Origin of the sequence: Bacteroides sp. L10-4 (assembly GCF_013373675.1) — a bacterium.
GTDB lineage: Bacteria > Bacteroidota > Bacteroidia > Bacteroidales > Bacteroidaceae > Bacteroides > Bacteroides muris.
The window spans coordinates 1-51,321 of sequence record NZ_JABXJH010000036.1 but is presented as its reverse complement, the minus strand read 5'-3'; the positions used below and the strand labels follow the sequence as shown (position 1 = coordinate 51,321).

General features: G+C 50.6%; 44 protein-coding genes, 1 tRNA gene, 3 pseudogenes and 2 riboswitches. Of the genes and pseudogenes, 25 read left to right on the top strand and 23 right to left on the bottom strand.

The window, feature by feature from the left end:
* Positions 1 to 88 precede the first annotated feature (88 nt).
* Entirely contained in the window at positions 89 to 625 is a 537-nt protein-coding gene (locus HU824_RS12415; RefSeq protein WP_176468996.1) for a UpxY family transcription antiterminator, read from the bottom strand.
* A 615-nt stretch (positions 626 to 1,240) separates the two neighbouring features.
* Between HU824_RS12415 and HU824_RS12410 the strand changes: the two genes are divergently transcribed.
* The 7 genes from HU824_RS12410 to HU824_RS12380 all read left to right on the top strand — a co-directional run bounded on the left by HU824_RS12410 (position 1,241) and on the right by HU824_RS12380 (position 9,775).
* Positions 1,241 to 1,600: a hypothetical protein gene (locus HU824_RS12410; RefSeq protein ID WP_136010831.1), complete on the top strand. Its 360-nt coding sequence runs from the start codon at positions 1,241 to 1,243 to the stop codon at positions 1,598 to 1,600.
* A 417-nt stretch (positions 1,601 to 2,017) separates the two neighbouring features.
* Positions 2,018 to 2,782, top strand: coding sequence for a glycerophosphodiester phosphodiesterase family protein (locus HU824_RS12405; RefSeq protein WP_176468993.1), 765 nt, complete (start codon positions 2,018 to 2,020; stop codon positions 2,780 to 2,782).
* 341 nt (positions 2,783 to 3,123) lie between these two features.
* Entirely contained in the window at positions 3,124 to 3,972 is an 849-nt protein-coding gene (dapF, locus tag HU824_RS12400; protein WP_176468992.1) for a diaminopimelate epimerase, read from the top strand.
* A gap of 27 nt (positions 3,973 to 3,999) precedes the next feature.
* Entirely contained in the window at positions 4,000 to 5,232 is a 1,233-nt protein-coding gene (locus HU824_RS12395; RefSeq protein ID WP_136009622.1) for an LL-diaminopimelate aminotransferase, read from the top strand.
* 28 nt (positions 5,233 to 5,260) lie between these two features.
* The gene (locus HU824_RS12390) at positions 5,261 to 5,986 is read left to right on the top strand and encodes a hypothetical protein (RefSeq protein WP_136009623.1); all 726 of its coding nucleotides are present in this window, start codon (positions 5,261 to 5,263) and stop codon (positions 5,984 to 5,986) included.
* A gap of 78 nt (positions 5,987 to 6,064) precedes the next feature.
* The gene (locus HU824_RS12385) at positions 6,065 to 8,254 is read left to right on the top strand and encodes a glutamine synthetase III (protein ID WP_176468991.1); all 2,190 of its coding nucleotides are present in this window, start codon (positions 6,065 to 6,067) and stop codon (positions 8,252 to 8,254) included.
* A gap of 225 nt (positions 8,255 to 8,479) precedes the next feature.
* Positions 8,480 to 9,775 carry a S28 family serine protease gene (locus tag HU824_RS12380; protein ID WP_176468990.1) on the top strand — a complete coding sequence of 432 codons (1,296 nt, stop codon included), beginning with the start codon at positions 8,480 to 8,482 and terminating at the stop codon, positions 9,773 to 9,775.
* An 89-nt stretch (positions 9,776 to 9,864) separates the two neighbouring features.
* Here the strand turns inward: HU824_RS12380 and HU824_RS12375 are convergent, their stop codons facing one another.
* Positions 9,865 to 10,440 (bottom strand): HdeD family acid-resistance protein, encoded by a 576-nt coding sequence (locus HU824_RS12375; protein WP_176468989.1) that lies wholly within the window; start codon positions 10,438 to 10,440, stop codon positions 9,865 to 9,867.
* 696 nt (positions 10,441 to 11,136) lie between these two features.
* On the opposite strand from HU824_RS12375, the gene trpB reads away from it, so the two are divergent.
* From trpB to HU824_RS12335, 8 genes are all read left to right on the top strand, one after another.
* Positions 11,137 to 12,315, top strand: coding sequence for a tryptophan synthase subunit beta (gene trpB, locus HU824_RS12370; protein ID WP_176468995.1), 1,179 nt, complete (start codon positions 11,137 to 11,139; stop codon positions 12,313 to 12,315).
* Between the two features lie 30 nt (positions 12,316 to 12,345).
* A complete protein-coding gene (locus HU824_RS12365; protein ID WP_176468988.1) occupies positions 12,346 to 13,746 on the top strand; it encodes an anthranilate synthase component I family protein in 1,401 nt (466 codons plus the stop codon).
* 105 nt (positions 13,747 to 13,851) lie between these two features.
* Positions 13,852 to 14,478 (top strand): aminodeoxychorismate/anthranilate synthase component II, encoded by a 627-nt coding sequence (locus HU824_RS12360; protein WP_176468987.1) that lies wholly within the window; start codon positions 13,852 to 13,854, stop codon positions 14,476 to 14,478.
* A gap of 141 nt (positions 14,479 to 14,619) precedes the next feature.
* Positions 14,620 to 15,615, top strand: coding sequence for an anthranilate phosphoribosyltransferase (gene trpD / locus HU824_RS12355; RefSeq protein ID WP_176468986.1), 996 nt, complete (start codon positions 14,620 to 14,622; stop codon positions 15,613 to 15,615).
* 4 nt (positions 15,616 to 15,619) lie between these two features.
* A complete protein-coding gene (gene trpC / locus HU824_RS12350; RefSeq protein WP_176468985.1) occupies positions 15,620 to 16,447 on the top strand; it encodes an indole-3-glycerol phosphate synthase TrpC in 828 nt (275 codons plus the stop codon).
* Positions 16,448 to 16,537: 90 nt separating this feature from the next.
* Positions 16,538 to 17,161, top strand: coding sequence for a phosphoribosylanthranilate isomerase (locus tag HU824_RS12345; RefSeq protein WP_136009633.1), 624 nt, complete (start codon positions 16,538 to 16,540; stop codon positions 17,159 to 17,161).
* A 144-nt stretch (positions 17,162 to 17,305) separates the two neighbouring features.
* A complete protein-coding gene (trpA, locus tag HU824_RS12340; RefSeq protein WP_176468984.1) occupies positions 17,306 to 18,082 on the top strand; it encodes a tryptophan synthase subunit alpha in 777 nt (258 codons plus the stop codon).
* A 62-nt stretch (positions 18,083 to 18,144) separates the two neighbouring features.
* A complete protein-coding gene (locus HU824_RS12335; protein ID WP_136009635.1) occupies positions 18,145 to 19,185 on the top strand; it encodes an asparaginase in 1,041 nt (346 codons plus the stop codon).
* Positions 19,186 to 19,264: 79 nt separating this feature from the next.
* Here the strand turns inward: HU824_RS12335 and HU824_RS12330 are convergent, their stop codons facing one another.
* The 7 genes and pseudogenes from HU824_RS12330 to HU824_RS19790 form a co-directional block, all read right to left on the bottom strand.
* The gene (locus HU824_RS12330) at positions 19,265 to 20,425 is read right to left on the bottom strand and encodes a MalY/PatB family protein (RefSeq protein WP_176468983.1); all 1,161 of its coding nucleotides are present in this window, start codon (positions 20,423 to 20,425) and stop codon (positions 19,265 to 19,267) included.
* 9 nt (positions 20,426 to 20,434) lie between these two features.
* Positions 20,435 to 21,301 carry a DUF3737 family protein gene (locus HU824_RS12325; RefSeq protein ID WP_136009637.1) on the bottom strand — a complete coding sequence of 289 codons (867 nt, stop codon included), beginning with the start codon at positions 21,299 to 21,301 and terminating at the stop codon, positions 20,435 to 20,437.
* A 13-nt stretch (positions 21,302 to 21,314) separates the two neighbouring features.
* Entirely contained in the window at positions 21,315 to 21,878 is a 564-nt protein-coding gene (locus tag HU824_RS12320) for a cyclophilin-like fold protein (RefSeq protein ID WP_136009638.1), read from the bottom strand.
* A gap of 20 nt (positions 21,879 to 21,898) precedes the next feature.
* Complete coding sequence (locus tag HU824_RS12315; protein ID WP_176468982.1) at positions 21,899 to 22,372, bottom strand: hypothetical protein; 474 nt, start codon at positions 22,370 to 22,372, stop codon at positions 21,899 to 21,901.
* 261 nt (positions 22,373 to 22,633) lie between these two features.
* Entirely contained in the window at positions 22,634 to 22,786 is a 153-nt protein-coding gene (locus tag HU824_RS12310; RefSeq protein WP_136009640.1) for an iron-containing alcohol dehydrogenase, read from the bottom strand.
* Positions 22,787 to 23,112: 326 nt separating this feature from the next.
* Positions 23,113 to 23,185: transfer RNA gene (locus HU824_RS12305), tRNA-Gly, on the bottom strand.
* Positions 23,186 to 23,276: 91 nt separating this feature from the next.
* Positions 23,277 to 23,633: pseudogene (locus HU824_RS19790) on the bottom strand (transposase); the annotation flags it as partial.
* A 343-nt stretch (positions 23,634 to 23,976) separates the two neighbouring features.
* On the opposite strand from HU824_RS19790, the gene cobU reads away from it, so the two are divergent.
* From cobU to cobC, 4 genes are read left to right on the top strand one after another with little or no spacing between them, the layout of a single operon-like run.
* Positions 23,977 to 24,498 carry a bifunctional adenosylcobinamide kinase/adenosylcobinamide-phosphate guanylyltransferase gene (gene cobU, locus HU824_RS12300; RefSeq protein WP_136009641.1) on the top strand — a complete coding sequence of 174 codons (522 nt, stop codon included), beginning with the start codon at positions 23,977 to 23,979 and terminating at the stop codon, positions 24,496 to 24,498.
* A gap of 30 nt (positions 24,499 to 24,528) precedes the next feature.
* The gene (gene cobT, locus HU824_RS12295) at positions 24,529 to 25,566 is read left to right on the top strand and encodes a nicotinate-nucleotide--dimethylbenzimidazole phosphoribosyltransferase (protein WP_136009642.1); all 1,038 of its coding nucleotides are present in this window, start codon (positions 24,529 to 24,531) and stop codon (positions 25,564 to 25,566) included.
* 1 nt (position 25,567) lies between these two features.
* A complete protein-coding gene (cobS, locus tag HU824_RS12290; RefSeq protein ID WP_136009643.1) occupies positions 25,568 to 26,311 on the top strand; it encodes an adenosylcobinamide-GDP ribazoletransferase in 744 nt (247 codons plus the stop codon).
* A 16-nt stretch (positions 26,312 to 26,327) separates the two neighbouring features.
* On the top strand, positions 26,328 to 26,867 hold the full coding sequence (cobC, locus tag HU824_RS12285; protein ID WP_176468981.1) for an alpha-ribazole phosphatase: 540 nt from the start codon (positions 26,328 to 26,330) through the stop codon (positions 26,865 to 26,867).
* 93 nt (positions 26,868 to 26,960) lie between these two features.
* Here the strand turns inward: cobC and HU824_RS19785 are convergent, their stop codons facing one another.
* The 5 genes from HU824_RS19785 to HU824_RS12260 form a co-directional block, all read right to left on the bottom strand.
* Entirely contained in the window at positions 26,961 to 27,155 is a 195-nt protein-coding gene (locus tag HU824_RS19785; RefSeq protein ID WP_255260511.1) for a hypothetical protein, read from the bottom strand.
* A gap of 130 nt (positions 27,156 to 27,285) precedes the next feature.
* Entirely contained in the window at positions 27,286 to 27,504 is a 219-nt protein-coding gene (locus tag HU824_RS19780) for a hypothetical protein (RefSeq protein WP_255260510.1), read from the bottom strand.
* Positions 27,505 to 27,719: 215 nt separating this feature from the next.
* Positions 27,720 to 28,688, bottom strand: coding sequence for an adenosylcobinamide-phosphate synthase CbiB (gene cbiB, locus HU824_RS12270; RefSeq protein WP_136009645.1), 969 nt, complete (start codon positions 28,686 to 28,688; stop codon positions 27,720 to 27,722).
* A 3-nt stretch (positions 28,689 to 28,691) separates the two neighbouring features.
* A complete protein-coding gene (locus tag HU824_RS12265; protein ID WP_176468980.1) occupies positions 28,692 to 29,726 on the bottom strand; it encodes a threonine-phosphate decarboxylase in 1,035 nt (344 codons plus the stop codon).
* Positions 29,719 to 31,236 (bottom strand): cobyric acid synthase, encoded by a 1,518-nt coding sequence (locus HU824_RS12260; protein ID WP_176468979.1) that lies wholly within the window; start codon positions 31,234 to 31,236, stop codon positions 29,719 to 29,721. Before HU824_RS12260 ends, HU824_RS12265 begins: the two co-directional genes overlap by 8 nt.
* A 177-nt stretch (positions 31,237 to 31,413) precedes the next feature.
* Here HU824_RS12260 and HU824_RS12255 point away from each other — a divergent pair.
* The 4 genes and pseudogenes from HU824_RS12255 to pncB all read left to right on the top strand — a co-directional run bounded on the left by HU824_RS12255 (position 31,414) and on the right by pncB (position 37,665).
* Positions 31,414 to 32,845, top strand: a pseudogene (locus HU824_RS12255) (TolC family protein).
* 12 nt (positions 32,846 to 32,857) lie between these two features.
* Entirely contained in the window at positions 32,858 to 33,853 is a 996-nt protein-coding gene (locus HU824_RS12250) for an HlyD family secretion protein (protein ID WP_176468978.1), read from the top strand.
* Positions 33,850 to 36,240, top strand: a complete 2,391-nt coding sequence (locus tag HU824_RS12245; RefSeq protein ID WP_176468977.1) for an ABC transporter permease — start codon at positions 33,850 to 33,852, stop codon at positions 36,238 to 36,240. The genes HU824_RS12250 and HU824_RS12245 overlap by 4 nt, the downstream gene beginning before the upstream one ends.
* A gap of 240 nt (positions 36,241 to 36,480) precedes the next feature.
* Entirely contained in the window at positions 36,481 to 37,665 is a 1,185-nt protein-coding gene (gene pncB / locus HU824_RS12240) for a nicotinate phosphoribosyltransferase (protein ID WP_136009650.1), read from the top strand.
* A 31-nt stretch (positions 37,666 to 37,696) separates the two neighbouring features.
* Here pncB and HU824_RS12235 read toward each other — a convergent pair whose 3' ends face one another.
* Positions 37,697 to 38,266 (bottom strand): cob(I)yrinic acid a,c-diamide adenosyltransferase, encoded by a 570-nt coding sequence (locus HU824_RS12235; RefSeq protein ID WP_136009651.1) that lies wholly within the window; start codon positions 38,264 to 38,266, stop codon positions 37,697 to 37,699.
* 147 nt (positions 38,267 to 38,413) lie between these two features.
* Entirely contained in the window at positions 38,414 to 39,865 is a 1,452-nt protein-coding gene (locus HU824_RS12230; protein ID WP_176468976.1) for a cobyrinate a,c-diamide synthase, read from the bottom strand.
* 185 nt (positions 39,866 to 40,050) lie between these two features.
* Between HU824_RS12230 and HU824_RS12225 the strand changes: the two genes are divergently transcribed.
* Both HU824_RS12225 and HU824_RS12220 read left to right on the top strand, forming a co-directional pair.
* A complete protein-coding gene (locus tag HU824_RS12225) occupies positions 40,051 to 41,481 on the top strand; it encodes an RNase adapter RapZ (protein ID WP_176468975.1) in 1,431 nt (476 codons plus the stop codon).
* Positions 41,482 to 41,506: 25 nt separating this feature from the next.
* Positions 41,507 to 42,247, top strand: coding sequence for a nucleotidyltransferase family protein (locus tag HU824_RS12220; RefSeq protein ID WP_176468974.1), 741 nt, complete (start codon positions 41,507 to 41,509; stop codon positions 42,245 to 42,247).
* A gap of 95 nt (positions 42,248 to 42,342) precedes the next feature.
* Here HU824_RS12220 and HU824_RS12215 read toward each other — a convergent pair whose 3' ends face one another.
* From HU824_RS12215 to HU824_RS12185, 7 genes and pseudogenes are all read right to left on the bottom strand, one after another.
* Positions 42,343 to 44,028, bottom strand: a complete 1,686-nt coding sequence (locus HU824_RS12215) for a putative transporter (RefSeq protein WP_176468973.1) — start codon at positions 44,026 to 44,028, stop codon at positions 42,343 to 42,345.
* A 127-nt stretch (positions 44,029 to 44,155) separates the two neighbouring features.
* Positions 44,156 to 45,688, bottom strand: coding sequence for an acyl-CoA carboxylase subunit beta (locus HU824_RS12210; RefSeq protein ID WP_176468972.1), 1,533 nt, complete (start codon positions 45,686 to 45,688; stop codon positions 44,156 to 44,158).
* Positions 45,689 to 45,742: 54 nt separating this feature from the next.
* Complete coding sequence (locus tag HU824_RS12205; RefSeq protein WP_176468971.1) at positions 45,743 to 46,258, bottom strand: acetyl-CoA carboxylase biotin carboxyl carrier protein subunit; 516 nt, start codon at positions 46,256 to 46,258, stop codon at positions 45,743 to 45,745.
* Positions 46,259 to 46,289: 31 nt separating this feature from the next.
* Positions 46,290 to 47,801 (bottom strand): acetyl-CoA carboxylase biotin carboxylase subunit, encoded by a 1,512-nt coding sequence (gene accC / locus HU824_RS12200; RefSeq protein ID WP_016273644.1) that lies wholly within the window; start codon positions 47,799 to 47,801, stop codon positions 46,290 to 46,292.
* A gap of 134 nt (positions 47,802 to 47,935) precedes the next feature.
* A riboswitch (cobalamin riboswitch) is annotated at positions 47,936 to 48,142 on the bottom strand.
* A 91-nt stretch (positions 48,143 to 48,233) separates the two neighbouring features.
* Positions 48,234 to 48,701 (bottom strand): anaerobic ribonucleoside-triphosphate reductase activating protein, encoded by a 468-nt coding sequence (nrdG, locus tag HU824_RS12195; protein ID WP_022401009.1) that lies wholly within the window; start codon positions 48,699 to 48,701, stop codon positions 48,234 to 48,236.
* Entirely contained in the window at positions 48,685 to 50,778 is a 2,094-nt protein-coding gene (gene nrdD / locus HU824_RS12190) for an anaerobic ribonucleoside-triphosphate reductase (RefSeq protein WP_176468970.1), read from the bottom strand. The genes nrdG and nrdD overlap by 17 nt, the downstream gene beginning before the upstream one ends.
* Before the next feature lie 120 nt (positions 50,779 to 50,898).
* A riboswitch (cobalamin riboswitch) is annotated at positions 50,899 to 51,115 on the bottom strand.
* Between the two features lie 93 nt (positions 51,116 to 51,208).
* Positions 51,209 to 51,321 (bottom strand): annotated as a pseudogene (locus HU824_RS12185) (IS982 family transposase); the annotation flags it as partial.

Genomic DNA, 51,321 nt, shown 5'->3' with positions numbered 1-51,321 from the left:
TTCTTCTAAAAGAGACATGCTATTTTGATTTATGATTTCAGAGTTATGATTTATCTATCACCAATGACTAATCATTGATTATCGACGATTATTTGATTACTTCGATGAGGTCTGGATGGATGGTCGCAATGGCAACGGCGATGATACCTTGTATAGCAATCACTACACGACGGTCACGGGCACCTTTTACCTTTAGAAAAACACCTTCTTGACCCTCGAAGTCGCCACCGGTGATACGGACTTTCGTACCTTTGGAGAGATTCAGCTCTTCGGGTTGGAAATAGAGAAGATGGTCATTGTAGGTACCGGCGACGGCTATGAAACGCTGCATATCATGGTCGGGAATGATTATTTTCTGACCGCTACGGGTATCGGTGATATATTGCAAATAAGTAATTTGAGACTTAAATCGCTGCACTTCGGAAGGACGTGCGTGGACAAAAACCAGATTACGGATGACGGGAACCAAAGCACGGACTTTCCTGCCCCTACGGATACTTATCTTATATTGCATGGGAATGAAACAGCCAAGATTTGCCTTTTCGAGAAGATGCATAGCTTCAAGCTCCCTGCGGTATGTGGCACGCATGGCAAACCAAACTTCGGTCTCTTTATCCATTTCTATTCTTGCTGATTTTACTTAGAAAAAGGTATTCCTTGGGGGCTTTGAACTACCATTACAAAACTGTAGTTCAATCACTTGCGAGCATTTTATGGGAAGTTTGACAAGCAATATGCTCTTCTTGTCAACAGATTCTCTGCGGTTGTTCATTACCTTTTGGTAAGAGACTATAAACGAACGCATTAGAAACAAAAAAGCGTTTTTTAATCGTACGTTTAATGAACACCTATTTCAAGCCTTTACAAAGCACATTCGGAAAGCTAAAAACAAGAAAAATTTAACTGATTATACATGTTTCATATACTACTGATATTCAACGCAATGCGACTATTGCCATTCCTCGTCAGGAACATTTTTCTATCAAACATTTTGTCATTACAAAAAACGTATCTATCTTTGCGTTCATTAAACGTACGTTTTTTAAACAGTATATCATCCTATATATCAACCACTTAAAATTAATTCCCACACATTTTTCTCCAAGTCCCCCTATTTCTCTCCTACTTTTTACACTTTCGCATTTTTTAACCAGATTAAAAAACGGTTAAACGAACGAAGAATTACACAAATGAAAGAACTCAAAAAAAGAAGCATCTCAACAGTAACGAGCAGAGAAGCATGTCGTATCAATCTGATACACAGAAACCAAGAACAACGAAAGTAAAAGAACACTGCTCCATAGTGGATGAAAAGCTATTGGCAGAACGGGTTTACTACGGAATCCAGACCCATGTTTATGTAGGTTACTTAAAAGCCTTTAAATCAGGCTATTTTGAAGGCACAAAAATCAGGAGAATAACGGATATAGCCAAGTTGCTCGTAGCATCCGAAAACTTCACAAAGAGAGCCAGAGGAGAGCAAAACCCTTTGACTTACAGCACCATAATCACCGAATTGGAGAAGGTATGGGTCATCATAAAACGGGAAGACACCACACTGATTGACCCATACGGATATGATGTAAGGATAAATCACTGATAGTTCAGCACCCGGAAAGGCAGTAATTTTGCCGCCGTCAGCAACCGGACAGAAGGGCTACACCTTTCTCGTCGGATGGTGTAGCCTCAACAAGGCAAGGGCGTAGCCATCCGTACTGAAAGGAGTAGCCCTTTTTCATTGCTGATTATCAAACATTTACCAACCATAAGAACATGAAAAATGGGAAAAGAAAAAACTGAATTTGAGGAGCAATTTGTATCCAAAACAGAAAAAGCAAAAAAGCTATGGGAAAAACGGATTACGGAAAACACGACATTGAGCATGGAGTCTGTACAATGAAATGAAAGCCCGCATCGTGATGCCCGGAAAGTACATACTGAAATTACTCAGGGGTTAGATTTAATAAAAGAAATATAATACTTATCTTTGTGTCCATAACAAAACACCCTAATCATTATGAATCTGAAAAAACTATTTTTTGCTTCTGCCCTGCTCTTTGCTGCGTGCGGCACTATCCAGGCCCAGGAAGTCATTGCCCACCGTGGTTTCTGGACAATAAGCGGTTCGGCACAGAACTCCCTTGCCGCACTCGTAAAGGCCGATTCCATCCACTGCTACGGCTCCGAGTTCGACGTTTGGCTCACCACAGACAATCAGCTGGTTGTCAATCATGACGCCACCTTTAAAGGCGTGACTATGCAAGATGCCACAGCCAAGGTATGCACCGCCGTACAACTGGACAACGGCGAACAACTCCCTACCCTGCAACAGTATCTGGACAAGGCAAAAAGCCTGAAAACCCGCCTTATCCTCGAACTGAAAGCCCATAAAACTCCCGAACAAGAGACACGTGCCGTAGAGGGCATCGTTAAGATGATTAGGAATATGGGGCTGGAAAGCCGTACCGAATACATCACCTTCTCCAAACATGCCACCAAGGAGTTTATCCGTCTGGCACCCAAAGGCACCCCCGTCTACTACCTGACCGGTGACCTTACCCCCAAGGAGTTGAAAGCATGGGGTTGTGCCGGTCCCGACTACCACTTCAGTGTCTTCCAAAAACATCCTGAATGGATAAAGGAATGCCACGAGCTCGGCATGAAAGTAAACGCCTGGACTGTAAACAAAGCCAAAGACATGGAATGGCTCATCAGCCAAGGAGTAGATTTCGTCACAACCAATGAGCCGGTAACATTGAAAACAATTTTAAAGAAAAAATAGCCGTTCCTTATACATTTAGAAATAAAAGCCAAGCAAACCGCTTCATCATGTCAACAATGAAGCGGTTTACTGTTTTCAAAAAGGTAGCATTTATTCATATAAGCAATCTTTTTTCTTATTCCGAATCATGCCACGCTTTTATATTGATTACAATTTATACAAAAAACAAAGTTATATGCTTTCAGATTGAAAGCTCCGCTACACATATTATCATTGAATGAAAGTTTAACCGCAAATAAATAGAAAATGGATATACTTTTCATTTAATCATAAAACAAAACGTCGTATATTTGCATCGAAATAAAACAAAAGGACGTATTAATCAACCAACAAAGGACAAAATGACAAGAACAATAAAATTCACCAAGATGCATGGTGCCGGAAACGACTACATTTATGTAGATACAACCCGATTTCCCATCGAACATCCGGAAGAACTTTCAAAGATATGGAGTGCACCACATACGGGAATTGGAAGTGACGGTCTGGTACTTATAGGCACTTCGGACAAAGCCGATTTCAGCATGCGGATATTCAATGCCGACGGCTCGGAAGCCCGGATGTGCGGCAATGCAAGCCGTTGCATCGGAAAATATCTTTTTGACTACGGACTGACCTCTAAAACGAAAATCATGCTCGACACACTGTCAGGTATAAAGGTGCTAAACCTGCACTTGGCAGACGGAAAGGTCAACTCTGTAACCGTAGACATGGGCATACCTGCCGACGAACCGGCAGACTACGACGGCAAAGGTGCCAAACCGATGAAAGAACAACCCATCGAAGTGGACGGAGAACGATATGCAGGTACCACCGTATCCATGGGAAACCCGCACCTGGTCATCTTCGTCAATGACATAGAGGACGTCGACCTTCCGGTAATCGGCCCCAAACTGGAAAACCATTCCCTTTTCCCCGAACGCATCAACGTAGAATTTGCCCAGATATTGGGAGAAGGAAAAATAAGGATGCGTGTCTGGGAACGAGGCTCGGGCATCACCCAAGCCTGCGGAACCGGAGCTTGTGCCACCGCCGTTGCAGCCTTCCTCACCGGACGCGCAGGAAGAGATTCTACCGTCATCATGGACGGAGGCTCACTCAACATCCGATGGGACATCGCTACCAGACATGTCCTGATGACGGGGGAAGCCACCAAAGTATTCGACGGAGAAATTGAATTAATTGACTAACCACCAACTATCAACCAAGAAAAGATTATGGCATTAGTTAACGAACATTTTTTAAAACTACCGGGCAGTTATTTGTTTTCAGACATAGCCAAGAAGGTAAATACTTTCAGGATAACACACCCAAAGCAGGAAGTCATCCGTCTGGGTATCGGAGACGTTACCCGGCCACTGCCGCCGGTCTGCATCGAAGCGATGCACAAGGCGGTGGAAGAGATGGCTGATGCGCAGACATTCCGTGGATACGGTCCCGAACAGGGATACGACTTCCTGATAGAAGCCATCATCAAGCACGATTACCTTCCGCGAGGCATCCATTTCAGTCCTACGGAAATCTTCGTAAACGACGGAGCAAAGAGCGACACGGGAAACATCGGTGACATTCTGCGCCACGACAACAGCGTGGGAGTGACCGACCCGATTTATCCGGTCTATATAGACAGCAACGTGATGTGCGGACGCGCCGGAGTATTGGAAGAAAACGGCCAGTGGAGCAACGTTACATACATGCCTTGTACCGCCGAAAACAACTTCATCCCGGAGATTCCGGACAAGCGCATCGACATTGTCTACCTCTGCTATCCCAACAACCCGACGGGAACCACCCTGACCAAGTCCGAGCTGAAGAAATGGGTAGATTATGCGCTCGCCAACGACACGCTGATTCTGTTCGATGCCGCCTACGAAGCCTTCATCCGCGAAGATGATGTGCCCCACTCCATCTACGAGATAAAAGGAGCAAAGAAATGCGCCATCGAGTTCCGCAGCTTCTCGAAAACTGCCGGATTCACGGGAGTACGCTGCGGCTACACCGTTGTGCCGAAAGAACTCACCGCCGCCACGCTGGAAGGCGAACGCATCCCGCTGAACAAGCTCTGGAACCGCCGCCAATGCACCAAGTTCAACGGCACCAGCTACATCACCCAACGGGCAGCGGAAGCCATCTATACACCGGAAGGACAGCGGCAGATAAAGGAAACGACAGATTACTATATGAACAACGCCCGCACCATGAAGCAGGGCCTTGAAGCGGCCGGACTGAAGGTCTACGGTGGTGTGAACGCTCCTTACATCTGGCTGAAAACGCCTGACGGAACGGGCTCCTGGCGATTCTTTGAACAAATGCTGTATGAGGCCAATGTAGTGGGCACACCGGGCGTGGGCTTCGGTCCCAGCGGCGAGGGTTATATCCGGCTGACGGCCTTCGGAAAGCATGAAGATTGCGTGGAAGCCATGAAGCGCATCCGGAAGTGGCTGAAATAAGAAAACTAAACTTAAAAGTAAAAAAGGTATGAAAACAAGAAGTATAAAACGGGGGATAATGGCAATGATACTCTTATCAATGGCAATGCCTTTCACGGCAAAGGCTCAGGATAAAGTGGAAGCATCGGTAGGCGTCGACCTCGTAAGCGGCTACGTCTGGCGTGGCCAGGATTTGGGGGGTGTAAGCCTTCAGCCAAGTGCATCCATTGCCTACAAAGGTTTCTCTCTGGGGGCTTGGGGCTCCGTAGGCATCGAGAGTTCGGACACGAAAGAGTTCGACCTCATACTGGGATATTCGACAGGAGGCTTCAGCGTATCGGTGACGGACTACTGGTACAATGTGACCGGAGATGGAGCGACGGCCAAATACTTCCGGTATGGAGCACACAATGCAGCCAACTCACATCTGTTCGAGGCGCAAATCGGTTATGATTTCGGCCCCGTAGCCGTAAACTGGTACACCAACTTTGCAGGCGACGACGGCGTTGACAAAGACGGTGACCGTGCTTATTCATCCTACATCTCCGTAGCAGCCCCCTTCACACTGGGCGGTCTGGACTGGACAGCCGAGATAGGCGCTACCCCTTGGGCCACGGACTTCTATGAAGCCAACGGCTTTGCCGTATGCGACGTCAGCCTGGGAGTATCAAAAGACATCAAAATCACCGATTCCTTCTCCCTCCCGTTGTTTGCCAAAGCAACCTGGAACCCAAGGTCTGAAGGTGCTTATTTCGTAGTCGGACTAAGTTTCTAAGATGAAAAAGCAATGAAAAGAAGTTTTTTTCACTCTAACATAGTTTTATTAAACCAACAATTACAACTCTAAGGTATTATGTCAAAATTGAGATTCAGAGTAGTAGAGACGGCGTTCAAGAAGAAACCCGTTGCAGTGGCAGTCCCGGCGGAACGTCCGTCAGAGTATTTTGCCAAGTATGTATTCAACAAGGAGAAGATGTTCCGCTATCTGCCAAGCAAGGTGTATGCCAAACTGACGGATGTGATTGACAACGGAGCCCCGCTAGACCGCAGCATAGCCGACGAGGTTGCCGCAGGTATGAAGAAATGGGCGGTTGAAATGGGGGCGACCCACTATACTCACTGGTTTCATCCGCTGACCGAAGGTACTGCCGAAAAGCACGATGCCTTTGTGGAACACGACGGCAAAGGCGGCGTAATGGAGGAATTCTCCGGAAAGCTGCTCGTACAGCAGGAACCGGATGCATCCAGTTTCCCGAACGGCGGTATCCGCAATACGTTCGAGGCACGTGGCTACTCGGCATGGGACCCCTCCTCCCCGGCGTTCATCATGGACGACACGCTCTGCATCCCGACTATTTTCATCGCCTATACCGGTGAGTCTCTGGACTACAAGGCACCGTTGCTGAAAGCCCTGCGTGCCGTAGACAAGGCTGCCGTCGACGTATGCCACTATTTCAATCCGGAAGTAAAGAAAGTGGTTGCCTATCTGGGCTGGGAGCAGGAATATTTTCTGGTTGACGAAGGGTTGTACGCCGCCCGTCCCGACCTGCTGATGACCGGACGCACGCTGATGGGCCATGACAGCGCCAAGAACCAGCAGTTGGAAGACCACTACTTCGGGGCTATCCCCAGCCGCGTGGCCGCTTTCATGAAGGAACTGGAAATCGAAGCGCTGAAACTCGGCATCCCCGTCAAGACCCGTCACAACGAAGTGGCTCCCAACCAGTTTGAACTGGCTCCCGTCTTCGAGGAATGCAACCTGGCCGTAGACCACAACATGCTCATCATGGCTTTGATGCGTAAAGTGGCACGTAACCACGGCTTCCGCGTACTGCTACACGAAAAGCCCTTCAAGGGTGTCAACGGTAGCGGCAAGCATAATAACTGGTCGCTGGGTACGGACACCGGTGTCCTGCTCCACGCACCCGGCAAACTGCCCGAAGAGAACTTGCGTTTCATCACCTTCGTAGTGAATACGCTGATGGCCGTATACCGCCACAACGGATTGCTGAAGGCCTCCATCTCCAGCGCCACGAACGCCCATCGTCTGGGTGCCAACGAAGCTCCTCCGGCCATCATCTCTTCCTTCCTGGGCAAGCAGTTGAGCCAAGTGCTGGAGCATATCGAAGAGAGTACAAAGGACGACCTCGTCAGCCTCAGCGGCAAGCAAGGCATGAAGCTGGACATCCCGCAGATTCCGGAACTGATGATAGACAATACCGACCGCAACCGTACCAGCCCGTTCGCCTTCACCGGCAACCGCTTCGAGTTCCGCGCCGTGGGTTCCGAAGCCAACTGTGCCAGTGCCATGATTGCACTGAACTCTGCCCTTGCCGAGCAGTTGGTGGAATTCAAGAAAGATGTGGACGAACTGATTGAAAAGGATGAACCGAAAATTTCCGCCATCCTCGAAATCATCCGCCGGTACATCAAAGTCTGCAAGCCTATCCACTTTGACGGCAACGGCTACAGCGACGAATGGAAAGCCGAAGCAGCCCGCCGCGGCCTGGATTGCGAGACAAGTGTTCCCGTCATCTTCGACAACTACCTGAAACCGGAGAGCATCCGGATGTTCGAATCCATCGGAGTCATGACGAAGAAAGAACTGGAAGCCCGCAATGAAGTGAAATGGGAAATGTATACCAAGAAAATCCAAATCGAAGCCCGCGTGCTCGGAGACTTGGCCATGAACCACATCATCCCCGTAGCTACACAATACCAGACCGATTTGGTGGACAACGTCTACAAGATGAAAGACCTGTTCCCCGCAGAGAAGGCTGCAAAACTATCTGCCAAGAATCTGGAACTCATCGAAGAGATTGCCGACCGTACTGCCTTCATCAAGGAGCATGTGGATGCCATGATCGAGGCACGCAAAGTGGCCAACAAAATTGACAGTGAACGTGAAAAAGCCATCGCCTACCACGACAACATCGTACCGATGATGGAAGAAATCCGTTACCACATCGACAAGCTGGAACTCATCGTCGACAATCAGATGTGGACGTTGCCCAAATATCGCGAGTTACTGTTTATAAGATAAAGGATAAGGGATGAAAGATTAAGGATTAATAGAATGGACTTACCTTTCATTATTTACCTCTTCATTCTTGGTTCCTTATCACTTTCTTTTGTTGGTTGTTTTAAGTTTGCAGGGAGAGAGGTGCCGCGAGGCAGTTCTCTCTCTCTTTTTTCGTCCATGCCAACTGTTGGCAGTAAGCAGGAAATAACCTATCTTTGCCCGTCAGATAAAAACAATCTTGTCATCATGAAGAATTTACGTAACTGCTATGCAGCGTTCCTGTTGTTTGCCTTGCTGTTTGTTTCGGCTACTGCCTGGGCACAAACCGATTTGCAGCAAAAACTGAGTCAGATTTCCGCCATTACGGAAACCCGTCCGTTGGAGTCCACCCGGTTCTCCGAGAAGTATATAACCTATTTCACCCAGCCGTTGGACCACGACCATCCCGAAAAGGGCAGCTTCCGACAGCGCGTGATTGTCTCCCACGTCGGTTTCGACCGTCCTACGGTGATTGTAACCGAAGGCTATGGAGCCGCCTATGCCCTCAATCCCAAGTATCGCGAGGAACTTTCAGAGCTGCTCGATGCCAACATGATTTTTGTGGAATACCGTTATTTTCTGGAATCCACCCCAGAACCAAAAGATTGGCAATACCTCACTGCCGAGAATTCTGCAGACGACCTGCATGCCGTCCGCAACGCCTTTAAAAGCATCTATCCCGGCAAATGGATTGCAACCGGCATCAGCAAGGGCGGGCAGACTACCCTGCTCTACCGCACGTTCTATCCGGACGATGTGGATATTTCCGTGCCATACGTAGCTCCGCTCTGTTATGCGGCGGAAGACGGACGCCACGAACCTTTTCTCAAGAAAGTGTCTACTCCGCAAGACCGCAAACGAATTGAAGACTTCCAGCTGGAAGTGTTGAAACGGAAAGCCACGCTGCTCCCCCGCTTTGAGAAATATTGCGATGAAAAAGGGCTCAAGTTCCGTGCGCCCGTTGAAGAAATATACGACTATTGTGTGCTGGAGTATTCTTTCGCCCTTTGGCAGTGGGGGTCTCCCGTCAACAGCATTCCCGCAACCACGGCTCCGGACGATGAGATATTTGCCCATCTGCTCGACATCAGCAACCCCGACTATTTCATTGCCGACAGCCCGACAGCCTCGTTCTTCGTGCAGGCTGCCCGCGAGCTGGGTTATTACGGCTACGATACGAAGCCTTTCAAGAAATATCTTTCCATCCAATCGAGCAAGGCTTACCTGCACCGCCTCATGCTTCCCGAAGAGCTGAAAGACATGCCCTTCGACAAGACCCTAAGCAAGAAAATCACGGAATTCTTGAAAAAGAATGACCCGAGAATGATATTCATCTACGGACAGAACGACCCATGGACGGCTGCTGGAGTGACCTGGCTGAAAGGGAAAAAGAACATCCATGTATTCGTCGAGCCCGGCGGAAGCCATCGGGCACGCATCAGCACTCTGCCTGAAGCAGAAAAGAAACAAGCGATGGAGCTGATTAATGAATGGTTGAAATAACAAAAAACGGATGGTCTGTGTGGCATGAACAGACCATCCGTTTACTCCTGACAGACCATCTGTTCCACCTCAACAGATGGTCTGTTTTTTTATTCTATAATTTGTGCATCCTCAATATGGTCCACCGCCTTTGCAGAAGCATCCGGTGTCTTTGGGCGGCAGCGCGTAAACTTAAACCAGTTCAGCAGTTCCGAAGCCGCATAGACCAGACTACTAATACCGATAATGATAAATGCCGTGGAACGTACTCCCATAGGATTGAACAACGCAACCAGACCGGCAATCAGAATCAATACAGGCACCGTGTAAAAGCCATACGGCACCGGCATCCAGCGACGGGCGGCGGAGAGCGAGGCAATCTGTTGCACTCCTCCCATCAGCAGGACAAATCCCAATACAAATGTTAGCAAATCGGCAAAGAAACCGGGCATGATAATCAGCCACAAGCCAAACAGCAGGCTGCCCATCCCCTCGACAGGGAAACGACTGCGCATCTCCGTGCTCTGTGCAAAGTAGCCTATGATACTGATAAACGAAGGCACCAGGAAAACGACACCTACCGTAATCACCAGGTAATCACCGGCCTGGTCGGGAAACATCACCAGCACCAAACCGATAACCAGCGCACATATTGCGCGCAAAAATGAATAACTTAATCCTTTCATGAGTCTATGTTTTTTTGCGAAGATACATCTTTATCCGAATAACTCCGCACGAAAATTCCGAAAAATCAGTTTACATTCAACCAGGCATTCATATCTTCGGCCACAAAAAGCCAGTATAACAACAACAGTACAGCAATAACTACACCTATGGCAACTAAATGTTTTCGATTCATAGTTTGTTCCTTTCTTTTTTTGAATGAATACTCATTTTTACTATACCTATAAAAACAATATTCCAAGAGAAATGTTTTAATCCGAAAAAAAGTCATATTTATTTTGGCAGTTAAAACAAAGTGCTTATATTTGTCGCGAAAACGAAGACAGGCTGCACCTCAGCATAAAAAATGAACAAGTTCATTTTATTATACGTTCGGTTTGCACTATATTTGCCTTCGATAAAATCAAAAAAGTCAATGAAAACAATGTTCGTAAATACATATTGGTGGTGGCACCCGTTACAACTCCGACAGTCGTAAGGGAGCAGTGCTCGTATGTATATATGTAATATATAATAAAAAACAAAAAGAGCCCTGTCGCACCAAGCGACGGGGCTCTTTTCGTTTAGGCAACAATGTGTTTTTGATAACACTGAAAGCCACGAAACCGGTGCCTGAAATAGATTAAATAACAAAAAAGGGAATCAGTTTCAACTCCCGATTCCCCTAAATAGTAAATAGTCAAATAGTAAATAACATGATGGATTTCTTAGTTGACAAAGAAGGTTATTACGGAGAATTCGGTGGGGCATACGTCCCCGAAATCCTCCACAAGTGTGTAGAAGAGTTGCAGAATACTTACCTCAAGGTGCTGCAAAGCGAGGACTTCAAGCGTGAATACGAGCAGTTGCTTCGCGACTACGTGGGACGCCCTTCCCCACTCTACCCGGCACACCGCCTGTCCGAGAAGTACGGTTGCCGGATTTACCTCAAGCGTGAAGACCTGAACCACACCGGCGCCCACAAAATCAACAACAGCATCGGGCAGGTCTTGCTGGCGCGCCGCACGGGCAAGCGCCGCATCATCGCCGAAACCGGAGCCGGACAACATGGGGTAGCCACAGCCACCGTCTGCGCATTGATGAATATGGAATGTATCGTCTACATGGGCAAGACCGACGTGGAGCGCCAGCGCGTCAATGTGGAGAAGATGAAGATGCTCGGCGCCACCGTCGTACCCGTCACCAGCGGCAACATGACGTTGAAGGACGCCACCAACGAAGCCATCCGCGACTGGTGCTGCCATCCGTCGGACACCTACTACGTGATAGGTTCCACCGTCGGCCCGCACCCATATCCCGACATGGTGGCACGCCTGCAGTCCGTCATCAGCGAAGAAATCAGAAAACAGCTCCTTGAGCATGAAGGACGCAGCTGTCCCGACTACCTCATCGCCTGCGTAGGCGGAGGAAGCAACGCAGCCGGCACCATCTATCACTACGTCAACGACCCGCACGTGCAAATCGTCCTCGCCGAAGCCGGCGGAAAAGGCATTGAAACGGGAAGGACAGCCGCCACCATCGCCCTCGGCAAGATGGGCATCATCCACGGTTCCCGCACCTACGTCATCCAGAACGAGGACGGACAGATAGAAGAGCCCTATTCCATATCTGCCGGACTGGATTATCCGGGCATCGGCCCCATGCACGCCAACCTTGCCAAGCGGAAACGTGCCATCGTCCTCGCCGTCAACGACGATGAAGCCATCCGCGCCGCCTACGAACTGACCCGGCTCGAAGGTATCATCCCCGCATTGGAAAGTGCCCACGCACTGGGCGCGCTGGAGAAGATGAACTTCAAGCCGACGGACGTAGTGGTGCTGACTGTCTCGGGAAGAGGAGACAAGGATATGGATACCTATTTGAGTGATGAGCTATAAGTGATGAATTATTTAAAAATACAAGATACAATGAAACAATATGACTATAAAACAGTCAGCCGTACCATGCTTGGTGACTTGCATACGCCGGTGAGCACCTATCTGAAGGTACGCGACATCTTTCCGCAGAGCGCACTTATGGAGAGTTCCGACTATCATGGCAGCGAGAATAACCGTTCGTTCATCGCTCTGTGTCCGCTGGCAAGTGTCAGCATAGATCATGGTATGGCTATCTTCCGACTGCCGGACGACAGCCGCGAAGAACATCCCATAACCGAAGAGTATCGGGTGGAAAATGCGCTGAACGACTTCCTTGGCCGCTTCCGCGTAGAAGGCGAATACAGCAATTACTGCGGACTCTACGGATACACTTCCTTCAATGCAGTCCGCTACTTCGAGAATATACCCGTGAAGGACAGCCGTGAAGCCACCAACGACGCGCCGGACATGTTGTACATATTATATAAGTACCTCATCGTCTTCAACGATTTCAAGAATGAGATGCTGCTCCTCGAGATGCTGGCTCCCGGTGATACCAACGAGCTGGACAAGGTGCAGAAGGCCATCCATAACCGTAACTACACCGCCTACGACTTCCGCGCCATCGGCTCCACCACCTCCCCACTTACAGACGAGGAGCACAAGGCGAACATCTGCCAAGGCATTGCCCACTGCCTGCGCGGCGACGTCTTCCAGATTGTCCTCTCCCGCCGTTTCGAACAGCGCTTCATGGGCGATGACTTCAAGCTCTACCGTGCCTTGCGTAGTATCAACCCTTCGCCCTATCTGTTCTATTTCGACTTCGGGGGCTTCCGCATCTTCGGCTCCTCTCCCGAAACCCATTGCCGCATCGAAGGGCGCCATGCCTATATCGACCCCATTGCCGGAACCACGAAGCGCACCGGCGATGCGGAACAGGATGCCATCAATGCACGATACCTGCACGATGACCCAAAAGAGAATGCCGAACACGTGATGTTGGTAGACCTTGCACGCAATGACCTATCCCGCAACTGCCGTGATGTAAAGGTAGACTTCTATAAGGAGACGCAGTATTACAGTCATGTTATCCATCTTGTCAGCCGCGTCAGCGGAACACTCTGCAAAGAGGCCGACCCTGTCAAGACCTTCATCGACACCTTCCCTGCCGGAACCCTGAGCGGTGCCCCAAAAGTACGCGCCATGCAGCTCATCAGCCAGCTGGAACCGCACAACCGCGGAGCCTACGGAGGCTGTATCGGTTTCATCGGACTGAACGGCTCGCTGAACCAGGCGATTACGATTCGCACTTTTGTCAGTCGCAACGGTGTCCTCTGGTTCCAGGCAGGAGGCGGCATCGTGGCCAAGAGCAACGACAAGTACGAACTGCAAGAGGTGAACAACAAGCTCGGCGCACTAAAAAAGGCAATTGAGATGGCGGAAAAAATGTGAATTCATTTACCATTTGAGAATTCACTATTTACGATTTGCCATGCGGTGCGTACACTGTGCAGCCAAATCATAAATAGTAAATTAAACGGTTTATAAATACAAAAAATGAAAACAGTTATCATAGACAATTACGACTCATTCACCTACAACCTTGCCCATCTGGTGAAAGAGCTTGGCGCAGAAACGGACGTGCTGCGCAACGATAGATTCCTGCTCGAAGAATTGGAGCGATACGATAAGATTATCCTCTCACCCGGTCCCGGCGTACCCGAGGAAGCCGGACTGCTGTTGGATGTCATCCGCACCTATGCCGGACGTAAACCCCTACTCGGTGTCTGCCTGGGCGAACAAGCCATCGGACAAGTGTTCGGCGGAAAGCTGGTCAATCTGGAAGAGGTATTCCATGGAGTACAGACGGAAATAAGGATAAAGGAGAAAGAATCAGGGATTAGGAATGAGGAATTAGGGGAAAAGGATTATGAAGGTATTTCTCTCGAAGAAGACTATATCTTCTGCGGTTTACCTAATAGGGTTTCCGTCGGACGATATCACTCCTGGGTAGTGGATACGAAGGACTTTCCAGACGAACTTGCCATTACTGCCATCAGCCCCGAAGGACAAATCATGGCGCTGAAACATCGGAAATATGACATCCACGGCATCCAGTTTCATCCTGAATCGGTGTTGACACCCGACGGAAAAACAATCGTGAGAAACTGGCTTTCGCAATAAGGCACTTCAGTGTCTGAAATGCCACACTTCACTATTGCTAACATGAGGCGTTTCGGACGAAAACATAAGATGTTTCGAGAACCCATAAATACAAAACTCCAAAAAAGGAGTAAATTCAACCATCAAATCGTAAATATCAAGATGAAAGCAATACTCACCCGTCTCTTCAATCACGAAGAGCTCACATCGGAGGAAACCAAACAGATCCTCCTCAATATCACCAAGGAAATGTATCCTGAGACGCAGATAGCGGCCCTGCTCACTGCTTTCCAGATGCGGAGCATCACTGTGGATGAGCTTATCGGCTTCCGCGAAGCACTGATGGAAACACGCCTCCCCATCGACTTCGCCCCCTATCGCCCCATCGACATTGTAGGTACGGGAGGCGATGGAAAAAACACTTTCAACATCTCCACCTGCGCTTGCTTCGTGGTGGCGGGAGCCGGCTACAAGGTTGCCAAACACGGCAACTACGGAGCCACTTCCGTGAGCGGAGCCAGCAATGTCATCGAGCAGCATGGCGTACGCTTCACCAACAACCCCGACACGCTGAAACGCAGCATGGAAGAGTGTAACATCGCTTACCTTCATGCCCAGCTTTTCAATCCGGCGATGAAGTTTGTCGGCCCTGTCCGCAAGACGCTGGGAGTGCGCACCTTGTTCAATCTGCTCGGCCCGTTGGTGAATCCATGCTGTCCGGCATACCAACTACTCGGTGTGGCAGACCTCTCGCAGATGCGCCTATATACCAATGTATTCTATAAGCTCGGCATTGACTTTGCCGTGGTCAACAGCCTTGACTGCTACGACGAAATCTCCCTGACAGACGAGTTCAAGGTGATGACCCGCGACTACGAGCGCATCTACCGTCCGCAAGCTCTCGGCTTCAAGGATGCCCGCCCCGAAGAACTGTTCGGCGGCGCATGCAAGGAAGATGCTGCCCGCATCTTCGACAATATCCTTACGGGGCATGCCACACCTGCACAAACGCAATGCGTCATTGTCAACGCCGCCTTTGCCATCCAGGTGATGGAACCGCAGAAAGAGATTGAAGAATGCATCGCCATCGCACGCGAATCACTGGAAAGCGGACGGGCGCTGGCGACACTGAAAAAATTTATCGAAATCAATAAATGAAGCAATGAAAGATATACTGTCTGAAATCATCGCCCATAAACAAACAGAGATTGAACTACAGAAACAAACCGTCTCTCTGGAACTGTTGCGGGAACAAGCCGAAATCATCATCCGGGAGAATGCGGCACATCGCCGCAGCATGAAGCAGGCCCTTGCCGCTTCTTCTACAGGAATCATCTCCGAATTCAAACGACGTTCACCCTCCAAAGGCTGGATAAACGAGGCTGCCCGGGCAGAGGAGATACCCGCCTCCTACGAAGCCGCCGGCGCCGCTGCCCTCTCCATCCTGACGGATGAGAAGTTCTTTGGCGGTACGCTGCGCGACATCCGCACAGTCCGTCCGCTCGTCCACATCCCCATTCTGCGCAAAGACTTCATCATCGACGAGTACCAGCTTCTGCAAGCCTGCATCGTAGGTGCCGACGCGGTATTGCTCATTGCCGCCTGCCTTAGTCCGGAGCAATGCAGCACTCTCACCACCCAAGCCCACGAACTCGGGCTGGAGGTATTGCTCGAAATCCACAGCCCTTCGGAACTCTCCTATATAAATAAGGAAGCCGACATGGTTGGTGTCAACAACCGCAACCTTGGCTCTTTCGTCACCGATGTGGATAATTCCTTCCGGATAGCCCGGCAACTGCGCGAAGCCACCCACGGAGCGGTCTCCCCACTCCTTGTTTCCGAAAGCGGCATCTCCGACCCCGAAACCATCTGCCGCCTGCGTGCTGCCGGCTTCCGCGGTTTCCTCATCGGCGAAACCTTCATGAAAACAGGGCACCCCGGCGAAACCCTGAAAGAGTTCATCAGAGACAGTCTTTCAATTGATAATTGAAAGTTGATAATTGCAAATACAGAAGTCTCCCATACAGCGTTACGTTGCGCAGCTAAATTGTAAATTGTAAATAGTAAAATCGTAAATAAGATGTTTCCTCTCATCAAAGTATGCGGAATGACTGAAGCAGAAAACATCCGCAATGTAGAACTGCAAGGTGTAGATATGATCGGCTTCATCTTCTACCCAAAATCTCCCCGTTATCTGTACCAGATGCCCGGGTATCTGCCAGCCTGCGCCAAGCGCGTCGGCGTCTTTGTCAACGAAACCAAGGAAAACATCCTGATGTATACCGACCGTTTTGACCTGGACTACATCCAGCTGCATGGCAATGAAGCTCCCGAGTATTGCCGTTCCCTACGCAATGCAGGTCTGCACCTCATCAAGGCCTTCTCTATCTCGCGACCCAAAGACCTGCTTGCTGTCTCTGCCTACAATGGTCTATGCGACTACTACCTCTTCGACACCAAGACCCCGCAGTACGGCGGTTCCGGCAATCAGTTCGACTGGAACCTCCTGCACCGCTACAACGGTCCCACTCCGTTCCTGCTCAGCGGTGGCATCAACCCCTACAGCGTAAAAGCCCTCCGGGAGTTCTGCCATCCCTATTTTGCGGGTATCGACATCAACAGCCGTTTCGAGACGGCACCGGGAATAAAAGATGTGGAACGCATCTCAAACTTCCTGAAAGAACTCAATGGATTTACGATTTGACAAATATTACCATGTTCAATGTATAATCCGCCATGCGGTATACAATTGCGCGGCTAAATTGTAAACTCAAATCATAAATCGTAAATATAAAAATGTATCAGGCAGCGTATATTTGCGCAGCTAAATTGTAAAATTGTAAATAGTATGATGAACCGAATTAACCAACTTTTCCAGGACAGCCCCAAGAATCTGCTGTCCATTTACTTCTGCGCAGGCTGTCCCACTCTCGACGGTACTGCCGACGTTATCCGTACTCTCGAAAAGAACGGAGTCAGCATGATTGAAATCGGTATCCCGTTCAGTGATCCCATGGCCGACGGCATTGTTATCCAGAATGCCGCCACCCGCGCCCTGCACAACGGCATGTCTCTCCGCCTGCTTTTCGAACAATCGCAAGACATTCGCCGCGATGTCCACATTCCCCTCATCCTCATGGGATACCTTAACCCCATCATGCAGTTCGGCTTCGAGGCATTCTGCCGGAAGTGCGTGGAGTGCGGCATCGACGGTGTCATCATTCCTGACCTCCCCTTCCGCGATTACGAAGAGAGCTACAAAACCATCGCCTCGAAGTATGACATCCGTGTCATCATGCTCATTACCCCCGAAACCAGCGAAGCCCGCGTCCGCGAAATAGACGCCCACACCGACGGCTTCATCTACTTGGTGTCCAGCGCCGCCACTACCGGTGCCCAGAAAGACTTCGACACCCGGAAACAAGCCTACTTCAAGAGGATAGAGAATATGAACCTGCGCAATCCACGCATGGTAGGTTTCGGCATCAGCAACAAGCAGACATTCGATGCCGCCTGCGCCCACTCATCCGGCGCCATCATCGGCAGCCGCTTCGTCACTCTGCTTAACGAAAAGGAGGGAGATGCAGAAAAGGCCATCAAGCAGTTGAAGGAAGAGGTAGGATGAATGATGAGTTATCACTTTTTTTACTATCTTTGTGCCCGAAAAAGAACTCAAATACGAAATCTATGAAAGTCGATTACCCTTCTGTACTATTGATTTACACTGGTGGAACTATCGGAATGATAGAAAATCCCGAGACCGGTGCACTTGAGAACTTCAACTTCGACCAACTGCTGCAGCATGTTCCCGAACTGAAGCGCTTCAACTACCGCATCTCTTCCTATCAGTTCGATCCACCCATCGACTCTTCTGACATGGAACCTTCTTTCTGGGCAAAGATTGTAAAAATCATCAACTACAACTACGACAATTTCGACGGCTTCGTCATCCTGCACGGCACCGACACCATGGCCTATACAGCCTCCGCCCTCAGCTTCATGCTCGAGAACCTTTCCAAGCCGGTCATCCTCACAGGTTCCCAGCTTCCCATCGGCACCCTGCGCACCGATGGGAAAGAGAACCTAATCACCGCTATTGAAATAGCCGCCGCCAAGCATCCGGACGGCACTCCTATCGTCCCTGAAGTGTGCATTTTTTTCGAAAACGAGCTGATGCGGGGCAACCGTACCACCAAAATCAATGCCGAGAATTTCAACGCTTTCCGTTCCTTCAACTATCCCGCACTGGCAAAAGCGGGCATCCATATCCGCTATAACGAGCATCTCATCCGCCGCCCCGACCCGTCGCGCCCCATGAAGCCGCACTACCTTTTCGACACCAATGTCGTAGTTCTCACGCTCTTTCCCGGCATTCAGGAAAGCATTATCAATTCTGTGCTTCATGTTCCCGGTCTGAAAGCCGTAGTCCTCAAGACCTTCGGTTCCGGCAATGCCCCCCAGAAAGAATGGTTCATCCGCCAGCTGAAAGAAGCCAGCGAACGTGGCATTGTCATCGTCAACATCACCCAATGCCAGAGCGGTGCCGTCGAAATGGGACGCTACGAAACCGGACTTCATCTTCTTCAGGCAGGTATCATCAGCGGCTATGACAGTACCCCCGAATGTGCTGTCACTAAGCTCATGTTCCTTCTGGGACACGGACTGAACCAAGCCGAAATCTGCCACCGCATGAATTCCGACCTGGCAGGAGAAATCACCAAACAATAAGTGGTGGTTCGACAGCAAACGTCAAACCACCACTTTATGGTTGTTTTCAATCAGATATATGAAATAACATTATTCAATTTTAACGATGAATAAAGTTACTAAATCGCGTCAACCCGTCTATCAGCGTTGTACGTGGGCAAGCGATGTTCCACCTCATAAAGCCTTCTCCTTCCATTCCATACATAATGCCGGCGTTCAGCCATAAGTCTCCTTGTTCCATCAATTGCCGTTCCAACTCCTCAGACGGAAGGCCCAGTTTGCGGCAATCCATCCAAACAAGATAGGTACCTTCCAATACCGTAACAGGAAATTCCGGCAGATGCTCACGGCAAAACTCCCGCATATAGAGATAATTGGCGTGCAGATATTCGATAAGTTGGTCCAACCATTTTTCTCCTTCATTATAAGCTGCCTGAGTAGCGATTACGCCAAACGGATTGACATCGCATACTTCATTGTCGTTGATAGCCCGGTCTATTTTCGACCGACGGTTGGCATCGGCGCAGACGATGTTCGCAATCTGCAATCCGGCAATATTGAACGCCTTACTGGGCGACAGGCAAGTAACGGAATGCCGCAGGAAATCTTCCGAGATGGAGGCAAACGGCGTGTAACGATGTCCCGGGAAAACCAGTTCGCAATGAATCTCGTCCGATACGACCGTTACACCGTGACGGATACAGATTGCACCGATGCGCACCAGTTCTTCACGCTTCCACACCCTTCCAGCCGGATTGTGGGGATTGCACAGCAGCATTATCTTCACCTTAGGGTCGGCGGCTTTACACTCCAGATCTTCGTAATCAATCGTGTAAGTATTATCGGCATAGCACAATGGAGACGACACCATTTCGCACCCATTGTTGCGGATAGACGAAAAGAAACAATTATAGACGGGAGTCTGTACCAACACCTTGTCGCCCGGCACAGTCAACGCCTTGATGATGGCCGATACGGCAGGCACTACCCCCGATGTATAGATTATCCATTCGCGATTGACTGTCCAGTTATGGCGGCGGGAAAACCAATCCGTGACAACCTTGTAATAGCTCTCGGGTACACGAGTGTACCCGAAAATGCCATGCTCTATTCGTTTTTTCAACGCATCAACGATAGCGGGGGCTGTCGGAAAATCCATATCTGCCACCCACATCGGCAATACATGTTCGCTTTCGGCACTGTCCCATTTGTAGGAATCGGTTCCCCGCCGCGAAATCTGTTTATCAAAGTCGTATTTCATATCTTCGCCTTAATCGGTAAAACAGGTACGTTCGTCTCGGAGCCGAATTTCACAATCGGCGGGAGCCTTGATGTTCTCGTCTATGGTGATGGAACCAAACTCGTTGGCCACAATGTGTCCCGACATCGGATTCTTGATATTCGTGATGGCTCCGCGAATATCAGCCTGCAAGGTGCTATACTCGAATGCCCGGTCACAATCCGGTCCGAAAGTACAGTTTTCAAGTATCAGGTCGTGTGCATAGCAGAGCGGTTGTTCGCCAGTAATATGGCAGTTCACCAAACGCAGGTTCTTCGAGTGCCAGCCGAGATACTCGCCGTTGAGTTCCGAATCATAGATGGTCACATTCTCCACCTCCCAGAACGCATCCTTTGTCGTAATTTTGGCGTTATGAATTTCCACATTCTTCACGTACTGGAATACATACTTGCTGTCACTTTCCAGTCCGTCAACATAAATGTTGTTGCTGAACATGAAAGGATAAGTGCCGCCATGCAGTTTGAGGTTCTTAATGCGGATACCGTTGCAACGCCAGAACACCTCATCGGCATCGTTCATCGTCACATTCTCGATGTCTATTTCGTTCATCTCGCGGAACATCTTCGGCGCATCAATAATCGTGTCGGTCATTTTCAGGTGGTCGCAATACCACAGTGCCGAGCGACCTCCGACATCGAAATAACAACGGTCGATTTTGAAGCCGTGCACATGCCAAAAAGGATAATTACCCTCGAAACGGCATTCGAACGCTTCGATGTTACTGCACTCTTTAATGGCCGATTCTCCGGCACGGATAATCACATTCTCCAGACGGAGGTCATGAGATTCGAACAAGGGACGTTCGCCCCCGAACTCAGTATCTTTAATAAGTTTCATTTGAGATATTGTTTTAGTTATTACTGGTTTCAAAAGTTACGGTCACATTGCCTCGCCCGAGAGCCGAAGCCAGCCCTGACGGATTATCGAGCCGCCCTATACGGGTGTAGCTGTAAGACGAAGAGAACGTTTCATAGAAAAGGACGAGACAATTGGAACCGTAGAGCATCAAATCCCCGTTCCGGATTGTTCCCGGCCGGTTACTGTCTGTGGGCAAATTCTCTGACAGGTAATGGTATTTCTCGTTGCCGTTCATCTCGTTCATCGTTACCGTCATCGGCAGCAGAGCGGCAAAGGCACGTGCCGTGGCATTGTCTTCAAGGGTGGCAGCGAAGCTGCGGCCGCCTGCCCGGACTGTAATGTTTCTGTTCATTTCGTTTTCTCCTCCATTATTTTCATTGCCATTCCCGCTATCGTCATTTCCGTTTCCGGAATTGTCGTTGTTTCCCGGTTCTTCGGGATTAGGAACAGGAATCACCGGATTTTCTGTTATAGGTTCATCGTCAGGACTGCAAGCTGTCAGTGCAGATGTGGCTGTCACAAGCAGCAAGACCATGACAATAATACATCTGTTCATATCTTGTTCTATTTTAAGGTTTATAATTCCAATCCCATTTTATAGACTTTTTCAAGATGCTCAGGTGCTATTTGACGGGCTATATTCTCACATCCCGTACAACCGCCCGCCAGATAAGTTCCGACCTCTTTTCCTCCCAACACGCCGCTGATGATATGAAAATAACCCAAAGCCTGGTCGAAAGTATGCTCGTTATTGTCTCCCGCAGTCATAAGCAGCACGGTCTCTTTCTCAGGATACTTATCCTCGACGGAAATGGCATATAGACGTTCGATATAGGCATCGGTCAGATGGTCCGTATCGCCTTGTCGCGTACCGGCACTCATCAGTACAAGGACATTTTTCCCGTTACCTTGGCATATTGTCTCGACTGTCGTGGGACGAAAATCTTCTTCCGGTTTACTCTCTTTCAGAAAACGGAAGATAGCCGACCCTCCAAGCAATACGCTGCCAGCAGTCAGCAAACTATTTCTTAAAAATGTTCTTCTTTCCATCCATATCTGACGATTCTTGTTTCAAGTAATTATTCTTCTGATTTTCATATTGCAAAATTAGGTTGAAACTATGAACTGAACAGTAGATGAATTACAGAGAAGATAACCCCTATTACAGATTATATAAAAAAGAGGCAGTGTCAAGTGTGAAGTGACATTGCCTCTTTATCCGAATTTTGCTTGCTATTGAAATTTTCCCTATTCCTTATTCTTCATGGGTTTGAACCACTTATTTGATGAATAGTGCCGTTCATGTATTTATTACAGGCTTTCATGTAGAACGGAAAGCACATCTTCCCGCACAAGTGTTTTGAACCCTCCGTTCATAATAAATGTAGCATCGGCGATACCTTCCAGCATATCCTCGGTAACACCGAGCGATGTGATTTCTGTTGCTACTCCGATTGTATTCATCCACTCAAGCAAAGCCTCCAATCCTTCATTTGCAAGCTATTCTTCCGTTTTTCCCACTTCTGGTATACAACTCGAAAGTAAAAATCTTCCGCTTGGTCAAACTCTACGCCTGAATATTTAACAAATGCACCGGGATTTCGGATTGGGCCGGGATTCTCCATTTGCTAAAGTTTTCCACTTGTAGCACACTACGTTGATTGCTGCACTCATAAAATTTTCGGTTGACTTCTTAGTTGACTTCAATCGCATAGTTTCATGCAAAACCAGCACCGCCTAAAAACAAAAATCAGATAGGAATCTTTCGATAACTATCTGATTTCCAAAAGAGCGGCAAACGGGGCTCGAACCCGCGACCCTCAGCTTGGGAAGCTGATGCTCTACCAACTGAGCTACTGCCGCATAAACATTCCCAAGATCATGCCTTAAAAACGGTGGCAAAGTTAATAAATTACTTCCTAAAAAACAATAGTTCGGTAAAAATTCGTCAAGCCTAAGCGGCTCTGGCAGTAAATAAGATGAGTTCTTTGAAAAGTTTGTCAATAACTTGCGGGGCTGGGTTAATTCCAAACACGCCAATAAATCGTTCAAGCATATAAGCATTGTGCATGAATGACTTGCAAGAGAATATGAAATAGGTTATTCCGAGCCTCTTACATGCCGCTTTGGCCAAGTTGACAGCTGCGAGCGACGCATTGAAGTGAAAATCCAACTTTCTGAGGTCTGTTGACTGACAGTTGGTGATTCCGGCATGCTGCTTGCCATCTCTAAAACAAGATTTCAGTTGGAACCTGGTTCTGTAATAATCCAGGATTTCGCATCCATCCATCGAATCGTCTGTAGAGAAATAAAATTAGTATTGTATAAGGAGTGTTTCGTAAGCCATAATCAGAAGAGTTGAAGGACTTATAATTTACTAAAGAACAATGAATCATGTAATAACTTTCACCCTTATTGTCAGCAGGTTAGCATCTTTTGGGTACATTTATTCATGCTTAACCATTCGTTCTTGACAACATTTCAATGACCTCTTTCGTGTTTTCGAACCAGCTTTTGCCGATTCTATTGTTTAACTTTTAAATTTTCGGTAAAAATTTACCGAAGTATTGTAAAAAAACAAACGTTTCGTCAAATATTTCTTATTTTTGCTCGGGAAAACAAAGATATTCTTTCAAAATACAGACCAAATACCAATGAAACGAATCATACTCATCACCGGAGGAGCACGTTCCGGCAAAAGCACTTATGCGGAAAAGCTGGCACTCGAGCTCTCTCCCACGCCCGTTTATCTTGCCACGGCACGCATCTGGGACGAAGAATTCCGCCAGAGGGTAATCCGGCACCAAGAATGCCGGGGACCGGAATGGACAAACATCGAAGAGGAAAAAGAACTCAGCCGCCACCGGCTGGAGGGACGGGTTGTCCTGATAGACTGCATCACCCTATGGTGTACCAACTTTTTCTTCGACCTGAATTCAGATACCGACCGGGCACTTGCCGCAGCAAAGGCGGAGTTCGACCGCTTCACGGCACAAGACGCAACCTTCATCTTCGTGACCAATGAAATAGGCATGGGAGGAACTTCCGAGAACGAACTGCAACGAAAGTTCACGGACATGCAAGGCTGGATGAACCAATATGTAGCCGCCCATGCCGACGAAGTGACACTGATGGTAGCCGGCATCCCACTTACCGTAAAAAATACTCATCCATAAAACTACAAACAATCAAAAATCAACAGACTGATGAAAACTTTTCATATCACACGTCCGGACAAGGCAATCCGTCCTGCATTGATTGACAAAATCAACAACCTGACCAAACCCAAAGGTTCGTTGGGCACTTTAGAAGAACTGGCACTCCAAATCGGACTCATGCAACAGACATTATCCCCCGCCTTGAAACATCCGCAAAACATTATCTTCGCCGCCGACCACGGCATTGTAGAAGAAGGTGTCAGCCTCTCTCCAAAGGAAATCACTTGGCAGCAAATCAGTAACTTCCTCCATGGAGGGGCAGGTGTCAATTTCCTCTGCCGGCAGCACGGCTTTACCCTGAAGATAGTAGATGCAGGAGTAGACTACGACCTCCCCTACGAGAAAGGCATCATCAATATGAAAGTGCGCAAAAGCACCAGAAATTATCTGCACGAGGCCGCCATGACGGAAGAGGAAATGGAGATGTGCCTAGAGCGGGGCGCCGAGGTGGTGAGACAATGCCATGAAGAAGGCAGCAATGTCCTCAGCTTCGGTGAAATGGGTATCGGAAACACTTCTTCATCCTCCCTATGGATGGCCTGCTTCACCGGCATTCCTCTGGAACAATGTGTAGGCGCGGGCAGCGGACTCGACAGCACAGGCATCCGCCACAAGTACGAAGTGTTGAAGCACTCCTTGGAGAACTACAAAGGTGACGGCTCTACCCGGGACATCATCCGCTACTTTGGCGGACTGGAGATGGTGATGGCCATAGGCGCCATGCTGCAAGCTGCTGAGCTGAGGATGATTATCCTTGTTGACGGATTCATCATGACCAACTGCTTGCTTGCCGCCGCCAGGCTCTATCCGGAAGTGACGGATTATGCCATCTTCGGGCACTGCGGAGACGAGCATGGCCACCGGCTAGTGCTCGACGCTCTGCATGCCCGCCCACTGCTGAACCTGGGACTGCGTTTGGGAGAAGGAACAGGGGCCATCTGTGCATATCCCATTATCGACTCGGCCGTGCGGATGCTCAACGAAATGGATAACTTTGCACATGCCTCCATCACCAAATACTTCTAACATGAACAATGTATTAGCTGCATTCATAATGCTCACCCGACTGCCCTTCTGGAAAATCAAGGAAGTACCGGCAGAGTGTTTCAAGCATGTGGTTCCCTATTGGCCGCTCGTAGGCTGGCTGACGGGAGGCGTGATGGCGGCAGTACTGTGGCTTGCCGGACAGATTATGCCGATGTCATTGGCATGGATTCTTGCCCTCATCGCACGCCTGCTTGTCACCGGTTGCCTGCACGAAGACGGACTGGCGGACTTCCTCGACGGTTTCGGCGGCGGCACCACCCGCGAACGGACTCTTGCCATCATGAAGGATTCCCACATCGGAAGCTACGGTGTCATCGGATTGACATGTTATTTCCTGCTGTTGCTCCAACTTCATCACCTGCCATTGGAACTTCTCTGCATCCTCGTGCTCTGCGGTGACTGCTGGTCCAAGTTCTGTGCCTCCCAGATAGTCAACTACCTACCCTATGCCCGGAAAGAGGAAGAGAGCAAAAACAAGGCCGTCTACAACCGCATGAACCGGCACGAGTTGCTGGCCGGATTTATCTGCGGTCTGCTTCCCTTCGTACTGCTGCTGCCTATAAAACTGTGGATTGCCACCCTCTTTCCCCTGCTCACCTTCTTCCTGCTGTACCGGCTGATGAAACGGCGCCTGCAAGGATATACGGGTGACTGCTGCGGGGCCACTTTCCTGCTCTGCGAGCTATCCTTCTACTTGGGAAGCCTTATTCTGATTATAAATTAACAACTGAAAATCAAAGATGGAAGTAATACTCATCCGACACACTTCGGTAGATGTTCCTCCGGGCGTATGCTATGGGCAGACCGATGTTCCCCTGAAGCCCACGTTTGAAGCGGAAGCCGCCGTGACGGCAGAAAACCTGAAAACATACCTCCCGTTCGACCACGTCTACACCAGCCCCCTTACCCGTTGCGTACGTCTCGCCGCCTATTGCGGCTATCCCGATGCGGAACGGGAAGAACGAATTATGGAAATCAATTTTGGCGACTGGGAGATGAAGCCGTTCGAGCAGAATGAAGACCTGCGCCTGCAGGAATGGTATGCCGACTACATGAACGTGGCAGCTACCGGCGGAGAATCTTTTACCATGCAATACCGGCGTGTCGGCCAGTTTCTGGACGAGTTGAGAAAGAAGCCCTATGCACGCGTTGCCATCTTCGCACACGGAGGCGTATTAATCTGCGCGCAACTCTATGTCGGCATCCTCAAAGCCGAAGAAGCCTTCGACGCATTGACGCCCTATGGTGGCATCGTCCACATCCATCTCGACAAGGAATAATGAACGAAATAGTAGGGCCTTCCTCCGCTTCGGTTTGTACTTTGTAGATACCTCCCAAATAATGAATAAAATGGGCATTGATTTCATGGCGAATCAAGTTCGTTTTATTCTCAGATAGAAAAGCAGCATCAGCAGCAGACAGACGCCCAGGAGTATAAATCCTATGCGGCAATTCATGTCCTGAATCTTCTGCTTCTCCAACAGCAGCTCGTCAATGTGATAAATCTCCTTCACCTGCTTCAACTGGCTGGCCGAGAAGGCATTGTTCAGCAAATCCTGCTCGCGCATCAGGTAGCACCGGGTCTCGATGGCCCCATGTCAATGTCCCCCTTGTCATATTGCGTACTCGCCTTGTAGTTTATCAAAGTGGCAAAGGTGAAGACGTAATTGTTCAGTACCGTAGGGGGCACCTCGTCTATCAATGCGATGCTTTTGTCATACTCATCGGGCTTGGCACATTGTAGGCGGTCAAGGCTGCCTCATGCTCTCCGGTGGCCATCAGATAACGGGCATCTATAACCAGAAGGTATTGCTGTATCTCCAGAATCAGCTGCATTTCAAGCTGGTCTATCTGTGCCAGACTATGGCTGGCAGCTTTTAAGGTCGCTCTGGGCAATGGCCATACGGATTTCTCCACGGAAAAGGTTTTCTTTAGTCCAAGAATCCGCTTTATCTGTTGCCGATGCAATTATTGTGCTCCCAAACCAAATAAAGAAAAGGAATATACAGTTGCTTTATCCTCATTTACAACACTTTACCTGCTTTAAAAGTTACATTTTTAATGCAATGCGGTCTTGTAAAGATATTATATCTTTTTGGAACGGACAAAGAATCAGTTAAAATAACAACATTTTAAAAACAAAAGGAAGCCAAGGTCGATGTCACGATTACGGCAACCACCATCCACCACTCCACACGCCGGTTGATGTGGACAGCCACACGCATATCTTCCGTCTTCAGAGGCCGTTCATTAGAACCGATATAAGGTTTCCATACCTCCTCGCCGAAATAGTTGTGCGGACCTCCGAAACGGCAGTCCAGAATACCGGCAAGAGCGGCTTCCGGATAACCGGAATTGGGACTGGCATGCTGGCTGCCATATCTGCCCACAAAAGCAAACAAGGAAAGACGACCGGAAACCAGCACCATCAGAAAGGCTGTCAGACGGGCGGGAATGTAATTGGCAGCGTCGTCCAGGCGGGCGGCGAAACAGCCGAACCGACAATAGCGCTCGTTCTTGTAGCCGACCATGGAATCCAGCGTGTTCACCATCTTATAGGCAAGCATGCCCGGAACTCCCAACAGCAGATACCAGAACAAGGGAGCAACCACCCCATCACTCAGATTCTCCGCCAATGTCTCCAATGCAGCAGTGCGTACCTCCTGCGCCGAGAGCGCAGATGTATCACGGCCCACGATGCGCGCCACCTGTTTTCGGCCTTCCTCCAAAGAACGGTCTACCGCCTTGAATACCATGCGCACTTCACGAACCAGTGTAGTACCTGCCAGGCAATAGAACATCAGCAGTATCTGCACCGTCAGCAGCATGCCCGGAGAAAAGAGTGCCGCCAAACGGAGCAGCAGAAGCGTGACGAAATACACACCAGCCACGAGGAGCACCGTCATAAGCGCTCCTTTCAGAAAACGCGAATCGCCCCGGTTCAACCGGTGCTCACAGAAAGAGATGGCCTTGCCGAAAGCCACAACCGGATGGGGTAGCCATGACGGGTCGCCCAGCCAGTAATCGAGCAGCCAGGCTGTGAGAAGCGGCAGGTTCAAGTTGAAGGCGACACCCAAAAGTATAAGCACATCTTCTTCCATCGGTTATTCCTCCTCAAGCCATTGTCCTACTGCTTTTACAAGCCTGTCATTCTCCTCCCGGCTCTGGGCGGCTATGCGGAAAAAGTGCTCATTCAGCCCGTCGAAGTTGGAGGCGTCCCGAATCAGGATGCCATGCTCCCCGGCCAGATAGTCTTTCAAGGCGGAAGCCTTGCCCATACGGAGGCACACCAGCATGAAATGGGTTTCGGTAGTCCACACTTCCAGTCCTCCCAATGCCTCGAGCGCACTGCGCAGGCGGGCAGCCTCTTGCAAATAAGACGCCACATCCAGCGGATTGGGAACATCGTGTTCCAGCAGATGGAGCCCTGCCTCAATGGCAAGCTGGTTGACCGACCAGGGCATACGGTTGGTACGCAGGCGATGCAGCAGGTGGGGAGCGCCGGTGACATATCCCAGTCGCAGACCGGGAACGGCATAACGCTTGGTCATGGAGTGCAGCAGCAAGACGTTGGGAAACTCCACCGCCTCGGCAGCAGAGAAAAGTGGACGCAAGGTGAAAAACTCGTAGGACTGGTCAATGACGAAACATACCTGCGGATTATGACCGATAAGTGTTGCCAGATATTCCTTCTCCACGACCGTTCCGGTAGGGTTATTGGGATTGCACAGCCACAGCATACGCACCTCTTCCGGCAAGCGATACCCCTCGCTCTCCATGGGAAGTCGGTAGAGGGAAGTGACCCGATGGCCGTGCATGCGGCAGGCATCGGCATATTCACTGAAAGTGGGTTGCACAATGACGGTGTTTGTCCCGCGGAAAGTCTGTGCTGTGAGATAGATGGCTTCGGTAGCTCCGTTCGTCACGCACACTGCCTCGGCAGGAAGGTGGTGGTGGCGGGCAAGGCAGGCCTCAAGCGTGTAAGGCTCCGGTTCGGGATAGTTGCCGATGCTGTCAATCCGGGCACACAGATGCGCCTTCAAGGCAGAGAGATTCACCCTGCTGTAAACGTTCGAGCTGAAATTGGCCGTAATCGGACGGCTGTATTTATAGGAATCGTCTCCGTGTCCTTCAATCATGGTTCTTTGTCAATATTTGGTAGATAAGCGGCAGGTTGACGTGGCGGCGCACGTGCTCGGCAAGCCTATCGTATTGTTCTTCTTTGAATGTATGATAATCGAAAGCGCCGGCATTCCCGGACAATTTGTCTGCAAAAGGCACAAGCAGGAAATCTATGAATTCCGGATTGTCGAGAATGCCATGAATATAGGTCCCCATGCAGGTGGAGTCCACGTAGTAACCATCGGTAGAGCCGTTCTCCAGAAGATTCAGGGGAGAATCGGGAGCACCTTCCACGGGGGTGGTCACTCCCATATGGATTTCATAGCCCTGCATTAATGGAGAATGGAGAGTGGAAGATGGAGAATGGGGATTGCACAGACCGAACTTCACCTGACGGGTCACCTTCTCTCCCGACATGCGGGTACTGATGGGCAACAGCCCCAGCCCGGGCAGGCGTTCGATGTCTCCCTCCACATGCTCAGGGTCGAGCACCTCCTGCCCCATCATCTGATAGCCGCCGCAGATGCCCATCACGGTGGCACCTTCACGGTGGGCACGGATGATGGCAGCTGCCACACCGTTACGGCGCAATTCGTAAAGGTCATCAAGCGTGCTCTTGGAGCCGGGCAGCAGGATGACGTCGGCCTTTGCCAGCTCATCCACATTGTTAGTATAGAAGAGATGTACGCGCGGGTCACGTTCCAGGACATTAAAATCGGTGAAGTTACTGAGGTGGCGCAGCAGAATGACGGCGATGTTCACCTTTCCCTTCTCGGCACGGACAGACTTTGCGGCAAGCGCCACGGAGTCTTCTTCTTCAATGTAGATATCACGGTAGTAAGGCACCACCCCGACAACGGGAATGCCGCAAAGCTCCTCCAGCATCGTAATGCCCGACTCGAAGAGACGTATATCCCCCCGGAACTTGTTGATAAGAATTCCTTTAATTCGCTCCCGCTCATGGGGACGAAGCAACATCAGCGAACCGTAGACGCTGGCAAACACACCGCCACGGTCAATGTCGCCCACAAGAATTACATCGGCTCCGGCATGCAGGGCCATCGGCAGATTGACAAGGTCGGTATCCCGCAGATTGATTTCGGAGATGCTTCCCGCGCCTTCCAGCACAACGGGATTATAGCGGGCGGCAAGGCGGTCGTAGGCAGCACAAACCTCCCGGCGCAGTTCGTCGCGTCCTTCCTTGCGGAAATAATCATAAGCATTGCGGTTGCCGATAGGACGCCCGTTAAGAACAACCTGCGAGGTATGGTCCGACTGTGGTTTCAGCAGCAGCGGATTCATGTCCGTGTGGCAAGGCACTCCGGCGGCTTCTGCTTGCACAGCCTGGGCACGGCCTATCTCCAGCCCTTCGGGAGTGGCAAATGAATTGAGCGCCATATTCTGTGCCTTGAACGGTGCGGGCTGATAGCCGTCCTGCTTGAAGATGCGGCAGAAGGCGGCAGCAATGATGCTCTTTCCCACATCACTACCCGTCCCGGCAAACATAATCGGATGAAGTTTCTCCATAAATTCCATTTTAGCGAATGCAAAGATAGTGCAAATCCGAATATCTCTCCCATTCATAAGCCATATCTTCGGAAACTATTCGTTATATTTGTAACGTTCTATTCAAAAAGATGACTACTGAACAATTCCCACCTCCTCTTGTTTAGAGAAACAAGAACCCCTAAACCGAACGAACTTATGAATAATCTATTATGCCGGAGATTCTTTCTGGCTGCTGCCTGCGTACTGCTTGCCATCGGTGGAGTGGCCGCACAAACCTCCCTTCCCCTTAGCTTCGGTGATGCCCTAAGGCAGATGCAAAACGGCAACCGCAGCCTGAAAATAGCCGACAAGGGAATTGAAGCCGCCCGTGCGGAACGTGACAAACTGAATGCCCTCTGGTACCCCTCCCTGCAAGGTGCCGGTACGTTCGTGCATCTTTCCGAAAAGATAGAGGTAAAACAGCCCCTTTCCCAGTTCACCGACCCGGCAAAGGACTTTGTGCACAACATCGTGCCGGACGACCAATTAATTCATCAGCAGCATACTCGACCAGATAGGCTCCCATACCCTTGCCTTTCCACTGGCTCCACGCAACCTGACTTCCGTCGGCCTGACCGCCGAATGGGTCGTATTCTCCGGCGGCAAGCGCATCCGGGCCTCGAAGATAGGCAACACCATGATAGACATTGCCCGCGAAAACCGGGGACAGACCGATGCCACGCAACGCACCCTGCTGGCAGAAAGCTACTTCGGGCTGAAACTTGCGCAAGAGGTAGTACGCGTGCGGCAGGAGACTTACAACAGCCTACAACGCCATTACCAGAATGCCCTTAAACTGGAAGCTGCCGGCATGATAGACAAGGCAGGCCGGCTCTTTGCCCAAGTGAATATGGATGAAGCTGCCCGTTCACTGGAGGCTGCCCGGAAGGAGGCCTCCGTCGTGCAAAGTGCCCTGCGCACCCTGCTCAACCTGCAAGACACATGCAGCATCCATCCTACTTCGAAGCTTTTCATCAACGACCAACTGCCCGCCAAAGAGGAGTTCCTGCAAGCCATGCGGGTGGAGAACTACACCGTGAACCAACTGCAACTGCAGTCACAGATTGCCCGCCAGCAGCTCCGCATCGACCAGAGCGGCTACCTGCCGGACATCGCCGTATTCGGCAAGCAGACCCTCTATGCCCACGGCATACAAAGCAATCTTGTCCCCCGCACCATCGTAGGTGTGGGCTTCACCTGGAACCTGTTCGACGGACTGGCGCGTGAGAAGCGCATCCGCCAGTCGAAGATAACCCAGCAGACCCTTGCCCTGGGACAAGAAAAAGCCAAAGAAGACCTGAGCGTAGGCATCGACAAGCTCTACACCCAACTGCAAAAGGCACAAGACAACGTACGCGCCTTGAATACCACCATCGAGCTGAGCGAAGAGCTGGTGCGAATCCGCAAGAAATCCTTTGCCGAAGGCATGGCAACCAGTACCGAGGTCGTAGATGCGGAAACGATGCTGGCAACCGTCCGCGTGGCGCGTCTGGCAGCCTACTACGAATATGATGTGGCACTGATGAACCTGCTGGCTATCTGCGGAACGCCGGAACGGTTCGAGAAATATTTCGAGACAACTTATTAAAACCTACCCTTTATGAAAATCAATAATAAAAGCATCAGCATTGCATTCGTCATTATCCTGGCTGCAACGGTCATCATTTCACTTGCCGGCATGTTACTCATGAGCCGGCAGCCCCTGGTCCTGCAAGGACAAGTGGAAGCAACGGAAATACGTATCAGCGGAAAGCTACCCGGACGTGTGGACTCCTTCCTCGTACAAGAGGGCGACTGGGTGAAGGCAGGCGATACGCTTGTCGTCATCAACAGCCCCACCATCGAAGCCAAATACCGCCAGGTGAATGCCCAGGAGCAGGTGGCCCAGGAGCAGAACAAGAAGATAGACGCCGGTACCCGCCGCCAGATTGTGGCCACCGCCCGGCAACTCTGGAACAAGACGCAGAGCGACCTTGCCCTCGCCAAGACCACTTACCAACGCATTGTAACGCTTTATAAGGACAGTGTCGTCACCTCCCAGCGGCGTGACGAGGTGGAAGCCATGTACAAAGCCGCCCAAGCCGCCGAACGTGCCGCCTACGAGCAATACCAGATGGCCGTGGACGGAGCGCAGAGCGAGGACCGCGCCTCGGCTCGCAGCCTGGTGGAAGCGGCGCGAAGCACCGTCGATGAAGTCTCCTCCCTCCTCGTCGACTCCCGTCTCACCGCTCCCGAAGACGGCCAGATAGCCACCATCTTCCCCAAACGCGGAGAACTGGTGGCTCCCGGAACTCCCATCATGAGCCTCGTCGTGATGGACGATGCACACGTGGTACTGAACATACGCGAGGACCTGATGCCGCAATTCAAGATAGGAGGCACTTTCCGTGCCGATGTCCCCGCCATCGACGGCAAGGACATTGAATTCCGCATCTACTACATCAGTCCGCTGGGCAGCTTCGCCACCTGGAAATCCACCAAACAGACGGGCAGCTATGACATGCAGACGTTCGAAATACACGCACGTCCCACACAGCAGGTAGAGGGATTGAGACCGGGGATGTCCGTACTCTTAAAAATGAAGAATAAAAAATGAAAGATAAAGAATTTGGCTACGCAATGAAAGCGCTCCGCATGGTTATCCGTCGCGAATGGCACCGCATGACCTCCCGCCGTCTATACCTCGGCGTCTGCGTCGTGCTACCCTTGCTCTGTTTGTTCTTCATGGCCACCATCTTTGGAAACGGACAGATGGAGAACATTCCCGTGGGTATCGTCGACCTGGACAACACTGCCACTTCGCGCAATATCTCCCAGCGCATCTCTGCCGCCCCCACCTTCCGTGTGACAAAGCACTTCACCGACGAAGCCAACGCACGCCGGGCATTGCAACGGAAGGACATATACGACTACCTCGTCATCCCGCCCCACTTCGAACAGAAGGCGGTGACGGGAACTGGCGCAACGCTCACCTATTATTACCACTATGCCCTTCTTTCGGTAGGCAGCGAGCTGATGGCGGCGTTCGAGAATACGCTTGCCCCCGTGGCGCTCTCGCCCATCGTGATGCAGGCCGAAGCTCTGGGAGTTAGCGGAGAACAGATACAAACCTTCCTGCTCCCCGTAGAAGCCAGTACCCATCCCCTCTACAACCCGGACATGGACTACTCCATCTACCTGAGCCAGCCTTTCTTTTTCGTACTGTTCCAGATACTCATCCTGCTCACCACCGTCTACTCCATAGGCAGCGAACTGAAATTCGGCAGCGCCGGCGAATGGCTGGAGATGGCACGAGGCAATATCCTCACTGCCGTAGCAGGGAAACTGCTGCCCTATACCCTCATCTTCTCGTCCATCGGTATCCTGGCAAACTATGTACTGTTCGGCCCGCTACATATCCCCTTCGCTGGCAGTCTGTGGCTGATGAATGCAGTGACCGTGCTCTTCATCATCGCTACCCAGGCATTGGCGGTCTTTATCTATTCTGTCTTTCCCAAGATTGCCTATATCATCAGTGTAGTATCCATGGTGGGGTCGTTGGGGGCTACGCTGTCCGGAGTCACGTTTCCCGTTACAGCCATGTATGCGCCCGTGCATGCGGCCTCCTACCTCTTCCCCGTGCGGCACTTCACGGAGGCAGCACAAGCCATGATTTACTTCGATGCAGGGTTTGCCTACTTCTGGCAGTCGGTAGCTACACTCTTCATCTTCCTATTGGCAGCACTGCTGATACTGCCATTGCTGAAATGGTGGATAAAAAAAGAGATAAGGGAAGAAGCAATCTCTGCCTCCCCATCACCTTGCCCACCTACCGCATTGTCAACAGCTTCCGTCATCCGCCACGAGTGGCATGCCATCGCCACCAATCCCGCCATCCTGCTCGTGCTGGCAGGCGGTATCTTCCTCTACGGACTGCTCTACAACTACATGTACGCCCCCAACCTGGTGCGCAAGGCTCCCGTCGCAGTGGTAGACCTCTCCCACTCCGCCCTCAGCCGCGAATACATCCGACTGCTCGACGCCACTCCCCAGACCGCCGTCTACGGCCAGACACCCAACATCCTCGAAGCCCGCCAATGGATGAAGCAGGGCGACGTAGCAGGCATCCTTTACCTGCCTGCCGACTTCGAGACACGTGTAGCACGGGGCGAGACTTCGGTCTTCGTACTCTATGCCGCCACGGACGCTTTCCTCAACTTCAAAGGACTGCAAGAATCCAGTGCGCGCGTCATGCTTGCCGTGAACGATGCCCACCGCATGGAGGGCACCGTATTCCTACCTCCGCAAGGACTGCTGGCAGTGGCTTCGTCCGCTCCCGTCAGCGTGTCCGGCACGGCGCTCTACAACTATACAGAGGGCTACGGTTCCTATCTGATTCCCGCCGTCCTAATTGTCATCATCTTCCAGACGATGCTGATGGTGATTGCCATGCTGACGGGCGAGGAAGCGGAAGCCCGAAGAAAAGGAATACGGCTGATGCGTGCCGACTCATTGAAGGATACATTACGGATTGTCGGAGGCAGGACCTTCGTATACTTCATGCTCTACGTGGTGTTTTCCCTATTCCTGCTGGGACTGTTGCCGCACCTGTTCAGCATCCCACACATCGGCAGCGGAGGAGACATCGTCACAATGATGATACCCTTCCTGTTGGGCACGAGTTTCCTTGCCCTGGCCGTCTCCCGCTGGTTTACAGACTCCGAAGCGCCGTTGCTGATGATAGCCTTCTTCTCTGTGGGCTATATCTTCCTTTCGGGCGTGTCCTATCCGCTGGAGCTGATGCCGTGGTATTGGCAGACAGCCCACTATCTGTTTCCGGCAGGTCCTGCCGTACTTGCTTTTGTAAAACTGAATTCAATGGGTGGAACGCTGGCCGACGTATGGCCGCAGATGTTGACGATGTGGATACAAGTATTGGTCTATGGAACTTTGGCGCTCTGCACTACACGCCACCTCTACGGAAAAGGAAAAGTGAAGGCATAAAAAAAGGCTATCTATCCCAGACAGCCAATCTTTTGTTAACCTTAAATCTAATACTATGAAAAACACATTGCAAATATACGGACTCCTCCGAATTCTCCAAAATTTCAGCTCATAACGATCTTATTTATAACATGGTTTAATAGGAATATGCCGTTGTTAACAGATAGAGGCTGGTCAAATAAGAAATTTTCACTATCTTCATCCCCAAAATCGAACATCATAACTAAAGAATATTTTGCCATGATTCATACCATACTCGATACAGACCTTTACAAATTCACCACCTCGTATGCCTACATCAAATTGTTTCCCTATGCCATGGGCACTTTCAGCTTCAAGGACAGAGACGACACCGCCTATACGGACACGTTTCTGAAGGAACTGCAAGAGGCGGTGGACAGCCTGGCACAGACCGTACTTACTGCCGAAGAGCTGGAATACATGACCCGCCACTGCCGTTTCCTGCCGAGGGTCTATTGGGAGTGGCTCTCCTCCTTCCGCTTCCAGCCGGAGAAGGTAAGCATCCATCTGGACGAGGACCGGCACCTGAACATTGAAATCACGGACTATCTGTACAAGGCCACCCTTTACGAAGTCCCCCTGCTTTCCATCGTATCCGAAATAAAGAACCGTTCTTTGGGAAACGTGGCCGACATGGACGGCATACTCTGCAAACTGTCCGAAAAGGTGGCACTCTCCAACCGACACCAGCTGTATTTTTCAGAGTTCGGCACCCGGAGACGCTTCTCGTTCGAGGTACAGGACAAAGTCATAGACCGTCTGAAGGAAGCCGCCGAATACTGTACCGGGACTTCCAACTGCCACTTCGCCATGAAATACGGCATGAAGCCTATGGGGACGCATCCGCATGAATGGTTCATGTTCCACGGCGCACAGTTCGGCTACAAACACGCCAACTACATGGCCTTGGAAAACTGGGTGAACGTGTACGACGGTGACTTGGGCATCGCACTGTCCGATACCTATACCTCCGGCATTTTCTTAAGTAACCTGAGCCGCAAGCAGGCCAAACTATTCGACGGTGTACGCTGCGACTCCGGCGATGAATTCGATTTCACCGACAAGCTCGTTGCCCGCTACCGCGAACTGGGCATCGACCCTACCACTAAAACCATCGTCTTCAGCAATGCGCTCGACTTTGGCAAGGCACTCGACATCCAGGAGCATTGCAGGAGCAAAATCCGCTGCTCCTTCGGCATCGGCACCAATCTGACGAATGATACCGGATTCAAGCCCTCCAACATTGTAATGAAACTGACGCAATGCAAGATGAACGTCAACCAGGAATGGCGCGAATGTGTGAAGCTGTCCGACGATGCAGGAAAGCATATCGGCAGCGAAGCGGAAGTACGGGCATGTCTGTATGATTTAAGGCTCGGACAGCAAATAGAACCCCTATGCTGAAAACAGCTTCCCGGCGGTTAGCGATAAGTGCTTACTGTCTTTTCCTTTTGTAGGCAAACTCTTGCCATTTCTCCTCCGGCCAGTCCTGCCGCTGCATCTCCATGCGGACCATGACGAAGAACAAGTCCGAAAGGCGGTTGATGAAGCGCAGAATATCCTCGTTCACGGGGTCTTGGCGATGGAGTGTCCACAAACGACGTTCGGCACGGCGGGCCACGGTACGGGCAAACTGCAGTTGGGCTGATATGGGAGTGCCACCGGGCAAAAGGAAGTAGCCGTTGTCCGTTAGCAGGACGGTCATGGCATCCATCTCCTGCTCACAACGTAGCGTGAGCTCTGCGGCAGAAAGCGGATTAGGATTTACCACTCCCGAGGGAGTGGCCACATGGCTCATTACCACCATCAGTTCCCGCTGGACAGCATGCAGCAACTCCTGCCAACCATCTTCTGCCGCCAGCATGGAGCGCACGATACCAATTACGGCATTCAATTCATCAAGGCATCCGTTTGCCTCGATACGGATGTCATCTTTCGGCACACGCGCGCCACCATGAATACCCGTTGTTCCTTTGTCTCCAGTTTTGGTATAGACTCTTTTCATACTCTATTTGATAAATCAGTAGGGTCTTCCAAAGAAGACAAGCGATAAGTATTCAGTTTCATAATCATAATATATTTAAATGAAAACAAAGATACTCCACTATTTCAAGAACACAAACGAAATTACATAAAATATCAATGCGCTATTTTAGAGTTCACCGAACAAAGCCATCACATCCACCTCGCCCCAATACAGATGCATATAACTGGCTATCAGATTCTTATAGCGAAAGACGGGAGTGGTTACCTTCCCTCCTTTGGCATTGTAGACCTGCGCTATCGAGGGAGGAAGACTGCACGCACCACCTTCTTTTCCATCAGTTTCGGGCACGGCAAACTGCGTATAATGGAATTCGTGTCCTTTAAGCCGCCATCCGTTATAGTCGAACCGGCGGTATCCCAATGTCAGTTTCCTGCGTTTACGCTCGTTTGTAACGCTGAAAGGCAATACTCCTACCATCTCATTTCTGATATTGCCTACACTGCTCCCGGCGTTTCTTCCATCGCTTCCGCTGCTTCTCCCGCCATCTCCGGCGATTCTTCCATCGGTATCAATACTTCCCCCGTCCGTATCCCCATCAGAAAGAACGGACTGCGAAAGATATATCATCCCCCCGCATTCTGCCAGCGTCCTGCCACCGGCCTCTATATAGCTGCGGATAGACTCCCTGGCAAGCCTTGCCCCGGCAAGTTCCTCCAGACGGTTCTCGGGATAGCCGCCGGGCAGATAGAGCAAATCCGTCTCTTGCGGAATAGCCCGGTCTTGCTCCGGATTGAAGAAAGTGACCGTGCCCATACGGCGCAGAATATCCAGATGCTCCGCATAGAGGAAGGAAAAGGACTCTTCGTTGCGCGCTACCGAGATATGCAGCTTCCCCGGCTCTGATAGTACCGACTTCTCCTCCACTGCCGCCGCAGGCAATGGAAGCCCGATTGTCGAGAGCAGCAGTTCCCAGTCCACATGTTCCTCCAGCAAGCCTGCCAGCATGTCCAGCCCCTCCGTCTCCTTAGAACGGCTGAAATCCAGCCCCAGATGGCGTGACTCCTGCTCCAGTTCCTTCCGTTTGGGCAGATAGCCCAGACAAGTCACGTTCAAGTCTTCACAGACCTCCTGCAGCATCCGGTAGTGGTGGGGTGAGCCGACACGATTGAAGATAACTCCCGCAATACGTATATCCGGACGGAAATTGATGAACCCCGACAACAAAGGAGCCATGGAATAGGCAGCCGACTTGGCATCGACCACCAGCACCACAGGAATACCCAAGAGCCGTGCCACTTCTGCCGACGAGCCCCGGTCGCGGTCGTACCCGTCGTACATCCCCATCATCCCCTCGACCACGGCAACATCAGCATCTGCCGAATAGCGTGCATACAGACTGCTTACGTGCTCCTGAGATGCCATGAAAATATCCAGATTGATGGAAGGACGGCCACATACCGCCTCGTGATACTTAGTATCTATATAATCGGGACCGCACTTGAAAGGCTGCACCTTCAGACCTTTCTTCACAAACAATGCCATCAGTCCACGACTGACGGTGGTCTTTCCACTGCCCGATGTAGGGGCGGCTATGAGAAACTGAGGAATGGAACGCATAATTAATGTGCTAATGATTTAATGTGCCAATGTGCTAATCGGCTGCGCTATACTTGCGCTACTTCCCCATGCCGCAGGTCATTGGCACATTGGCATATTGGCACATTAGCACATTTTCCTCCTGCAAAGGTAAACATATCTCCGACAAAAGTTTTATCTTAGCTGCGAAAATAAAACATATCACCATGATAACCGAAGAACTTAAGAAACTCTACATCGCACATACCGGACACGAACCGGAACAGATTGACGAACTCCCCTCCTCCGGCTCCAACCGGCGCTACTTCCGCCTCAGCGGAAACCCTACACTTATCGGTGTCAGCGGAGAGTCCGTGGAGGAGAACCGCGCCTTCCTCTACATGGCAGAACATTTCCGCCAGAAAGGACTGCCCGTGCCGCAAGTGTTCATCCGCTCCGAAGATGACATCTACTACCTGCAAGAAGACCTGGGCGACTCGCTTCTGTTCAATGCCATAGAGAAGGGACGCAAGACCAGCGTATTCGGCGAGGATGAGAAGCAGTTGCTGCGCAAGACCCTCCGCCTGCTGCCCGCCGTGCAGTTTGCCGGGGCCGACGGCATGGACTTCTCCTACTGCTACCCGCAGGCGGAGTTCAACAGTCGCAGCATACTGTGGGACCTGAACTACTTTAAGTACTGCTTCCTCAAGGCAACAGGGATGGACTTTCAGGAAGACCGCCTGGAGGACGACTTCCAGAAGATGGCGGACGTGTTGCTCCGCAGCAGCTCCGCCACCTTCATGTACCGCGACTTCCAGAGCCGCAACGTCATGATAAAGGACGGCGAGCCCTGGCTCATCGACTTTCAGGGCGGTCGCAAAGGTCCGGTCTACTATGACGTAGCCTCCTTTCTGTGGCAGGCCAAAGCCAACTATCCCGACAGCCTGCGCCAAGAGCTGCTGAAGGAATACATCGACGCCCTGCGCAAGTACCAGCCCGTAGACGAGGCATATTTCCATGCCCAGCTCCGCCACTTCGTGTTATTCCGCACCATGCAGGTGCTGGGCGCCTACGGCTTCCGCGGCTACTTCGAGAAGAAGCCCCACTTCATACAAAGTGTCCCCTTCGCCATCGAGAACCTGCGCCAGCTGCTCCAGGAGCCTTACCCCGAATATCCCTACCTCTGCCGGATTCTGCGCCAGCTCACCGAGCTGAAACAGTTTACGGACGACCTGCAAAAGCGCCGCCTCGTGGTGAAAGTCACCAGCTTTGCCTACAAGAAGGGCATTCCCGAAGATTCCACAGGCAACGGAGGAGGTTTCGTCTTTGACTGCCGCGCCGTGAACAATCCCGGCAAGTACGAGCGCTACAAGCCCTTCACGGGACTGGACGAACCCGTTATCCGCTTTCTGGAAGATGACGGCGAGATAGCCGTATTCCTGGAGCATGTCTACGCCCTTGTCGACGCTTCCGTGAAGCGCTACATGGAACGTGGCTTTACCAACCTGTCTGTCTGCTTCGGCTGCACCGGCGGGCAGCACCGCTCCGTCTACTCGGCACAACACCTGGCGGAACATCTACACAAGAGGTTCGGCGTGCAAGTGAATCTGATACATAGAGAACAGAATATTGAACAGACGTTTAAGGCCAAAGTTTAATGTGCTAATGTGAGAATATGCCAATATGAAAGCTATGATTTTCGCCGCCGGTCTGGGCACCCGGTTGCGCCCCTTGACGGACCATATGCCCAAAGCCCTCGTTCCCGTGGCAGGAAAGCCCATGCTGGAGCAGGTGATACTGCGGTTGAAGGAAGCAGGATTTAACGAGATAACGGTCAACATCCACCACTTCGGGGAGCAGATTATCGACTTCCTCCGTGCCCACGACAACTTCGGCACGGAGATTCACCTCAGCGATGAACGCGGCATGCTGCTCGATACCGGAGGAGGCATCAAAAAGGCACGTCCCTTTCTGGACGGGCAGGAACCTTTCCTGGTGCACAATGCGGATATCCTGACGGACATCGACCTTGCAGGCCTCTACCGCCACCATCTGGAAAGTGATGCGGAGTCTACCCTGCTCGTGAGCGAGCGCAAGACTTCCCGCTATCTCCTTTTTGACGACGACTACCACCTGCACGGCTGGATAAACAAGTCCACCGGAGAGGTGAAACCGGCAGGCTTCGACTACCGGGAAACGAAGTACCGGGAACTCGCCTTCGGAGGTATCCACATCATCTCCCCCTCCCTCTTCCACCTGATGGACGATGGGCAGTGGAACGGCAAGTTCTCCATCATTCCTTTCTACTTGTCCGCCTGCACAAAGGTGCACATACAAGGCTATCCGCTGCAAGGATTCCGCTGGTTCGACATCGGCAAACCGGAGACACTGGCACAAGCGGAGGAATACTACAAACAAAAATAACAAGTAATGTAAAGCAGCCTAACATTACTTGTTAGCTCCCTTTACATTACTTGTTATCAAATCAACCTATGTACCATAGATTATCTATGGTGAAACTACGCCAACGCCAGTATCAGCAACTGAGCCGTCAGCACCCGCAGGAACATAGCCAGCGGATAGACTGTGGCGTATCCCACCGCAGGGGCATCGCAGGATGTCAAGTCCGAGGAATAGGCCAATGCAGGTGGATTGGTGTTAGCTCCGGACAGCACACCTATCAGCGTATAGTAGTTCAGCTTCCAGAAATAGCGCCCCATGAATCCTGTCACCAGCAACGGGACAACCGTGATGATGGCCCCATAGCCAATCCACACATAGCCGCCTTCGTAGATAATGGTATCGATGAATCCCTTTCCTGCACCCAACCCCACGCAGGCCAGGAACAAAGCTATACCGATTTCGCGTATCATCAGATTGGCGCTCATCGTCGTGTAGGTTATCAGCTTATATTGAGGCCCGAAACGGCTGATGAGGATGGAAACCACCAACGGTCCGCCGGCCAGTCCCAGTTTCACGGGTTGGGGAATGCCGGGGAACATGAACGGCAGACTGCCCAAGATACATCCCAGGGCAATACCCAGGAAGATAGGAATCAAGTTTGGATGGTTGAGACGCTTCAGCGAGTTTCCCAATACCTTCTCCGCATGGCTCACGGCAAGCTCACTGCCTACAATCGTCACACGGTCTCCCATCTGCAACTGCAAGTGGGGAGTTGCCACCAGATCCACGCCCGAACGGTTGATACGGGTGATGCAGGCACCGAAGTTGTTACGTATCTTGAGCTGAGACAGAGACTTGCCGTTCAGTTCCGGCTTGGTGATGAGGATGCGACGTGAAATCAAGTTCTTGTCCTCCCGTTCCCACTCCACCGAAATTTTTCTTCCGAAGAAGGCAACAATGGCCTCCACATCTTTCGGGTTGGTAATGAACAGAATTTCATCCTGCATGTGCAGCACTGTATCGGCATTCGCCAGTTCTGTTTCCTGACTGCCGGTGTGCCGGATGCGGGAGATGACAAACGCACGGTTCAACAATGGTTTCACATCTCTGATCCGCTTGCCGTCTATTGCCTCATTGCGTATCTCTACCGATATGGGATGCACGGTCAGCTCCTGCAGATGGCCCAGCCCGTGCTCGGCATCCTCCTCTTCTTTTTTGGTGTTAATCCGCATGAAGAACTTCAAGGCAAGCAGCGCCAAGATGCAGCCCACCACACCCAGCGGATAGGCAACGGCATATCCGAGTGCGATTTCCGGAGCATCCACCCCGTTGAGGTCACTGTTTGCCTGCTGGGCAGCACCCAGACCGGGGGTATTGGTCACGGCTCCGGACAAGATACCCACCATCGTAGTAATGGGAATTCCGGTGGCAAAGTGCAACACAATGGTGATAACCACGCTGAGGAAGACGGAAAGCATTGCTACCATGTTCAGCGTAAGTCCGCCCTTCTTGAAAGCGGAGAAGAATCCCGGTCCCACTTGCAGACCGATGGAATAGACAAACAGTATCAAGCCGAACTCCTTCAGGAAGTGCAGCAGATGTTCGTCGAGGTTCATGTCGAAATGTCCGAAGACAATGCCCACAAACAAAATCCAGGTGACACCCAGCGAGATACCCGCCACCTTCAACTTGCCCAGCATGATACCGAAGGTGATGACCAGGGACAGAATCAGGACAGAGTGTGCCACTCCTCCGCCCCAAAGATTGGGATAACCCTCAAAGAGGTTTCTTAATAGTTCCATAGTTTCTATCTTTAGTTTTTACTTTTCAGCCTTATTGTTTAATTCTTAATTCTCTATTTAAAAAGTGTATCCCCACAGAAATCACTTCTCCGGGGATACGCATTTCACACATAAAAAATAACTACTATTATAAAGGCATGTTGCCGTGCTTTTTCGGTGGATTGCTCTGATTCTTGTTGTGCGCCATCTCCAATGCCTGCACCAGCTTGTAGCGGGTATCGCGCGGCATGATGACCTCGTCTATGAGGCCACGCTCGGCAGCGCGGTAAGGGTTGGAGAACTTGCTTTCGTACTCCTTGATAATCTCCTGCTTCTCTTCGGCAGAGGACTTACGGTAGAGGATGTTCACCGCACCCTCGGCACCCATCACGGCGATTTCCGCCTGCGGATAAGCCAGGTTCACGTCGGCACCCGTCGGCTTGCTGGACATCACGATGTAGGCGCCGCCGTATGCCTTGCGGGTAATCAGCGTTATCTTGGGCACGGTAGCCTCAGCGTAGGCATAGACAATCTTGGCGCCGTGGCGGATGATGCCGTTGTGCTCCTGCATCGTTCCGGGCAAGAAGCCGGGAACATCTTCGAAGGTTATCAGCGGGATGTTGAAGCAGTCGCAGAAACGAATGAAACGTGCCGCCTTGTCGCTGGCATCAATATCGAGCACACCCGCCAAATAGGCAGGTTGGTTTGCCACGATACCTACCGAACGCCCGTTCAGACGACCGAAACCGATAACGACGTTCTTGGCAAAGTGAGGCATCACTTCGAAGAAGTACTGGTTGTCCAGCACCGGTTCTATAATATCCTTGATGTCATAGGGCATGTTCGGGTCTTCGGGGATGACGGTCTGAAGCGTCTCTACCCGGCGATGGATATCGTCGGAACAGGGAATGAAGGGAGCATCCTCCATATTGTTGGACGGCAGGAAACTCAGCAGCTCGCGGATGCTCATCAGTGTCTCCTCCTCCGTATTGCACATGAAGTGGGTAACGCCGCTCTTGCTGCTATGCGTATAGGCACCGCCCAGTTCCTCCTTGTCCACCTCCTCGTGGGTCACGGTCTTTACCACGTCCGGACCGGTGATGAACATGTGGCTCTGCTCCTTTACCATGAAGATAAAGTCGGTAAGCGCCGGAGAGTAGCATGCCCCACCGGCACACGGCCCCAGAATAGCAGATATCTGCGGGATGACACCCGACGCAATGGTGTTCTGATAGAAGATGGAGGCATAGCCTGCCAAGCTGTTCACACCTTCCTGAATGCGCGCGCCGCCCGAATCGTTGAGGGCAATGACGGGAGCGCCGTTCTTCAGGGCAAGCTGCTGCACCTTCACAATCTTTGCGGCATTCGTCTCGCTGAGCGAACCGCCGTGCGCCGTGAAGTCGTAGGCATAGACAAATACAAGGCGGCCGTCTATCTTTCCGTAACCGGACACCATGCCGTCTCCGGCAATCTGCTTCTTCTCCATGCCGAAGTTGGTGCAGCGATGGTTCACGAACTTGTCCAACTCATTGAACGAGCCTTTGTCCAGCAGCATGTCAATACGTTCGCGGGCAGTCATGCGGCCGGAGGCGTGTTGTTTCTCTATCTTGTCTACGCCCCCACCCAGCGAGGCACGTTTGTCCAGTTCCTCAAACTGGCGATATATTTCTTCTCTGTTCATATTTGCATTTACAATTTAGTGATTTATAATATACGGACTGAATGCGACTCGGGATTATTCCTCCTTTATCAACTCCAATTCAATCAATACTTGGTTGGCATTCACCGGTTCGCCCTCGCTCACGAGAATGTTGCGGACGATGCAGTCGGCATTCACCTTATAGTTACTCTGCATCTTCATGGCTTCCAGCACCACGGCAATGTCTCCGGCAGCCAGTCGGTCGCCCACCTTGACGGGGATGCTCACTACCTTGCCCGGCATCGGCGCCAGAATCTTGTCGCCCTGCTTCTCGTCGGTTCCTTTCTTCATGTGCAGATACTTGGCTTGCGTGTCCACGATGTCCACATGAAAGGAACGCTGGAGCATGCTGATGTCATAACTCTTGCCGCCCTCGCCGCGCACAAGGCCTGCGTTGAACGAGTTTCCGTTGTGCAGGATGGAGCAACTTCCGTTCTCTGCCATCACAATGTCCACTTCGTAGGGCTTTCCGTCAATGGTAAGTTGTACCTTATTCCCTTCCTTACCCACCAGGGTAATGTCTGCGATACGGTCTCCTATATGTATTTCCATTATTAATTCTCCATTATTAATTATCCATTCCTTAAATCCTGAGCACTCCCTTCTGCAAGCCAAATTCCCTCCAACGGCTGATGGGGCGGGCATCGGGTAGCTGTGCCGAAACATTCTCCTCCAGATTAACCAGATAGTCCATATAGGCGGCTATCATGGCAATGTTCTCCAACTCTTCGTTGGTGGTATTGGTGCGTACCAGCATGCGGGCGTTCTTCTCGATAAATAGGGTGTTGTACTCTCCCTTCACAAAGTCGGGCACGTGCATGATGCGCTTCAGATAGGCAAGGTTGGTCTTTACGCCCGTAATCTTGTACTCGTAGAGCACACGGCGCATACGCTCGATGGCATACTGGCGGGTGGTTGCCCATACGATGAGCTTACCTATCATGGGGTCGTAGTAGATGGGAATCTCATAGCCGTCGTACACGTAGCTGTCAATGCGGACACCGATTCCGTTCGGTTCCGTCAGTTGCTTGATGACACCGGGAGACGGCATGAAGTTGTTTTCCGTATCTTCGGCACAGATGCGGCACTCTATAGCATGGCCGCGCTGGAACAGTTCCTCCTGCTTGAGGTGCAGCACCTCGTCGTTGGCAATGCGGATTTGCTCTTTCACCAGGTCCACGCCTACCACTTCTTCCGTGATGGGGTGCTCCACTTGCAAGCGCGTATTCATTTCGAGGAAGTAGAACCGACGGTTCTTGTCTACCAAAAACTCGATGGTACCTGCACCGGAGTAGTTCACTGCCTTGGCTGCGGCAACCGCCTTCTCCCCCATCTCCCGGCGCAATTCCGGCGTAAGGAAGGGTGACGGGCTTTCTTCTACCACCTTCTGATTGCGGCGTTGCACGGAGCATTCGCGGTCGAAGAGGTGGATGACGTTGCCGTGGTTGTCGCCCAATATCTGGAACTCGATGTGATGGGGTTCTTCCACGAACTTTTCCAGATAGACCGTGTCGTCTCCAAAGGAGGACATGGACTCGGAGCGTGCCGTGTTGTAGGCTTCCACCACTTCGCTCTCGCTATGGATAAGGCGCATACCTTTACCACCGCCACCCATAGACGCCTTCAGCATCACGGGATAACCTATCTCGTTGCAGATGCGCACGGCTTCTTCGGCACTCTGCAAAGGTTGTTCCGTTCCGGGAACCACGGGTACGCCTGCCGCAATCATTCGCTTGCGGGCAGCTATCTTGTCGCCCATCGCCTCCATCGTCTCGGCAGCGGGACCGATAAAGATAATCCCTTCCTCCTTGCAACGGCGTGCAAACTCCGAGTTCTCCGACAAAAAGCCGTAACCCGGATGAATGGCATCGGCACCGCATCGCTTTGCCGTGGCAATCACTTTCTCAATATTCAGATAACTCTCTTTTGCCACGGCCGGTCCTATCGGATAAGCCTCATCGGCATATGCCACATGATGAGAGGTGCGGTCGGCCTCGGAGAAGACGGCAACCGTAAGCAGTCCCATCTCCCGGCACGAACGCATGACGCGCAAGGCAATCTCACCTCTGTTGGCAATCAATACTTTCTTAATCATTTTACTTTTTCTTTAATATATAAAGGATATATATAGTCACACCACAATGCGGACATACCTTTAACAAAGGCATTCCATTTCTTGTTTAAATGTTCAACTAATATCTTCGTACTGTCTTCCTAACCCACGAGCAAAGGCAGCCTTTAATGAATGGCAGGTCTTCTGACTGACTCCTAATCCTGAAGCCTTCCCGATATTTCAATGCATATCAGTGGCAAGGGTATTTTTCATGATTTAAAACGGAGTTTCACAGCAGCGGGACTGTCCGGGATTTACACCCGATTCCCTTTTAATCCAGATAATAGAAACATGCATCCGGAACCAATTCGTGGGCAAAGATAATGGAAACCGGATGCAATGCAAAAAATCAGACTACATATTTATTGGTATTTTCAAATTTCCCTTCATATATCAACAGATATCTATTGACTGTTACCGTCTGAAACGGTAAGTAATATCTTCCATCCTTCCCTGCTCTATGCGATAGAGACGCTGGTTGGTATGCTCCGATTTCAAGCCGCCAAGACTTTCGACGTACGGTCCCAACTTGATATACTGGAAGTACCGTGTATCCAATCTTTCGGGAAGCTCCTCCTTACCGGAGTACCAGCCTACCTTTACAGCAGGGAACGCCTGCCCGGAGGAAATGAACCTTGCCAGCCGTTCCACTTCCATCGGTTCGGCATCTCCCCCCATGAAGCAGACGCAAGTTGCCGCACTTCCATACTTTTGGAGAAGTGCGGAAAGGCTCTCTTCCGTCAGCAAGTCGCCCACATCCTCCATCAGATAGGCACTATGGCAGCCTTTGCAACGATTGGGACAATTGGATATATTGATGGCAAGCGTCACCTCGTCCGGTATCTCTTGAAATACGATGTCATAATCAGTGTACCGGAGCATAGTATCTTTGTGCGGCCTCCTTCTGCCGTGGCTGAGAAAAGTTGCTGACACGCTTCATGTAGCCGATGATTCGAGTCAAATAGTCCACATTATTGCTATGACATTTCGGGCATTCCTTCAAGTAACGTTTGTCTATATGATAACAGTCATTGCAGATGGTGTTCGGAATGTTGAAGGTGAAGTAGTTGCAGCCCTCGGTAGCGGCTACCCGGAGCAGCAGTCGGTACTGCTCTTTGCTCAAATGTTCTTCCAGATTCATGTGCAGTGCAGAGCCTCCGGTCAGATGCTCGATGTAGCGGCGACCGTGCAGGCGGAATTTGTCCACAATGTTCAGCGAGCTATCTTCCACAATGTAGAAGTAGCTGTTGTAGCAGTCGCGGAATGTCTGGAACCCGGCCTCCCTATCCCACTTGGCATGTTTCACACCGACGTTCTCGGCGGGAATCATCTCGCAGTTGAACAGCAGGTCCTTGCTACGGTATTTCTTGTTGTACTTCTCCACAATACTCAATATCTCCTGCACGAAAGCTTCGTATTTAGGATTATCATTGATGTCTATGCCCATGAACTGTGCAGCTTCCACCAGCCCGTTCACACCGATAGTCAGATACTGGCGTCCGAGGTTGATGTATCCCGCATCGAACAGTGGCAGCATGCCTTTACTCTGCAACTGTTTCAGATTCTCATTATAAGCCATCTGCACTTTGTGCACCAGGTCTACCACTTCTTCAAGGAAGAAATGATAAAGCAGCCCCGACTTTACAGCGTGCTGGATGCAGCGGTTGAGGTTGATGGTAAGGACACTCTTCGAACCGGTAGACACACCTCCGGCACCCAACGTATAACTGAATCCATTGTCTTGAATTTCATTGCGCAAGCGGCAGCAGCTGCTCAAAGAATCGGCATTGTCGCTCATATAGGTAAAGAAAGAATGGCCTTCGGCATACATCTCCGCCGTGAAGTCACCGTATTCCTTATCCAGTACATCACCGTCTTTCGTCAGCAATGCCATAGTCTCTACCGGGAAAGTAAGCACAGTTTTAGTGCGCTCCTTATTGAACCATTTCATGAAACGTTTCTGCAGCCAGCTCAAGGAATTCCAATCGGGCTTACTGCCATCGGGAAACATGAAATGCTCGAAAAGACTGTTGAAGTAATACTTGTCATAGTATGCCACATTCCAGAAAACGGCTTGGAAATTTCTTGCGCCGGTAGGCTGGTTGATGGAGTAGACCACTTGCTCGAAGCAGTCCGTGATTACCTTGTCTATGGTCCGCTGTCTAGAGGAAAGGTCCACTACCTTTTCGGGATGCAAATAGTAGTCCTCGCCATATTCTTTACCAACAAAGTAGTTCATGTACATCAAAAATTCCGGTGTGGCACAAGCGCCACTCAACATGCTCGATACAATAAACACCATATTGATAAAACCACCGCAGAAAGATTTCAGATTAGTGGGTGCCGTAGAGTTACCTCCCACCGACATGGTACCTCCTATCAGCCAGGGATACATGGTGATACTGGCGCAATAGTTGGCAAGACTGGTTTCATCGTTTTTATAGATAAAGTGGTTATTCAGCAGCTCCAGATAACGGTCGGATATCTCCTTGCCATACATATCTTTGAGGCGGTCCGTCAACAGACGACGATTCAAGCGGATGAAGTTCGGTTTGGGAAGCTCGCCTATCAAAGTAGCCACATTCTTATTTTCCACATTGGCATTGGCATCATATTTACTGCCAGTGGCAGGGTTGGAGGCATCACAATAGTCCAGTAGGAAACGGAGTTTGTCACGCACTTCCCGGTCCTCCAGATGTTTCTGCCGGTAAAGCATGAATGACTTTGCCACAGCATAGTAGTGCTCGGCCATCAGAGCCACCTCTACCTGATTCTGTATATCTTCCACACTGGTTCCGTCGCTGATGCTCACGCGGCTGAGAATATTGGTAATGACATCCTGGGTAGCAAAGCTGCCCACCGATAAAAATGCCTTACTGATTGCATTTTTGATTTTATCAAGCGAGAAAGCCTCTTTCTTACCATCCCTCTTGACGATAAAAGTTTCTGAATTAATCATGTCTATAATTTAAGATTTAAAAAATTATCAACGACAATTCATACAACAATGCACAGAAACCAAGTAATAAAATGAATCTTCAATGGACTCGTTCTATAGCTTTTTCACCCGAAAGCATTGAATGAATGATGTAAAAACGGCAGGTCTTCTGACTTGCTTCTGTTACGACGCCTTCCCGGTCCGTCATCGAACCAGTGGCTTATAGAGTGTCGCAACACCTCTCCTGCAAAGGAGCCAAAGCTTACAGCTACGGGGATAGTTCCTGACTTTCACAGGATTCCCTTTTAATTCCTTATCACGCCAAGGTGACTCGAAAACCATTTTTCGGGAGACAAAGATAAAAAGAACTCACGAAATCCAAGCATTATCCAAGGAAATCTTATCAATTACTTTTCAACTTCCATTTACTATAAATAACCTGTTGGTTGAATTAAATTAGAGAATATTTTATCCGCCCAATCGGATGATGATTAACGAAATTGACATATTGCATGAACGTCATTGCTGCTATTTTGCCTGCTATGCGGGTGAAAAGACCGCAGG

Bases quoted from the DNA above. Each gene is read 5' to 3' on its own strand.
- HU824_RS12410 (WP_136010831.1), top strand. From the start codon at position 1,241: ATGTCGTATCAATCTGATACACAGAAACCAAGAACAACGAAAGTAAAA.
- HU824_RS12405 (WP_176468993.1), top strand. From the start codon at position 2,018: ATGAATCTGAAAAAACTATTTTTTGCTTCTGCCCTGCTCTTTGCTGCG.
- dapF (WP_176468992.1), top strand. From the start codon at position 3,124: ATGACAAGAACAATAAAATTCACCAAGATGCATGGTGCCGGAAACGAC.
- HU824_RS12395 (WP_136009622.1), top strand. From the start codon at position 4,000: ATGGCATTAGTTAACGAACATTTTTTAAAACTACCGGGCAGTTATTTG.
- HU824_RS12390 (WP_136009623.1), top strand. From the start codon at position 5,261: ATGAAAACAAGAAGTATAAAACGGGGGATAATGGCAATGATACTCTTA.
- HU824_RS12385 (WP_176468991.1), top strand. From the start codon at position 6,065: ATGTCAAAATTGAGATTCAGAGTAGTAGAGACGGCGTTCAAGAAGAAA.
- HU824_RS12380 (WP_176468990.1), top strand. From the start codon at position 8,480: ATGAAGAATTTACGTAACTGCTATGCAGCGTTCCTGTTGTTTGCCTTG.
- HU824_RS12375 (WP_176468989.1), bottom strand. From the start codon at position 10,440: ATGAAAGGATTAAGTTATTCATTTTTGCGCGCAATATGTGCGCTGGTT.
- trpB (WP_176468995.1), top strand. From the start codon at position 11,137: ATGGATTTCTTAGTTGACAAAGAAGGTTATTACGGAGAATTCGGTGGG.
- HU824_RS12365 (WP_176468988.1), top strand. From the start codon at position 12,346: ATGAAACAATATGACTATAAAACAGTCAGCCGTACCATGCTTGGTGAC.
- HU824_RS12360 (WP_176468987.1), top strand. From the start codon at position 13,852: ATGAAAACAGTTATCATAGACAATTACGACTCATTCACCTACAACCTT.
- trpD (WP_176468986.1), top strand. From the start codon at position 14,620: ATGAAAGCAATACTCACCCGTCTCTTCAATCACGAAGAGCTCACATCG.
- trpC (WP_176468985.1), top strand. From the start codon at position 15,620: ATGAAAGATATACTGTCTGAAATCATCGCCCATAAACAAACAGAGATT.
- HU824_RS12345 (WP_136009633.1), top strand. From the start codon at position 16,538: ATGTTTCCTCTCATCAAAGTATGCGGAATGACTGAAGCAGAAAACATC.
- trpA (WP_176468984.1), top strand. From the start codon at position 17,306: ATGATGAACCGAATTAACCAACTTTTCCAGGACAGCCCCAAGAATCTG.
- HU824_RS12335 (WP_136009635.1), top strand. From the start codon at position 18,145: ATGAAAGTCGATTACCCTTCTGTACTATTGATTTACACTGGTGGAACT.
- HU824_RS12330 (WP_176468983.1), bottom strand. From the start codon at position 20,425: ATGAAATACGACTTTGATAAACAGATTTCGCGGCGGGGAACCGATTCC.
- HU824_RS12325 (WP_136009637.1), bottom strand. From the start codon at position 21,301: ATGAAACTTATTAAAGATACTGAGTTCGGGGGCGAACGTCCCTTGTTC.
- HU824_RS12320 (WP_136009638.1), bottom strand. From the start codon at position 21,878: ATGAACAGATGTATTATTGTCATGGTCTTGCTGCTTGTGACAGCCACA.
- HU824_RS12315 (WP_176468982.1), bottom strand. From the start codon at position 22,372: ATGGAAAGAAGAACATTTTTAAGAAATAGTTTGCTGACTGCTGGCAGC.
- HU824_RS12310 (WP_136009640.1), bottom strand. From the start codon at position 22,786: ATGAATACAATCGGAGTAGCAACAGAAATCACATCGCTCGGTGTTACC.
- cobU (WP_136009641.1), top strand. From the start codon at position 23,977: ATGAAACGAATCATACTCATCACCGGAGGAGCACGTTCCGGCAAAAGC.
- cobT (WP_136009642.1), top strand. From the start codon at position 24,529: ATGAAAACTTTTCATATCACACGTCCGGACAAGGCAATCCGTCCTGCA.
- cobS (WP_136009643.1), top strand. From the start codon at position 25,568: ATGAACAATGTATTAGCTGCATTCATAATGCTCACCCGACTGCCCTTC.
- cobC (WP_176468981.1), top strand. From the start codon at position 26,328: ATGGAAGTAATACTCATCCGACACACTTCGGTAGATGTTCCTCCGGGC.
- HU824_RS19785 (WP_255260511.1), bottom strand. From the start codon at position 27,155: ATGCGCGAGCAGGATTTGCTGAACAATGCCTTCTCGGCCAGCCAGTTG.
- cbiB (WP_136009645.1), bottom strand. From the start codon at position 28,688: ATGGAAGAAGATGTGCTTATACTTTTGGGTGTCGCCTTCAACTTGAAC.
- HU824_RS12265 (WP_176468980.1), bottom strand. From the start codon at position 29,726: ATGATTGAAGGACACGGAGACGATTCCTATAAATACAGCCGTCCGATT.
- HU824_RS12260 (WP_176468979.1), bottom strand. From the start codon at position 31,236: ATGGAGAAACTTCATCCGATTATGTTTGCCGGGACGGGTAGTGATGTG.
- HU824_RS12250 (WP_176468978.1), top strand. From the start codon at position 32,858: ATGAAAATCAATAATAAAAGCATCAGCATTGCATTCGTCATTATCCTG.
- HU824_RS12245 (WP_176468977.1), top strand. From the start codon at position 33,850: ATGAAAGATAAAGAATTTGGCTACGCAATGAAAGCGCTCCGCATGGTT.
- pncB (WP_136009650.1), top strand. From the start codon at position 36,481: ATGATTCATACCATACTCGATACAGACCTTTACAAATTCACCACCTCG.
- HU824_RS12235 (WP_136009651.1), bottom strand. From the start codon at position 38,266: ATGAAAAGAGTCTATACCAAAACTGGAGACAAAGGAACAACGGGTATT.
- HU824_RS12230 (WP_176468976.1), bottom strand. From the start codon at position 39,865: ATGCGTTCCATTCCTCAGTTTCTCATAGCCGCCCCTACATCGGGCAGT.
- HU824_RS12225 (WP_176468975.1), top strand. From the start codon at position 40,051: ATGATAACCGAAGAACTTAAGAAACTCTACATCGCACATACCGGACAC.
- HU824_RS12220 (WP_176468974.1), top strand. From the start codon at position 41,507: ATGAAAGCTATGATTTTCGCCGCCGGTCTGGGCACCCGGTTGCGCCCC.
- HU824_RS12215 (WP_176468973.1), bottom strand. From the start codon at position 44,028: ATGGAACTATTAAGAAACCTCTTTGAGGGTTATCCCAATCTTTGGGGC.
- HU824_RS12210 (WP_176468972.1), bottom strand. From the start codon at position 45,688: ATGAACAGAGAAGAAATATATCGCCAGTTTGAGGAACTGGACAAACGT.
- HU824_RS12205 (WP_176468971.1), bottom strand. From the start codon at position 46,258: ATGGAAATACATATAGGAGACCGTATCGCAGACATTACCCTGGTGGGT.
- accC (WP_016273644.1), bottom strand. From the start codon at position 47,801: ATGATTAAGAAAGTATTGATTGCCAACAGAGGTGAGATTGCCTTGCGC.
- nrdG (WP_022401009.1), bottom strand. From the start codon at position 48,701: ATGCTCCGGTACACTGATTATGACATCGTATTTCAAGAGATACCGGAC.
- nrdD (WP_176468970.1), bottom strand. From the start codon at position 50,778: ATGATTAATTCAGAAACTTTTATCGTCAAGAGGGATGGTAAGAAAGAG.